The 57,671-nt window shown below is 35.6% G+C and carries 55 protein-coding genes and 1 tRNA gene (1 of these 56 running past the window's edge); 11 read left to right on the top strand and 45 right to left on the bottom strand.

Annotated elements, in window-relative coordinates; translation table 11 throughout:
* Positions 1-322 precede the first annotated feature (322 nt).
* The 15 genes from hisIE to J2772_RS13180 form a co-directional block, all read right to left on the bottom strand.
* Positions 323-910: a bifunctional phosphoribosyl-AMP cyclohydrolase/phosphoribosyl-ATP diphosphatase HisIE gene (gene hisIE, locus J2772_RS13110; RefSeq protein ID WP_209917348.1), complete on the bottom strand. Its 588-nt coding sequence runs from the start codon at positions 908-910 to the stop codon at positions 323-325.
* Positions 907-1,659, bottom strand: a complete 753-nt coding sequence (gene hisF / locus J2772_RS13115) for an imidazole glycerol phosphate synthase subunit HisF (protein WP_209917351.1) — start codon at positions 1,657-1,659, stop codon at positions 907-909. Before hisF ends, hisIE begins: the two co-directional genes overlap by 4 nt.
* Complete coding sequence (gene hisA, locus J2772_RS13120; protein ID WP_209918032.1) at positions 1,652-2,374, bottom strand: 1-(5-phosphoribosyl)-5-[(5-phosphoribosylamino)methylideneamino]imidazole-4-carboxamide isomerase; 723 nt, start codon at positions 2,372-2,374, stop codon at positions 1,652-1,654. Before hisA ends, hisF begins: the two co-directional genes overlap by 8 nt.
* Positions 2,374-2,955: an imidazole glycerol phosphate synthase subunit HisH gene (gene hisH / locus J2772_RS13125; RefSeq protein WP_209917353.1), complete on the bottom strand. Its 582-nt coding sequence runs from the start codon at positions 2,953-2,955 to the stop codon at positions 2,374-2,376. Before hisH ends, hisA begins: the two co-directional genes overlap by 1 nt.
* 217 nt (positions 2,956-3,172) lie before the next feature.
* Positions 3,173-4,267, bottom strand: a complete 1,095-nt coding sequence (gene hisB, locus J2772_RS13130; RefSeq protein ID WP_209917354.1) for a bifunctional histidinol-phosphatase/imidazoleglycerol-phosphate dehydratase HisB — start codon at positions 4,265-4,267, stop codon at positions 3,173-3,175.
* A gap of 2 nt (positions 4,268-4,269) precedes the next feature.
* The gene (gene hisC, locus J2772_RS13135) at positions 4,270-5,295 is read right to left on the bottom strand and encodes a histidinol-phosphate transaminase (RefSeq protein ID WP_209917357.1); all 1,026 of its coding nucleotides are present in this window, start codon (positions 5,293-5,295) and stop codon (positions 4,270-4,272) included.
* 1 nt (position 5,296) lies between these two features.
* The gene (hisD, locus tag J2772_RS13140; RefSeq protein ID WP_209917359.1) at positions 5,297-6,574 is read right to left on the bottom strand and encodes a histidinol dehydrogenase; all 1,278 of its coding nucleotides are present in this window, start codon (positions 6,572-6,574) and stop codon (positions 5,297-5,299) included.
* 166 nt (positions 6,575-6,740) lie between these two features.
* Positions 6,741-7,598, bottom strand: a complete 858-nt coding sequence (hisG, locus tag J2772_RS13145) for an ATP phosphoribosyltransferase (RefSeq protein WP_209917361.1) — start codon at positions 7,596-7,598, stop codon at positions 6,741-6,743.
* A 247-nt stretch (positions 7,599-7,845) separates the two neighbouring features.
* Positions 7,846-8,943 (bottom strand): glycosyltransferase family 4 protein, encoded by a 1,098-nt coding sequence (locus tag J2772_RS13150; RefSeq protein ID WP_209917363.1) that lies wholly within the window; start codon positions 8,941-8,943, stop codon positions 7,846-7,848.
* A complete protein-coding gene (locus J2772_RS13155; RefSeq protein WP_209917364.1) occupies positions 8,940-9,716 on the bottom strand; it encodes a polysaccharide deacetylase family protein in 777 nt (258 codons plus the stop codon). The genes J2772_RS13150 and J2772_RS13155 overlap by 4 nt, the downstream gene beginning before the upstream one ends.
* Positions 9,717-10,646 carry a glycosyltransferase family 2 protein gene (locus tag J2772_RS13160; RefSeq protein ID WP_209917366.1) on the bottom strand — a complete coding sequence of 310 codons (930 nt, stop codon included), beginning with the start codon at positions 10,644-10,646 and terminating at the stop codon, positions 9,717-9,719.
* 3 nt (positions 10,647-10,649) lie between these two features.
* Positions 10,650-11,819, bottom strand: coding sequence for a glycosyltransferase family 87 protein (locus J2772_RS13165; RefSeq protein WP_209917368.1), 1,170 nt, complete (start codon positions 11,817-11,819; stop codon positions 10,650-10,652).
* A 30-nt stretch (positions 11,820-11,849) separates the two neighbouring features.
* Positions 11,850-12,662 (bottom strand): 2,3,4,5-tetrahydropyridine-2,6-dicarboxylate N-succinyltransferase, encoded by an 813-nt coding sequence (locus J2772_RS13170; protein ID WP_089734318.1) that lies wholly within the window; start codon positions 12,660-12,662, stop codon positions 11,850-11,852.
* A gap of 83 nt (positions 12,663-12,745) precedes the next feature.
* Positions 12,746-13,354 carry a methyltransferase family protein gene (locus J2772_RS13175; RefSeq protein ID WP_209917370.1) on the bottom strand — a complete coding sequence of 203 codons (609 nt, stop codon included), beginning with the start codon at positions 13,352-13,354 and terminating at the stop codon, positions 12,746-12,748.
* Positions 13,355-13,775: 421 nt separating this feature from the next.
* On the bottom strand, positions 13,776-14,648 hold the full coding sequence (locus J2772_RS13180; RefSeq protein WP_245365222.1) for an AraC family transcriptional regulator: 873 nt from the start codon (positions 14,646-14,648) through the stop codon (positions 13,776-13,778).
* Positions 14,649-14,712: 64 nt separating this feature from the next.
* On the opposite strand from J2772_RS13180, the gene J2772_RS13185 reads away from it, so the two are divergent.
* Complete coding sequence (locus J2772_RS13185) at positions 14,713-15,903, top strand: MFS transporter (RefSeq protein ID WP_209917372.1); 1,191 nt, start codon at positions 14,713-14,715, stop codon at positions 15,901-15,903.
* Between the two features lie 223 nt (positions 15,904-16,126).
* Here J2772_RS13185 and J2772_RS13190 read toward each other — a convergent pair whose 3' ends face one another.
* The 3 genes from J2772_RS13190 to J2772_RS13200 all read right to left on the bottom strand — a co-directional run bounded on the left by J2772_RS13190 (position 16,127) and on the right by J2772_RS13200 (position 17,521).
* Positions 16,127-16,504 (bottom strand): DUF2255 family protein, encoded by a 378-nt coding sequence (locus tag J2772_RS13190; protein ID WP_209917374.1) that lies wholly within the window; start codon positions 16,502-16,504, stop codon positions 16,127-16,129.
* A gap of 109 nt (positions 16,505-16,613) precedes the next feature.
* Positions 16,614-16,940 carry a LytR/AlgR family response regulator transcription factor gene (locus J2772_RS13195; protein WP_209917376.1) on the bottom strand — a complete coding sequence of 109 codons (327 nt, stop codon included), beginning with the start codon at positions 16,938-16,940 and terminating at the stop codon, positions 16,614-16,616.
* Positions 16,941-16,948: 8 nt separating this feature from the next.
* Complete coding sequence (locus J2772_RS13200; protein WP_209917378.1) at positions 16,949-17,521, bottom strand: C40 family peptidase; 573 nt, start codon at positions 17,519-17,521, stop codon at positions 16,949-16,951.
* A 153-nt stretch (positions 17,522-17,674) separates the two neighbouring features.
* Between J2772_RS13200 and J2772_RS13205 the strand changes: the two genes are divergently transcribed.
* Entirely contained in the window at positions 17,675-18,307 is a 633-nt protein-coding gene (locus J2772_RS13205; protein WP_209917380.1) for a hypothetical protein, read from the top strand.
* A 33-nt stretch (positions 18,308-18,340) separates the two neighbouring features.
* Here J2772_RS13205 and J2772_RS13210 read toward each other — a convergent pair whose 3' ends face one another.
* The gene (locus J2772_RS13210) at positions 18,341-18,709 is read right to left on the bottom strand and encodes a hypothetical protein (protein ID WP_209917382.1); all 369 of its coding nucleotides are present in this window, start codon (positions 18,707-18,709) and stop codon (positions 18,341-18,343) included.
* Between the two features lie 388 nt (positions 18,710-19,097).
* Between J2772_RS13210 and J2772_RS13215 the strand changes: the two genes are divergently transcribed.
* Positions 19,098-19,781 carry a hypothetical protein gene (locus J2772_RS13215; RefSeq protein ID WP_209917384.1) on the top strand — a complete coding sequence of 228 codons (684 nt, stop codon included), beginning with the start codon at positions 19,098-19,100 and terminating at the stop codon, positions 19,779-19,781.
* Between the two features lie 122 nt (positions 19,782-19,903).
* Here J2772_RS13215 and J2772_RS13220 read toward each other — a convergent pair whose 3' ends face one another.
* Positions 19,904-21,661, bottom strand: coding sequence for a DUF885 domain-containing protein (locus J2772_RS13220; protein ID WP_209917386.1), 1,758 nt, complete (start codon positions 21,659-21,661; stop codon positions 19,904-19,906).
* A gap of 266 nt (positions 21,662-21,927) precedes the next feature.
* Between J2772_RS13220 and J2772_RS13225 the strand changes: the two genes are divergently transcribed.
* From J2772_RS13225 to J2772_RS13240, 4 genes are all read left to right on the top strand, one after another.
* A complete protein-coding gene (locus J2772_RS13225; RefSeq protein WP_209917388.1) occupies positions 21,928-22,146 on the top strand; it encodes a glyceraldehyde-3-phosphate dehydrogenase in 219 nt (72 codons plus the stop codon).
* A gap of 142 nt (positions 22,147-22,288) precedes the next feature.
* A tRNA-Ala gene (locus J2772_RS13230) sits at positions 22,289-22,362 on the top strand.
* A gap of 651 nt (positions 22,363-23,013) precedes the next feature.
* Positions 23,014-25,602 (top strand): TonB-dependent receptor, encoded by a 2,589-nt coding sequence (locus J2772_RS13235; protein ID WP_245365223.1) that lies wholly within the window; start codon positions 23,014-23,016, stop codon positions 25,600-25,602.
* 135 nt (positions 25,603-25,737) lie between these two features.
* A complete protein-coding gene (locus J2772_RS13240) occupies positions 25,738-26,373 on the top strand; it encodes a hypothetical protein (protein WP_209917392.1) in 636 nt (211 codons plus the stop codon).
* Here J2772_RS13240 and J2772_RS13245 read toward each other — a convergent pair.
* From J2772_RS13245 to J2772_RS13295, 11 genes are all read right to left on the bottom strand, one after another.
* Positions 26,354-27,238: a hypothetical protein gene (locus J2772_RS13245; RefSeq protein ID WP_209917393.1), complete on the bottom strand. Its 885-nt coding sequence runs from the start codon at positions 27,236-27,238 to the stop codon at positions 26,354-26,356. The two genes, J2772_RS13240 and J2772_RS13245, sit on opposite strands and share 20 nt — an antisense overlap.
* A gap of 57 nt (positions 27,239-27,295) precedes the next feature.
* Entirely contained in the window at positions 27,296-27,775 is a 480-nt protein-coding gene (locus J2772_RS13250) for a DUF4259 domain-containing protein (protein ID WP_209917396.1), read from the bottom strand.
* Positions 27,776-27,790: 15 nt separating this feature from the next.
* Positions 27,791-28,444, bottom strand: a complete 654-nt coding sequence (locus J2772_RS13255) for a hypothetical protein (protein WP_209917398.1) — start codon at positions 28,442-28,444, stop codon at positions 27,791-27,793.
* 3 nt (positions 28,445-28,447) lie between these two features.
* Entirely contained in the window at positions 28,448-29,122 is a 675-nt protein-coding gene (locus J2772_RS13260; RefSeq protein WP_209917400.1) for an Imm26 family immunity protein, read from the bottom strand.
* Positions 29,123-29,140: 18 nt separating this feature from the next.
* The gene (locus tag J2772_RS13265) at positions 29,141-29,740 is read right to left on the bottom strand and encodes a hypothetical protein (RefSeq protein WP_209917402.1); all 600 of its coding nucleotides are present in this window, start codon (positions 29,738-29,740) and stop codon (positions 29,141-29,143) included.
* 66 nt (positions 29,741-29,806) lie between these two features.
* Entirely contained in the window at positions 29,807-30,433 is a 627-nt protein-coding gene (locus J2772_RS13270; protein ID WP_209917404.1) for a hypothetical protein, read from the bottom strand.
* 2 nt (positions 30,434-30,435) lie between these two features.
* Complete coding sequence (locus J2772_RS13275) at positions 30,436-32,034, bottom strand: polymorphic toxin-type HINT domain-containing protein (protein ID WP_209917406.1); 1,599 nt, start codon at positions 32,032-32,034, stop codon at positions 30,436-30,438.
* 16 nt (positions 32,035-32,050) lie between these two features.
* Entirely contained in the window at positions 32,051-34,183 is a 2,133-nt protein-coding gene (locus J2772_RS13280) for a type VI secretion system Vgr family protein (RefSeq protein WP_209917408.1), read from the bottom strand.
* Between the two features lie 435 nt (positions 34,184-34,618).
* Entirely contained in the window at positions 34,619-35,110 is a 492-nt protein-coding gene (locus J2772_RS13285; RefSeq protein ID WP_209917410.1) for a GNAT family N-acetyltransferase, read from the bottom strand.
* A gap of 39 nt (positions 35,111-35,149) precedes the next feature.
* Positions 35,150-35,629, bottom strand: coding sequence for a MarR family winged helix-turn-helix transcriptional regulator (locus J2772_RS13290; RefSeq protein WP_209917413.1), 480 nt, complete (start codon positions 35,627-35,629; stop codon positions 35,150-35,152).
* A 2-nt stretch (positions 35,630-35,631) separates the two neighbouring features.
* Positions 35,632-36,120 carry a GNAT family N-acetyltransferase gene (locus J2772_RS13295; protein ID WP_209917415.1) on the bottom strand — a complete coding sequence of 163 codons (489 nt, stop codon included), beginning with the start codon at positions 36,118-36,120 and terminating at the stop codon, positions 35,632-35,634.
* A 96-nt stretch (positions 36,121-36,216) separates the two neighbouring features.
* On the opposite strand from J2772_RS13295, the gene J2772_RS24425 reads away from it, so the two are divergent.
* The 3 genes from J2772_RS24425 to J2772_RS13305 all read left to right on the top strand — a co-directional run bounded on the left by J2772_RS24425 (position 36,217) and on the right by J2772_RS13305 (position 38,313).
* Positions 36,217-36,369, top strand: coding sequence for a DUF5993 family protein (locus J2772_RS24425; protein ID WP_410494429.1), 153 nt, complete (start codon positions 36,217-36,219; stop codon positions 36,367-36,369).
* 11 nt (positions 36,370-36,380) lie between these two features.
* Complete coding sequence (locus J2772_RS13300) at positions 36,381-36,950, top strand: disulfide bond formation protein B (RefSeq protein WP_209917416.1); 570 nt, start codon at positions 36,381-36,383, stop codon at positions 36,948-36,950.
* Between the two features lie 475 nt (positions 36,951-37,425).
* Entirely contained in the window at positions 37,426-38,313 is an 888-nt protein-coding gene (locus J2772_RS13305; RefSeq protein WP_209917418.1) for a C1 family peptidase, read from the top strand.
* Positions 38,314-38,524: 211 nt separating this feature from the next.
* Here the strand turns inward: J2772_RS13305 and J2772_RS13310 are convergent, their stop codons facing one another.
* The 14 genes from J2772_RS13310 to J2772_RS13375 form a co-directional block, all read right to left on the bottom strand.
* Positions 38,525-39,940, bottom strand: coding sequence for an efflux transporter outer membrane subunit (locus J2772_RS13310; RefSeq protein WP_209917420.1), 1,416 nt, complete (start codon positions 39,938-39,940; stop codon positions 38,525-38,527).
* An 89-nt stretch (positions 39,941-40,029) separates the two neighbouring features.
* Positions 40,030-43,176: an efflux RND transporter permease subunit gene (locus tag J2772_RS13315; protein WP_209917422.1), complete on the bottom strand. Its 3,147-nt coding sequence runs from the start codon at positions 43,174-43,176 to the stop codon at positions 40,030-40,032.
* Positions 43,176-44,363 carry an efflux RND transporter periplasmic adaptor subunit gene (locus J2772_RS13320; protein WP_209917424.1) on the bottom strand — a complete coding sequence of 396 codons (1,188 nt, stop codon included), beginning with the start codon at positions 44,361-44,363 and terminating at the stop codon, positions 43,176-43,178. The genes J2772_RS13315 and J2772_RS13320 overlap by 1 nt, the downstream gene beginning before the upstream one ends.
* 1 nt (position 44,364) lies before the next feature.
* Positions 44,365-44,820: a transcriptional regulator gene (locus J2772_RS13325; protein WP_045496389.1), complete on the bottom strand. Its 456-nt coding sequence runs from the start codon at positions 44,818-44,820 to the stop codon at positions 44,365-44,367.
* Positions 44,821-44,936: 116 nt separating this feature from the next.
* Positions 44,937-45,449: a GNAT family N-acetyltransferase gene (locus tag J2772_RS13330; RefSeq protein WP_209917426.1), complete on the bottom strand. Its 513-nt coding sequence runs from the start codon at positions 45,447-45,449 to the stop codon at positions 44,937-44,939.
* Positions 45,450-45,889: 440 nt separating this feature from the next.
* Positions 45,890-46,117: a DUF2007 domain-containing protein gene (locus tag J2772_RS13335; RefSeq protein WP_209917428.1), complete on the bottom strand. Its 228-nt coding sequence runs from the start codon at positions 46,115-46,117 to the stop codon at positions 45,890-45,892.
* A 61-nt stretch (positions 46,118-46,178) separates the two neighbouring features.
* Positions 46,179-47,504 (bottom strand): L-lysine 6-transaminase, encoded by a 1,326-nt coding sequence (gene lat, locus J2772_RS13340; RefSeq protein ID WP_209917430.1) that lies wholly within the window; start codon positions 47,502-47,504, stop codon positions 46,179-46,181.
* Between the two features lie 114 nt (positions 47,505-47,618).
* A complete protein-coding gene (locus J2772_RS13345) occupies positions 47,619-49,169 on the bottom strand; it encodes an aldehyde dehydrogenase family protein (RefSeq protein WP_209917432.1) in 1,551 nt (516 codons plus the stop codon).
* Between the two features lie 465 nt (positions 49,170-49,634).
* On the bottom strand, positions 49,635-49,823 hold the full coding sequence (locus tag J2772_RS13350; RefSeq protein ID WP_209917434.1) for an Arc family DNA binding domain-containing protein: 189 nt from the start codon (positions 49,821-49,823) through the stop codon (positions 49,635-49,637).
* An 85-nt stretch (positions 49,824-49,908) separates the two neighbouring features.
* Positions 49,909-50,775: an SPFH domain-containing protein gene (locus J2772_RS13355; RefSeq protein WP_209917436.1), complete on the bottom strand. Its 867-nt coding sequence runs from the start codon at positions 50,773-50,775 to the stop codon at positions 49,909-49,911.
* A 447-nt stretch (positions 50,776-51,222) separates the two neighbouring features.
* Positions 51,223-54,498, bottom strand: coding sequence for a cytochrome c biogenesis protein CcsA (gene ccsA / locus J2772_RS13360; protein ID WP_209917446.1), 3,276 nt, complete (start codon positions 54,496-54,498; stop codon positions 51,223-51,225).
* Positions 54,499-54,714: 216 nt separating this feature from the next.
* Entirely contained in the window at positions 54,715-55,848 is a 1,134-nt protein-coding gene (locus J2772_RS13365) for a prolyl oligopeptidase family serine peptidase (protein WP_209917448.1), read from the bottom strand.
* Between the two features lie 56 nt (positions 55,849-55,904).
* Positions 55,905-56,486, bottom strand: coding sequence for a Crp/Fnr family transcriptional regulator (locus J2772_RS13370; protein ID WP_209917450.1), 582 nt, complete (start codon positions 56,484-56,486; stop codon positions 55,905-55,907).
* A 69-nt stretch (positions 56,487-56,555) separates the two neighbouring features.
* Complete coding sequence (locus tag J2772_RS13375) at positions 56,556-57,200, bottom strand: cysteine hydrolase family protein (RefSeq protein WP_209917452.1); 645 nt, start codon at positions 57,198-57,200, stop codon at positions 56,556-56,558.
* A gap of 374 nt (positions 57,201-57,574) precedes the next feature.
* Here J2772_RS13375 and J2772_RS13380 point away from each other — a divergent pair, with 374 nt between their 5' ends.
* Positions 57,575-57,671, top strand: the beginning of a protein-coding gene (locus J2772_RS13380) for an FtsK/SpoIIIE family DNA translocase (RefSeq protein WP_209917454.1). It continues 2,516 nt past the right edge of the window; only the first 97 of its 2,613 coding nucleotides appear in the window; it begins with the start codon at positions 57,575-57,577; its stop codon lies beyond the right edge, outside the window.

The raw sequence follows: 57,671 nt of genomic DNA on the forward strand, positions 1-57,671 counted from the left end.
TTGATGTCTTTTTGCCAGAGAACTTCCTGGGCAGATAGCCCCAGAATGGTGCATACAGTACATGCACTGAGATAAATCTTTTTCATTCCCGTGTTTTTTTTGAGTTTAATAGTTAGCTTTTAAAATTTTCACAAATTTAACTTTTTTTAGCTCACGCAAGTCATGTTAATGTGATTTAATATGAATTATTTCCAACCATCAGGAAATTTCATTGCGACTCTATGATCCTTCATTGGTCCTACAAATCTACTACGGCATTGCGACAGAACCTGTCGTGTTATATTTTCTCCACAAAAAAAGCCTTTGAAAAAATTCAAAGGCTTTATTGATTCCTGTTTCGAAGAACTTCTTCAATTTCTTCCAGCGAAAATCCTTTTGCTTTTAATAAGATCAGTAAATGGTATAAGAGATCGGCCGCTTCATTTTTAAAGAGTAAATCATTATTATCCTTAGCCTCAATAACTAATTCTACAGCTTCCTCTCCTACTTTTTGAGCCATTTTATTTATCCCTCTCTGATACAGTGAATAGGTATAAGAGGCATCTGCCTTACGGTCAATCCTTTGAGATATCTTTTCTTCCAGCTCATATAAAAAGCCTTTGGAATCCTTTTCACCAAAGCAACTGAAACTCCCGGTATGGCATACTACATTCGTGGGAATAACCTTAATCAGTATCGTATCCTGATCACAATCGACATCAATACTTTTTACGGTTAAAAAATTACCTGATTCTTCCCCTTTTGTCCAGAGTCTGTTTTTGGAACGGCTGAAAAATGTGACAAGTTTTTCTTTTTGTGTTTTTTCAAAAGCTTCCTCATTCATATAACCGAGCATCAGAACCTGCAACGTCCGGTTATCCTGAATCACTACCGGAACAAGCCCGTTATCTTTATTAAAATTAATTTTCATCGTACTTCTATTTTTAGATTTTTTAATTGTTTTTTTAAATCCTGAATTCCTATTTCATTAAAATGGAATATACTGGCTGCCAAAGCTCCTGTAGCCTTAGTCTCATTGAACACTTTAATAAAATCATCTGCAGATCCGGCACCACCAGAAGCAATAACAGGGATTGTTACCCGTTCTGAAACCAGTTTTGTAATGTTGAGATCAAAGCCGTTTTTGGTTCCGTCTCCATCCATAGAGGTTAACAGAATTTCACCTGCTCCCAAAGCTTCTGCTCTCCTTGCCCATTCTAAAGTTTCAAGCTCTGTGGCTTCTCTTCCGCCTTTAATATGAACCAGATTAGTTAAACCTACTTTTTTGGTGTCTATAGCAACTACAATACACTGGCTTCCGAATTCACTGGCTAGCTCAGAAATGAGCTTCGGGTCTTTTACTGCAGAAGAATTGATACTGATCTTATCTGCTCCTGCTTCCAACAGTTTTCTTACATCTTCCACAGAGGCAATGCCGCCGCCAACGGTAAATGGAATGCTCAACTCTTGAGCTATTTTCCGTACCAGCTCCACAAAGGTTTTCCTGTTTTCAATGGTAGCTGTAATATCAAGAAAAACAAGCTCATCAGCGCCTTCTGATTCATACTTTTTAGCTAATTCTACAGGATCTCCAGCCTTTTTCAGATCCTCAAAATTGATTCCTTTTACGGTATTTCCATCCTTAATATCCAGACATGGAATAATTCTTTTTTTAAGCATTTTCAATAAAATTTTGAAGTTGTTGCAGGCTTATTTTTCCTTCATAAATAGCCTTTCCGATAATTGTTCCTGAGCATCCTATATCTTTCATCTTATAAACATCTTTAATCCCTGAGATACCACCACTGGCCACCAGCTGCAATGAAGTTTTAGATAAAATTTCGATATAGAGCTCTGTAGAAGGGCCTTCCAGCATTCCATCCTTTGAAATATCCGTGCATATCGTGGTTTGAATTCCCTTTTTCTGATATTCAAGAATAAAATCAATAATATCCTTATCACTTTCTTCCTGCCAACCGGAGGTTTTAATCTTTCTGTTCTCACAATCCGCTCCCAGAATAATTTTTTCCGGACCATACTTTTCAATGATAGTAAGACAGAATTTTGGATCCTGTACAGCAATACTTCCTAACGTAATCTGCTGTGCCCCGGAATTAAAGGCTGTTTCAATATCCTCTGAAGTTTTTAATCCACCCCCAAAATCAATATGTAATGAAGTTGATTTCGCAATATCTTCCAATACTTTCTGATTCACGATATGCTTTGATTTTGCCCCATCCAGATCTACCAGATGCAGAAACCGGACGCCAAAATCCTCAAATTCTCTGGCTACTTCCACAGGATCTTCATTGTATATTTTCTTGGTGCTGTAATCTCCTTTGGATAAACGCACACATTTTCCATCAATAATGTCAATAGCCGGAATAATCTTCATCATGATAAGTTTATAAAATTATTTAATACCTGACTGCCTACACTCCCCGATTTTTCCGGGTGAAACTGAACCGCATAAAAGTTATCTTTCTGCAGAGAAGCACTGAACGGAAGAATATAATCACAAACCGAAGTGGTATATTCTGACAATTCACAGTAATAGCTGTGAACAAAATAAACATCATTTTCGGACTCAATTCCAGAAAATAATGAAAACTTCTGTTCTGAAACCGTGTTCCATCCCATATGAGGAACGAGTTCCAAAGGAGGGAATCTTTTGACACTGATATCAAAAATCCCCATTCCTTCTGTATTTCCTTCTTCATTTCCTTTGCACATGAGCTGCATTCCCAGGCATATTCCCAAAACAGGTTGTTTCAATGTTGGGATAAGGACATCCAAACCTCTTTCCTTCAAGAGTCTCATTGTTGAGGAAGCCTCACCTACACCGGGAAAAATAACTTTATCTGCTCCCAGGATGAGTTCAGGGTCATCAGTAATGACTGAACTGATATTTAGCCTGTTTAAAGCGTTCTGTACGGAGCTTACATTGCCTCCATTATATTTTATTATTGCAATCATAAGTTTTACTTTAATTGTAAATGAACTGATTGATATCTTTTTTTAATTATTTTTAACCCATTAAGAATTTTTAAGTAATTAAGAATCATTAAGATCATAGCTGAAGCTATGTATTTCAGCAGCATACTTATTCATCTTTGATGAGCCTTACCTTATCTTAAAATATTCAATTTTCTTAATGGTTAAATATTTAGGGTTGATTTTAAACTAAATTCACTTATAAACTCCCTTTGGTTGAAGGCAAATTATAGTTAGCATCCGATTGATTAACCGCCATTTTCATGGCTTTTGCAAAAGCTTTGAAGATGGATTCTATCTTGTGGTGTTCATTCTCTCCTTCTGCTTTAATATTTAAATTGGTTTTTGAAGAATCAGTGAATGATTTAAAGAAGTGGAAGAACATTTCCGTAGGAACATCTCCTATTTTCTCTCTTTTAAATTCTGCATCCCAGACCAGCCAAGGTCTGCCTCCGAAATCAATGGCTACTTGTGAGAGACAATCATCCATTGGAAGCAGAAAACCATATCTTTCAATTCCTTTTTTCTTTCCTAAGGCTTTTAAAATGGCTTCGCCCAATACAATTCCGGTATCTTCAACCGTGTGGTGTTCATCTACCTGAAGGTCTCCGCTTACTTTGATGGTAAGATCCATATTTCCGTGTCTCGCGATCTGATCCAGCATATGGTCAAAGAAATGAAGTCCTGTTGAAATTTCAGACTGGCCTTTCCCATCGATATTGACTTCAATTTCTATTTCCGTTTCATTGGTCTTTCTGTAGACTTTGGCTCTCCTAATTTCAGACTTTAAGAACTGATAAATCTCACTCCATTGTGTTGTGGCCAGGTCCGCTTCTTGATTAAAGTTTTGGTTTAGAAAAATAGATTTAGATCCCAAATTTTTAGCAAGTTGAATATCTGTACTTCGATCACCAATTACATAGGAGTTTTTCAGATCGTAGTCCCCATAAATGTATTTTGCCAGCATTCCTGTGCCCGGTTTCCGGGTGGGCAGATTTTCACTTTCAAAACTTTTATCAATCAGAATATCACTGAAAATGACGCCTTCATTTTCAAAGGTTCTGAGCATTTTTTCATGAGGTTTAATAAAGTTCTCAAAAGGAAAACCGTCTGTTCCTAACCCATCCTGATTGGTCACCATCACCAATTCATAATCCAGTTCATTGGCAATTTTTGAAAGATTTTGGAAAACACCGGGATAAAATTCCAGTTTTTCCAGTGAGTCCACCTGAAAATCAGTGGGAGGTTCAATAATCAGGGTTCCGTCCCGATCGATAAACAATACTTTTTTCATCCTTATATGTTTTTTAAAAGATTAACCAGTTTTTCATTCTCCTGACGGGTTCCTACATTAATCCTGATGCATCCCGGAATAGCAGGATCTCTTCTGCTTGTCAATATTTCCTGTTCCAGCATTTTTGCATATACTTTATCAATATCTTTTAGTTTGATTAAAAAGAAGTTAGCATCTGTTGGAAATACTTTAGTAATACAGTCAGTATCTTTAAACTGATCCTGCAGCCATGTTCGTTCAGCAACAATATCACGAACATTATCTTTTAATCTGTTTTCATCTTCAAGTGCATTCAGAATCAGTTCCTGGCTTAACGCATTGACATTGTAAGGCGCCTTCACAGTATTGATTAACTGGATTATCTCTTCAGAAGCATAGGCAACACCTACTCTGGCTCCTGCTATTCCCCAGGCTTTTGAAAAAGTCTGAAGAACAATCAGATTAGGATACTGAGCCAGAAGCTCCAGACTTGATTTTTTTCCGGAAAATTCAATATAAGCCTCGTCTACCACTACAATTCCATCAAAGTTCTGAAGGTAGAATTCAATATCTTCTGTGCTGTTTCCGGTTGGATTGTTCGGGGAACACAGAAAGAAAACCTTTATAGATTCTTCTTTAACTGTTTTTAAAAAGTCTTCTTTTACAATCTCAAAGTTCTCATCCAGATCCAGTTGTAAAACCCTGTTTTCATTGATGGTGGCATAAAAACCATACATGGCGAAAGAAGGATTCATCATCAGGATAGCATCTTTTTTAGGCTCACAAAAAATCTTAATAATCAAATCGATCAGTTCATCACTTCCATTTCCAACAGCTATCTGTGCAGGAGAAAGGCTTCTAAGCTCAGCTAAGCTGTTTTTAAGCTTTCTTTGAGTAGAATCCGGATAACGGTTCCATTCTCCAAAAGGGCTTTCATTGGCATCTAAATAAATGGGCTCGTTAAATTCATTATGATCTCTGAAACTTATATAAGGTTTTAATTTTAAAATATTTTCTCTTACTAATGTATTGATACTAAATGTGTTCATATTATCGTTTTAATCTTATTGATACTGCATTTTTGTGAGCCAGAAGTCCCTCTGCCTCTGCCATTATTTTTATTGTTTTTCCTAAATTCTGAAGACCTTTCTTTGATAAATGCTGAAAGGTGATTTTCTTTACAAAACTGTCCAGAGACACACCGCTGTAGTTCTTTGCATAGGCGTTGGTTGGAAGGGTGTGATTGGTTCCGCTGGCATAATCTCCGGCACTTTCACAGGAGTAGTTTCCAAGGAATACCGAACCTGCATTCTGAATCATGGGAATATATTTTTCAAATTCATCCATCGCCAGAATAAGGTGTTCCGGAGCATATAAATTACTGAACTCAACGGCCTCTTCAAGACTGTTCAACAAAATAAAGCAGCTTTTCTCAAGAGCTTTTCCGGCCATTTCATTTCTTGGTAAGTCTTTGATTTGTTGTTCAACAGCACTAATCGTTTCATTAAAAACTTTAAGATCAATCGTTAGAAAAATTACCTGACTGTCACTACCATGTTCTGCCTGTGAAAGCAAATCAGCAGCACAGAATTCAGGAACCGCTTGTTCATCAGCAATCACAAGAACTTCACTTGGACCCGCCGGCATATCTATAGCCACTCCATAGCGTTGGGCATATTCTTTAGCAGCCACCACAAATTGATTTCCGGGACCGAAAATCTTGTACACCTGTGGAATACTTCCAGTTCCTAAAGTCATTGCTGCAACTGCTTGCGCACCTCCTGTTTTAAAGATCTTTGAAACTCCACAAAGCTTGGCTGTATATAAAATCGCCGGATTAACAGCTCCACTTTTGTCTGGTGGTGTACAAAGAATAATTTCCTCACATCCTGCAATATTAGCAGGTACAGCAAGCATGAGTACTGTTGAAAATAAAGGAGCTGTGCCTCCCGGAATATAAATTCCCACCTTTTCTATCGCTCTATTTTCTCTCCAGCAAACGACTCCTTTTGTTGTTTCAATTTTCTGGATTTCAGCCTTTTGAGAAGCATGAAATTTAAAAATATTATCTTTCGCCTGTTGAATGGCTTGCTTTAAATCATTGCTAAGCTCATTTTCTGCATTATTAATTTCTTCTTCGGTAACAGCAATACTCTTGGTTTCAGCTTTATCAAATTTTTTATTGAACCCTATTAAGGCTTTATCACCGTTGTTTTCCACTTCAGCAAATATCTCGGCAATCAGCCCGGAAATTTCTTCTCGTTCAAAAACAGGACGCTGCACCAGCTCTGTCCATGTATTTTTTATTGGATATCGATATATTTTCATCTGTATTATTTTTTCTTAGTGTGAATTGAATTATTAATTTTTTTAACCATTAAGCTTATAAGTGAAGCTGTTTTAAGTGCCATGCTTTTATTCAGATTTATAAAACTTAACTTATCTTAATTTTACTTTACCGTTCGTTACTCTTCTTAACAGTTATTATACTTCTTTAAATCACCATTTTATCAATAGGAATAATGAGTATATCCTGTGCTCCGTTTTCCTTAAGTTCATCAATAACTTCCCAGAATCTTTCTTCATCAATTACAGAATGAATGCTGCTCCAGCCTTCTTCTGCCAATGGAATTACTGTAGGACTCTTCAGCACCGGAAGCACATCTGCCACTTTTTGAATCTTATCATTGGGAACATTCATCAGAATGTATTTTGAGTTTTTCGCTTTTAAAACAGCGTTAATTCTGAAAAGAAATTTATCAAGAATGGCTGCTTTCTCAGATGACAGCTGAGGGGTCTGAGCCAGAACGGCTTCTGATTTCAATAAAGTTACCGTTTCTCTCAATCCATTTTTGAACAAAGTACTTCCAGAGCTTACAATATCACAGATTCCGTCTGCCAGCCCAATATTGGGAGCAATTTCTACGGAACCGGAAATAACGTGGATATCTGAAATGATACCTTTATTTTCTAAAAAATTTTTAAGGGTATTGGGGTAAGAAGTGGCAATTTTTCGGCCTTGAAAGTAAGCCAGATCATCGGTTTCAATTTCTTTTGGAACAGCGATGGATACACGGCATTTTGAAAAGCCCAGTTTCTCAACAATCTGAATCTTTTTTTGTTTTTCAATTAAAAGATTTTCGCCCACGATAGCAACATCCACCACTCCATCTTCAAGGTATTGAGGAATATCTGAATTTCGCAGATACATGATTTCCATCGGGAAGTTATCTACCGAAACTTTAAGCTGATCTTTTCCGTTATTGACAAAGATTCCGCAGTCTTTGAGAAGCTGCAGGGATTCTTCGTACAGCCGGCCACTTTTTTGAATCGCAATTTTTAATTTACTCATTTCGTCTTTTTTGGGTCTGAGTAAATAAAAACTGATCTGTTGAAATTTCTGAGGAGAATTCAGGAAACAAAAAAACCGTCTATTTACTCAGACGGTTTTAATTATTTTTGATTTTAGCATAAACATATATCAATCAATTCCGCCTAACAGAGATGATGATAATAATGATGTAATGCTAAAAAAATTGGTTTCATTGTATTGAATTATGATGCAAATGTAGGATTTATTTTTAAAATGCAAAGTTTTTTCAGATAATTTTTTGATAAAGATTCATCAGATTCTTTGCAATGGATTCGTCATTAAACTTCTGAACAAACTCGAAACCCTTTTCCTCACGGCGTTTTCTTTCGGATTCATTTTCCCATAAAAATTTTATCTTGGCTCTGATATCAAGATTATTATTCGGATCAATGTATACCGAGTCTTTTCCACCTGCTTCCGGCAGACAGCTCGTGTTGCTTGTTACCACTACCGTTTTCGAGAAAAGCGCTTCTATAACAGGGATTCCGAAGCCTTCAAAGAAGCTTGGATACACAAAAACATCAGCCATTTTATAGATTGCAGCCAGTTCATCCATAGAAACTCCTTCCAGAAACAGCACTTGCTTTTCCATCTTGTTTTTCTTCAGGAAGCTTTCTATTTTCTGATAGTATTTGGTCTTTCTTCCTACCACTACCAACGGAATTCCGGTATCTTTGATTGCTTTTACCACATTAAGAAGGTTCTTACGGTCTTCAATGGTTCCTACATTCAGAATGAACCTTTCCGGAAGTTTGAATTTCTCTTGGGCAGCCTGGATCTGTTCCGGAGACTGCTGTTCTTTAAATGCCTGATGGCAGCCCTGATAAATAACTTCAATTTTGCTTTCAGGTACTTTTAAAAACTCAATAATATCTCTTTTGGTCTGCTCTGAAATCGCAATAATCTTATCAGCCATACCAGCTGCTTTTTTAAACTTCCATAAATGTATTTTACGGTCAAAAAAGGAATAATACTGTGGATATCTTACAAAGATCAGATCATGGATCGTAACAATCTTTTTAATGGGTTTCTGCTCCCATTTCAAAGGCAGTTCACCGGATAAGCCATGAAAGATATCAGCACCCTGTTTTTGAGCATCTTTTCCCATTTTAAGCTGCCGTGAAAGGCTTCCTTTTGAAGTTTCCACAAACTTAACATTGGGACGGGCAAGAATATCTTTTCCACGCTCAGATTTGTTTTTGTTGAGCAGCAGATATTCATTGTCCGGTTCATATTGAGAAAGAATTCTTACCAGATCTCTTGAATAATTGCCCAGCCCGGATGTGTTATGGAAAAAACGTTTTGCGTCAAAAGCAATTTTCATGCGTGTATCTGTTTTTGAAATTCCTGAAAGGTACCAAAGGTATGGCCTTTTTCTTTAAGCCATCCTACAAAGGTATCAAATCTTTCCACCATATCTTTTCCGGAATTTTTCACCGTAAAACCTGGCAGTTTGAACGCTTCGTCTTTAATAGATGAAAACTCCCAAGGGTGGAAATAAATGTTCAGATACTTGTCTTTTTTCAACACATCAGCAGCCAGTTTTTTATAGATTGCTAAAGGGAAATTGTGAAAACTCAACCAGAATAAAGGAATTCTGAAATTCGGGGATACTGATGCGGGAACCTGCATTACATTTCCTTCTTTAAAGTAAGTTCTTGATACTTTAAGGTTGTTGTATCTTCCGGGTAAAAATGTAGGATTGATGGATGAATTGTATGAATATCCGGCTTTTTCTACTTCTTTTTCATCTACAGGCATCATTCTCGGCATTCTTAAACCTGTTACTTTTGTGGAGAATAATTCTTCCAGCCTTTCTCTTGATTCCTTCAGATGTTTATCTTCAAATTCTGAATGAAACCATGTGTGAGAAGCCAGCTCGTGCCCTTCATTTAATAATCTTTCAATAAGATGTTTGCTGTTTTCTGCGAAGACCACGGTAGAAAAAAAGGTAGCTTTTGCTCCGTGTTTTTTAAGAATATTTAAAATATTTTCAAGTCCGTGCTGAGATATAGAGATTTGTTTATCAAAAGAGATCTCGCCTTTATATTCCAAAGGCATGTCAAACTCCTCGATATCAAAACTTAATAAAACCATTTAAAAATTTTTATTTTTTATAATATAATTAGGCCTTTCTTTAACCTGTTTAAAGATCTTACCTAAATAAATACCAATGATTCCCAGGATAATCAGTTGAATGCCTCCAAAGAACACAATGGTCATAATTAATGATGCCCAACCAGAGATTTCAGTACGGACAACAAATGCATAGATAACATATCCGGCATATCCAATCACTGAAAAGAAAGAGAATAAAAAGCCCAGATAAGCTGCTAAATAAAGAGGTTTTACGCTAAAAGCCGTAATTCCCGTAAAAGCAAATTTAAGCATCTTTTTAAGGTTATAGCTGCTCTCTCCTGCCAGTCTTTCTCCTGCTGTAAAATCGATCCCGATTTGTTTATAGCCCATCCAGCTGGTTAATCCTCTTAAGAACAGATCATCTTCTTTAAAGCTTCTCATGGCTTCTACGGCATTGGCATCCATCAATCTGAAATCCGAACCACCACCTTTGGTAAGATTCACATCGGAAAGACTGGATAAAAGCTTATAGAATACATCTGAAGTTTTCCTTTTAAAATAGGAAATCTGCTTTGGATAGGTTCTTACTGTAAATACAATGTCATACCCTTCTTCCCATTTCTTAAGCATTTCGGGGATGAGTTCCGGCGGATGCTGAAGATCGCCATCCATTGAAATCACAGCATTTCCATCTGCAAAATCCATTCCTGCTTTCACTGCTGGCTGGTGTCCAAAGTTTCTGGAAAACTCAATAAATTTTACTTCTTTATGCTTTTGTGACAGTTCCTCCAACTTCTGTTGCGTAGTATCCCTGCTTCCGTCATTAACAAAAATAATTTCAAACTCATAATTCTTCAGCCCTGAAAAAACTTCTTTTATTCTTTCATGAACTAAGGCAACATTATCTTCTTCGTTATGCGCAGGAATGACAATAGAAATTTTCTTCATACATTAATTTAAAGTGTAATCCTTTTCGAAATCCTTGGTCATTAGTTCGTAAATAACTCTCAACCAAACGATGATACAAGGTACGGCTTTCAAAGAATATTTAATGATATAATTTTGCTTGATAAATTTCGGGAATAAATCTGAGGGTGAAAAACAGGTTAAAATGATAACAAATACCAACAATCCAATAATGAAAGGTGTTTTTTCTTTTTGAAGGGTAAACCAGATCATTACTCCTGCTACTGCAATAATATACGTTGGCGATTCTGAACCTGAGCTGAACAATACCAAAAACAGTAATGTAGAAGCTAAAATCATCAATTGAAACGCATAGTTTTTATACTGCTTGATTCTAATATATGGCAATGCAAATAAAGGAACACCAAAAGCTAAAAAGCTAAGATTGGAAATGGATGCATCACCCAAAATCCTTCTTACAAATCCCATTAATGATATATCCTGCATATTTCCTAAAACCTGATTATCATTGTTTTTTGAAATCAGAGACGTTGCCCAGTCTGAATAACTCTGAATCACAAACTGAGGGCTGGAATAGATCATTGGAATCACTAAGCACAGGATGGCAATACCAATTCCTGAAAGAATAAACTTGACTTTATTTTTGATAAAGAAAAACTGTGACAATCCTACAATTCCATAAATTTTCACAAAAATCCCTACCACAATGGTTGTAGCCGACTGTACTTCTTTTCTTTCATAAATGAAAGTTGCTGATAGCATTAAAAGCCCTACCAAGGCTATATTGAATTGCAAACTCACCGCAGCAGTGATGAATTCCTGCAGACACAATAATGCAAAAAGGGCTTTTTTAGCATCCGAAAATGGAAGCTTGTGAATTGCATACAGAAAAACAGCTGTATTGGCAACATTCCAAAGAGCAATTCCCAGCCAGTCCGGCATTACCGCAAAAGGAGCAATAAGTAAACTGAAAAAGATACCGTAATGGTTCGTATCACCATAACGCTCAGGGTATGCTAAATACAAGTTTTTCTCATCAATAGTATTGAAAAAAACACCCTTGAAAATCAAGTAATTATTAATAGCCTGATATCCTCTTGAGAATTTGGAAAGTGCAGTAGCAATGGCTACAATAATATAAACCCCAAATATATATTTAGGGTTTAATAGTATTTTAAGAAATTTTTCTTTCAAAATAAGTGGTATTAGTTTAAAACCTTAATCTTAAACAGCTACATTATTTTCTCTCAATGCATCATTAAGAGAAGTCTTTTTATCTGTAGATTCTTTTCTCTGACCAATAATCAGTGCACAAGGAACCTGATATTCTCCTGCTGGATATTGTTTTGTATAGCTTCCTGGAATTACTACAGAACGAGCAGGAACTCTTCCTTTAATTTCGATAGGTTCGCTGCCTGTTACGTCTATAATTTTTGTAGACGCTGTTAAAACAACATTAGCACCTAATACTGCTTCTCTTTCAACGTGCACTCCTTCTACAACGATACATCTTGAACCGATGAAACAGTCATCTTCAATAATTACCGGAGCTGCCTGTAATGGTTCTAATACACCACCGATACCTACACCACCACTCAGGTGAACGTTTTTACCGATCTGTGCACAGCTTCCTACTGTAGCCCAAGTATCTACCATTGTTCCTGAATCTACATAAGCACCAATGTTTACGTAAGATGGCATCAAAATTACTCCAGAAGCTACGAAAGAACCTTCTCTGGCAATAGCATGAGGAACCACTCTTACTCCTTTTTCCGCATAATTTTTCTTTAAAGGAATCTTGTCATGGAATTCAAATGGACCTACTTCAATAGTTTCCATCTTTTGGATCGGGAAATACATTACTACTGCTTTCTTCACCCATTCATTTACCTGCCATCCGTTTTCCGTAGGCTCAGCTACACGAAGTTCTCCGGAATCTAATAAAGAAATCACCTCTCTGATCGCTTTCTGGCTGTCTTCATTTTGTAATAAATCTCTATTATCCCAAATGTTTTCAATAGTTTGTTGTAACGACATGTTTCTTATTTAAATTAGTTTGAAAAATTATACCCGCCAAAGATACAAAAAAGTTCAGCAAAACAGTTTTTAAGTTTATGCTTTTAATAAAGGCTTAGCATACGCCCAACCCTCTTTTTATAAGTAAGATAAACCGAACCGTGCTGTCTCAGTAAATGTTCTTCTTCAAGGCGAATCTGAATCTGCATCAAAATACTTCCTATTATTAGCAAAAAGAAAGCAATCATTGTAGGGAAAGCAAAGAAAAAACCGGTAAGACTCAAAGTCATTCCAAAAAATATAGGGTTTCTTGAATATTGAAATAATCCGGTAGTGATAAGCTCTGTTTTCATATGCTCATCTATACCTATCCGCCATGAATCTCTCATTTGAAGCTGAGCAATGACCACCCAGATAAAAGCAAGAAGCATCAATCCCATTCCACTGCTACGAAACAGATCAGCATCCAAAATATGGATATTAAACTCCTCTTTTATATTCGGAAAGAGTAAAGGAAGTATGGCATAAATACATAAAACAGCTAAGATGAGTTTGAAATACCAGCCAACCAGCGCATAAGCAGAATCACCTTTTGGTAAAACATTTGGGTTCTTTCCGATTTTCTTAGCTACAGCAATGCTTACTCCAAGAAAGGAGACTGCAAAAAACATAATGAAATAAATAGGAATGAAGAATCTGATAAAATCTGCCATGGTTATATTGTTTACAGCAAAATTCTGAGATTGTTAAGTGCAATGCTATTGCAATGGTTTCTTTTTATCAAAACATTTATCATTACAGCTTTCAATGGTTTAAAAGAGGTAGATTTAGTCTATAACTGATCGTCTGAACTTTCAGAAAATTTCATTTCAAATTGAATATCACAGTCGAAAAACTGAATATTCCCTTCCTTTGGAGGGTGGCGAAAATTCAAAGAATTTTTGACGGGGTGGTTTTAGAAAGATAACTATTCCTTAAGTTTCGGCTAAAGCCAATGGAATACATTCATATGATTAGACGCGCTATCCTTCGTAAACTTCGTTCGTAAACCTTCAATTTATGCTCAGGATTGACAGTTATTATTGAATATAATTATTGGTAAAATTATAACTTACAGAACAATACAAAAATTATCTAAACTATTAATTTAGTAGAACTTTTTGTTTTTTTAAACTCAGTCAAACTCATATTATGCTGTTTTTTAAAAAACTTATTCAAATGGCTTTCATCCGAAAAACCAAACTCAGTGACAATTTCATTGATCCTCATATCACTGAAAAGAAGTCGATGTTCTATCAATCTTAATTTGTAGTTTAATATATAATGGGTAATGGTTTCACCGCACTGGTTCTTAAAATAGCTGCCAAGATAGGTTTCTGAAAGTCCAAATTCCCGGGCAATTACAGATACTTTTAAAAGTGCCGGATCGTGAATATTTCCCTGGATATAATTAATGATTTCAACGATTCTTTTATCTGTATTGGATGCAGCATGCTCAACCCGCATTTTAGATATATTCCTCGCTGCGATTACAATTAATGCATTCACATAATGCAGTGTTAATTCTTCCTGATAAAGATCCGGATGGTTCAAACCATGTAGCAATGAAGTAACAATAGAATCTACCAGAACCACATCAGGTTTATTCTGTAGAATACAGCCGGAAAGATAAGAAGCTCCATACAACAAGCATCCTATTGAATTAATGTTATTCCATTTATAATCCTTTACATAACGTTCACTAAACTTTACAAGTAAAAGCTCCGTTTTTTCTTCAATATCCAAATGATGTTTGTCATCAGGGGTTAGTAATATCAGGCTGCCTTTGCTATAAGAAGCTATATTACTATTGATGGTAAAGTACCCTTTTCCGGAAATGACATATATAATCTGAAAAAAGGAATACTGATTACCTTTTAAAGGGCAATTTTCGGTTACATGATATTCCACCTTTACCAATTGATCTATATTCTCTCTCTTCATATGGTAAATGTACTTATTTATCATTAAAATATACTGATTTTTTACATTTTTTCTGTCCAAATTTGCTATATCAAAATTATTACAATCAATGAAAAGATCAATCTATGTCCTGGCGCTCGGGGCTTTCGGTATTATTACTACTGAATTTGGGGTTGTTGGGATTCTCCCTACAATCAGCAGACAATTCGGAGTGTCAATTGATACAGCAGGGTGGTTACTGAGTGCTTTTGCCATTACTGTAGCTGTTTCCTCCCCTTTTATCACTTCTTTTACCTCCAAAGTAAACCGGAAGTTTCTTTTATGCCTTGTTATGAGCATATTTGTACTTTCCAATCTTATATCTGCTTTCTCAACGAACTTTACCATGCTTATGGTAGCGCGTATATTGCCGGCAATATTGCATCCGCTTTTCTGGAATATTTCCATCGCCATTGCATTCAAAGAAAAGGGAGCAAAAGGAGTATCCACTGTAATGCTTGGACTGAGCCTTGCTACCGTTCTCGGTATTCCGATGACGACCTATGCGGCTGATCTTTTTCATGATTGGAAAGCTTCATTTTTCCTGAGCAGCGCCATCAGTTTAATTGCATTTATGGGACTATTGCTTTTCATTCCCTCTATCCCTGCAGAAAAAGAAAAATCTGAGCAAAATCAACTAACCATATTGAAAAATCCTCTTTTGTGGATTAACCTGATTTCTACCATTGGGACATTGGCAGCTATGTTCTCCAGCTATACCTATCTTACTGCTTATCTTGAAGAAATTACCAGAATGGATGGTGCCCAGATCAGTATTATGCTGCTTCTTTTCGGAGGTATGGGAACTCTTGGGAATTGGCTCATGGGAATTGCTTTAAACCGAAATGTAAAACTAACAACACGACTATTTTTACTATTATTAATTACAGTACAAATTCTAGCTTATTCACTTGGGGGAGCTTTTATTCCTATGGTCATCATTGTGTCTTTTTGGGGCATGATTCACACGGGTGGTTTTTTGGTTTCAAATATCAGAACTACACAAAATATTCCCCATCATGCACTGGAATTTGTTAACAGCTTGCTTACATCCTCTTTTAATATTGGAATTTCATTAGGTGCATTTCTTGGAGGAATTGTAAGTTCTTATTATGGAGTCCAACATGTTCTTTCTGTAAGTGTCTTACTTCTTGCAGCTACATTTATTCTGAGTTTCTTTTCTTTTCCCAAAAGCATTTCAGCGGATGAAGAAAATGATGATAAAAAAGAACTTGTAGTACCTGTTTGTGAACATATTTAATCAATACATTATATAAGAGTTATATTTTGAGTGGAAAACAACCCTACTAAAAAAGGGTTGTTTTTTTTATTAGGTTTTAGCTAAAATCAATGGAATAGGTTTTATTATATATTGAACAGGCTATCCTTCGTACACTTCGTGCGTAAACCTTCAATTTATGTTCAGTATTGACGGTTCCTGCTTGAATCAATATGTAAAATTATAGAACAATCTATAGCTCTCTTTATTTGGCCTCACTAATAATAAACTCCATCGTTTTCACAATATGTTGATCTTCAATGATCCCTATTGCATATTTACGATTGTGTTCAGAATTATATTTTGTAAGATAAGTTTGGTTGATGTCATCAGTTAGTTGATTTAGGTCTTCAGGGATTATAGCGTTTATATTATATATTGTGTTACCACATTTGATCTGTCCTTCCGAACATTCAAGAAAGGTGTTGTACCAGCTTTTTTCGGCTAATCCCCAGGATCTTGCAAAAATTCTGTTCTGAGTAACCACCATCCAGATCTCCAGAAATTCTGGTCTTTCTGATCCGGCTTTTATTCCGATAAGGTTATGGGTTCTGATGTAGTCTAATGCTTTATTTTTATTCATTTTTGAAAGTTTCTGTAAAACTAGGGGAAGAAGAATTGAATAAAAAATTTTTTATACGGATCGGCTAAAATCAGATGTATATGGTTTATTGATGGATGTGGATTGATTTTTAAAGCATCATTTTACCGATGGCTTGTAGAAGGCAGTCTTTATAACTTTTAGCTACGGTTATTTTTAAGTTTCCACACAACAAATGATTATCTTCAAAAGACTCAATATTGGTTAAGTTAACGATATAAGAGTTATGAACCCGCATGAATTCTTCCGGCAGGTTTTCAATCAGATCTTTAAGTGTTTTGTAATAAATGTATCTGTTCTGATCTATGGTATATACTTCCACATAATTCCCAAGACCTTTGATTACATTGATATCTTTAAAGAAAAGTTTTACCAGTTTTTTGTCTGTTTTAATAAAAGCAAACGTTCTGTTCTCCATGGAAATTACTATAAAACCCTTTGGGCATGAAGATAAGCTTTGTTCCAATATTTTTCGTTCAGAGATGAAATAACAACGCCTTTTGAGGTAGAAGCATGAATGAATTTTACTTCCCCATCCGGGCCAATATCATGAACAATCCCTACATGGGAAACTCTGCTTCCTCCAGCTGTTGCAAAAAATAATAAATCACCGGGTTTAACATCCCTGATATCAATATTTTTTCCTGTTTCAGCCTGATCGGAAGATCTTCTTGGAAGATTAAAGGCATTTTCTTCAAAAACTTTCACTGTAAATCCGGAACAGTCGAAACCTGAAGACGTATTCCCCCCGAACCGGTAAGGTGTCCCCAGATATTTTTCCGCATCCTTTAAAACATCGTTGATAGATCTTGACACATTTCCATCAAACTTAGAATCCAGTTTTCTTAGATTTTCAGATTTTACCACTGTTTTGGATCCTGATTTCTTATTGGAAGAAACATTCTTTGAAGATCCGCAGGACACTACAAAAGCAGATGCAATCAGCAATACAGAAAGCTGCTTTATACTCAATTTTTTTTCAAATAATCCTGATCCCATACTCGTCTGATTTTTACTTGATTAACGATTGATATACAAATATACACTTTATATTTTAATTATAATATAACTATACTACAACTATATGATAAATATATGTTAAAACTTTGAATTCAGTTATTTATTACTATATTTGAATTCAATTTTGGCGATATGGCAACCTATGAAAGTCTCATCAAGATTAAAGGCTCTGTGGGAGATCTTGTTTTTTATACTCTGAATGGCAAAAATGTGGTTCGGAAAAAAAGCGGGTTCAATAAGAAGGCTTTTAAAAAAGATCCGTCTTATGAAAAGGTAAGGCAAAACAGCTCTGAATTCGGGCATTGTTCCAAAACAGGAAAGATCATCAGAAACAGTCTGGACATTTACCTTAAAGAAACAGGAGATACCCTACTCTACCAGAGGTTTGCCAAGCTGATGACTGAAATAAAGGATTTGGATATAATTTCTGAAAGAGGAAAACGGACAGTTGAAAACGGGCTTAAGACTGATGAAGGGAAAAAGTGTCTAAGAGCCTTTCAGTTTGGTGAAATAAAAAATGTATTGACAGAGATTGAACGTAAGAACGATCTCCTTTATGTAAATAGCAATCAATCCCAAAAAGCAACGATAATTACTTTAAAGCTGGATTCAGAAAACTATACGGTTGAAAAGACTGAAGAAGACTTGTCTTTGAATCAAGATCCGGTATCTTTTAAAAAGTATTTTTCAGAAGATGATGTAGTCCTCTATTTTTTAGTACTAAAGAATCAAAGTAATGAAATATCCCATATGGGATTTGTATAAATAAAAAAACCTGCAAATCTGCAGGTTTTTGTTTTATTTCTTTTCTCCTTTCCAGGTTCCGTATTGTGCCGGAGTTGGAAGTGTATTAGACCAGCTTCCATTTCCTTTTTTATCCGGATTAAGTTTTCCTTTAAATTCTCCTTTTGACGGAAGGCCAACTGTTCCTACCAGATCTCCGCTAGTACTTACATTACCGGAAATATTATAATTTTCACTACTAACATCAGAATGCATGGTTCCTGATACTTTCCCTGTCTTATCAACCACAAAATTCCACACTCCTGTATCACCACCTTCATAAGTTCCAGACCATGTTCCTACATAATCATAAATTGTATCATCGTCAGAGCTGCAACCGATAAATAAAAATGCCGTTAGTAAAAGTAAAAAAAGTTTCTTCATAGTTTCAGTAGTTTTATAACCTAAAAATCCTGTTTTCTCTATTACATTCTATTAGGAATATTCTGTTATAGAGAATGAGCTTAATATTTATTATTTTTTATTTCGTGCAAATCTACTAATTTTTTATTCAAATTATCTGAATTTTAATTAGTGGACAATATGTTTATTAAAAAGCAACATATTTCGGCTAAAATACAAATATTTTTCAAACAAAATAAGGAACATTAATTTTTGAGTTAATATTCAAAAGTCTTTATTTAAAATTTTCATCAATAAACACATATTACAATATAAATTTAGATGTAACATATTTTTAATTAGTTTTTTATTCTCCATTAATACATATTTCTTACCTTAGTGAAAAATTTAACCGTATTTAAAAAATACCATGAAAACAAAGACTTTTTTTTTGACAGCACTTGCTTTGTGTAGTTTTGCAAGTGCACAAGTTGGAATTAACACAACGGCACCTACAAACACGTTGGACGTTAACGGATCGGTAAGGGTAAGAGAACTTTCAAATTCTGAAAATAAAATCGTTGCTGCTAATGCCCAAGGAGTTCTGACACTCCTCTCTCCGGAAGAAATTTTTGCTCCTAAAGCTTTATTAAATACTTCCATGTCTTCCAATGAACAAAGATTCACAGTATACGAAGGAAAATGTTTTCAACCTGGAGACAATGCTTCTTCCTGTACAATTTCTTTAAATCATTATACCTCCTGCGCAGGCTTTACCAACCCTGTAGACACACAAGTCGTGGTGGTACAAGGTATTAATACAGCTAATGGTCAATTCTTAGGTTCATGGACTGCCAGATATATTGATAACAAAGGATTTTCAAATACTTCCGCTGTTGCCAACCAAACGGCACCGGATTATCCCAGAATTTCCTATCCAGCAACTAATTCTGCAAATTATTTAGGAAGCGGAAGTTTTAATGGGCAGTGTAATACAGATCTGGTAACAACTATTAACCAAACAACCGGAGATATAAAAATAGAATCTGTAAAAAGAAGTATGTATGCACATCTTGTATACCTTCTTAACATCGCCCGTTCAAGAAGTTTATAATATGATATTTAAAGTAAAACTATACCTTAAGGAAAAGTAAAGCTTTCTCCTGAATTCAATAAAAAAGACTGATTGTAATCAGTCTTTTTCTATTGGTATATAAGCTATAATGTTCAATATTTTTATTGGATACTTTTTGCCCAGTCATCCATATAATTTTCAAAAACAGTGAGAGGCATTGCCCCACCTTTCAGAATCGTATCATGAAAATTTCTGATGTTAAACCTGGTACCTAGCTGAGCTTTATATTTGTCACGCAGTTCTTTTATTTTCAATTCACCAATCTTATAAGAAAGTGCCTGCGCGGGGTTTGCCATATACCTTTCTATTTCAGCAGTGGCAAACTGTTCGGAAACAGGTTCGTTATCCAGCATATATTTAATGGCATCTTCACGGGTCATTTTCCCGGTGTGTAATCCAGAATCCACCACTAAACGGATTGCGCGGTGCATCTCTGTGCCTAATGCTCCTAACTGATGATAAGGATTGGTATACACACCCAGATCTTTTCCCAAAGATTCGGTATATAACGCCCACCCTTCTACAAATGCTCCGTTCATATACTTTTGTCGAAATTCCGGAACAGAGGTATTTTCATATTGAATGCTGATCTGATAATGATGCCCGGGAATGGCTTCGTGTAAAAATACACTTTCCATATCCATATTGGTGATGTTGATTTTTGTTGGATCTAAAATAGGCGCATAAAAAATACCTGGACGGTTGGCGGGAAGATTTCCCGGAAAATATTGTGGTGAAGCTGATGCTGCTCTAAACTCTTCAGTTTTACGGATTTCAAAAGGTGTTTTAGGGGTAATTCCAAAATACTTTGGTAAATTGGGTTTTATCTTATCATGAACGCTCTGATAAGCTTCTAAGACTTCTTTGTCCGTTTTGAAAGGCATGAACTGCTTATCGGTTTTCATAAATTCAAATAATTCAGGAAGTGAGCCTTTAAAACTGATAGATTTTTTAATTTTTTCCATTTCAGCAGTGATTCTTGCCACTTCTGATAAGCCTAACTGATATATTTCCTCCGGATCTTTATCAACGGTTACCATTGAAAAAATATAGTCTTTATACATTTCTTTTCCATTGGCAAAAACATTGATTCCTGAAGAAGAGCGGGCTTTCGGCAGATATTCATTCTGGAAAAAATCTGCGAGCTTCTGTATGGATGAGAAAACATTTTTGGCAAGAACATTTTTAAATTCTGCGTTTAAACGGTTTTGCTCTTCTTTTGAGAAATCTTTAGGAAAATTCTTTACAGGTTCATAAAAAGAGGACTGATCATTATTTTTTGCCAGGCTTTGTAGCTGGGGAATGATTTTCACCACCAAAGATTTTGGTAAAACAATGCCTTCTTTGATGCCTTTTCGCATATTTTGTATAGAAACGTCTGTCCATCTTGAAAATGCCTGGCAGCGTTTCAGCCAATTATCATAATCTTTTACGGTTTTGAAAGGCTGAGCTGAACTGCCGGAGCCTAACATTGCCATATAGGTAGGAATACTTCCCATCTGGTTGATAGGCATATATTCTTCATGGTATTTTTCTGTCTTCAGGGCAATTTGAACCTCATTCTCCATAATGCCCAGAGAAATACGGTCTTCTTTATTCAGATCCTGATTTTCAAAAGTCTTCAGAAGATTAGCATATTTCAGATAAAAGTCGTGGATTTTTTTGAGCTGAGTTTCATCATCAGCAGGAAGCTGATCATTATAGCCATCAATACCGTTAAAAGTTGCATTTAATGGGCTCAATACATTTGATTCTTTATAGTATTGATCAAAAATCTGATGCAATTGAGTATTCTTTTGCTGTGCACTCATACAGGAAACGATAACAGTGCTGAGTAAAGCCAGTTTATGTTTCATCATATCTTTATTAGTTTATTTATAAGAACTCTAAAAATACGTTAATTATTCAATACATAAACTAATTGATAGTTTGAAATTCTAAGAGACCTTTTATCTAATTACTAAATGATTTTTAAAGAAAAGATATGATCATTCCTATAAAGCTACAAAAAAGTAAAAATATCTCTTAGTTTTTAGCTGGTACTTTTAAGAAATCTTTGTTTCCAATTACATTTCTTCTCACTTAAGGGAAAAAAGTTATCTTTGAAAGAATTAAATTTTTAATCATGAAAGAAAAAATCGTTCAGATTACCCATTCTACAGGAAAATATACGTTGGATGTAGCCCCTGGCAGGCTTAATGAAATGCAGGAACAAATTGACAGATGTTTAAATAATGAACAAGCAGCTATTGTTGTTAGAAATGATAATGGAGAACAGTTTATTTATCCATCAGAACTTTTGAAAAACAGCTTTATTGCAATCCTTGACAAAGTTACAACTTAAGTATTATAGTAAAGTCCCTCTATTAAGGGCCTGTTTTACTTATAGGTAGTAAAAATTCCATTAAGCTTTAAAATTTCAAAAATATTCATACAAATAGTTGTACATATCATTTAAATACTTACTTTTGTACCGCTTCAAAAATGGGGGATTGGCGCAGTTGGCTAGCGCGTTTGACTGGCAGTCAAAAGGTCACGGGTTCGAATCCCGTATTCTCCACTGAGTGTATTTGAAAAAGTCTTCAAAATGTACTAAAAGCTGATTAATCCTGCAAAATTTAATTTTTTGCAGGATTTTTTTTGAACAAGAAAATGCAGATTTTTCAAATAAACGGATCAAGCGCAAAAGTTGAGGACAAAATCGTGGCAATTTTTAAATTTAAAAGAATAACAACACAGTAATAAGAGCACTGATATAGATCTTTAGCATTATCCTGCACAAAGGTACTGAAGATAATATCCAGGTGTACATTTTTTATTAAATGCACTTGTTCTAACTTTTCTATTGAAGTTTTTTATGACTTAAATATTTTAACTCGACGTTAAACACAACAATAATTCTCTATCAATAGATTTAAAAGATAAAAATATGATAAAATGTAAAAATTTGCTGATATTTCTCAACATTTTTTACAAAATAAATGTTTATATTATCAACAAAACAGACTCGTTTTGGTTAAAATTATTGATATAACAAACTACAAATTAAAGTGTTAAATAAAGTTAATATATCATAAAATAACCATCAATCATGCTCAGTATTCGACGTTTACAAAATCGTGTAAAAAAGATTTAATACTTAATTAAAAAATAAAGTTTCATCTTTGCAGCCTTAAAATCAAACACGCTAGTTTATTACATGAGCATTATTTTGAAAAAGCGTTTACTTATAGCGCTTGTATTACCAACGGCCGCCTTGTATTATGGGCAGAGTACGAAGGATTCTTTAGAAAGATCTAAATCTATTGATGAGGTGATGTTGGTAGGTAGAAACCTTTCCCAAACAGCCAAAGAGAGAAAAACACCTGTTGCAGTTTCCAATATTAAGGCAGCTGAAATTCAGGAGAAATTGGGAAACAGAGAGTTCCCTGAAATTATGAAGTCTACCCCTTCGGTATACGTTACTAAAGTAGGTGGCGGATTTGGAGACAGTAGAATTAACATGAGAGGTTTTGATGGTGCCAATATTGCGGTAATCATCAACGGACAGCCTGTTAATGATATGCAGGGAGGTACCGTTTACTGGTCTAACTGGACGGGGCTAGCAGATATTGCGAGCTCTATTCAGATTCAGAGAGGTTTGGGAGCTTCTAAATTTGTAGTTCCTTCTGTTGGAGGAACAATCAATATTGTAACTAAAGCTACCGATTCTGAGCAGAGAGCAATGATTAAAGCAGAAGCAGGTAACGACAATTACTCAAAACTTTCAGCGATGTACTCTTCCGGGTTGAAAAACAAATGGGCAACTACTGTATTACTTTCCCGTTGGCAAGGTGATGGTTACATCAACGGAACTAAAGGTGAAGGGTATTCATGGTTTTTCTCTACAGGATTTAAGCCGAATGAAAAACATGCGTTCAACTTCATTGCAACGGGTGCACCACAGGTACACGACACAAGAAGATCTTCGGCAACCGGAGCTAATGTAGCAACTTTGCAGCAGTTCGAAACGTATGGAAGAAGATACAATCCACAAACAGGAATGTTGAATGGTTCTCAATTCAATTTAGCGCCGAACTTCTACCACAAGCCAATTGCTTCATTAAACTGGGACTGGAATATTAATGACAACCTGAAATTATCCACAGTTGTTTACGGTTCTTGGGGACGTGGTGGTGGTGGTACCGGACTTAACGGTTCCATTAAAAACGCTAAAGATCAAACCATGAATTTCATGAATAGTAATGATGGTACTATCAATTGGGATATGATTTACCGTTATAACAGAGGTGGTTCAGTAACAGATTACAATGGAAATACTTTCCAGAAATCTGCTTTTATTGCCCCTACAGGTTCCCCTGCTGATTATAATGGACAAAACGTTGCTACTTTAAACGGAACTACTGGTATCATTAGAAAACAAAGTATTAATGCTCATGACTGGTACGGAGTAATTGCGGACCTTAATTATAAAAAGAACAACTGGACTTTTAATGGAGGGATCGACCTTAAGACTTACAAAGGAGCTCTTTATGATATTACTACTGATTTACTAGGATCAGATGCTTTATTTGTTAAAAGTACAGTGAATGCTCCAAACGGTTATTATGTTGACCGTACGGTAAAACCTGAACCTTTAACGAAGACAGGTGATACTCAAAAAGTGTCTATTCACAATGAAGGTCTTGTAAAATGGGCTGGTGTATATGGAATGGTTGAATATAGCTCTGAAAAGCTAAGCGCATCTGTTCAGGCATCCGTTTCTGAGCAGTATTACAAGAGAAGAGACTATATGTTGTACACTCCTGGTAACCAAGAAACCAAATGGTATCACAAAACAGGTTATATTGTAAAGGGAGGAGCTAACTATAACATTGATGATCATCATAATGTATTTTTCAATGCAGGAGTTATTTCAAGACAGCCGTTATTTAATGCATTATTCCCATCTAACCAGAACATCTACAATGATGCAAAGAATGAAAGAATTTTCTCTTTAGAGTTAGGATATGGTTTCAAGTCCCGTTATATAGATGTTAACATCAACGCGTACAGAACGCAGTGGGATGACAGATTCATTTCAAGAACATTCAATGCAGGAGCTGCAGATGTTGCTAAATTCTCCCAATTAAAGCTTGGAAATGCTTATTTCTACAATGCTCTGAACGTTGGACAACTTCACCAGGGTGTTGAATTGGAAGCGAAAGCAAGACCTTTTGCTAACCTTAGATTAAGAGGAATGGTTTCATTTGGAAACTGGAAATACAAAGGAAATGCTAACTTCAACATTCTTGATGTTCAAAGCAACCAGGAAGTTGCCGGAACAACAGGGATGATCAATATTAAAGATCTGAAAGTTGGAGATGCTGCACAAACAACAGCAAGTTTAGGAGTTGATTATAACATTACCAAAGCATTCAGTATTGATGCAAACTGGGAATATTATGACAAATTATATGCACAGTTCAACCCTATCAATTTCCTTACAGAAGCTGACAGAGAAAGAGGAATTGTAAAATTACCAAGCTACAACCTATTTGATGTAGGAGCGAGTTACAAATTTGAAATCGGGCAGAAAAAATCTTTAACATTAAGAGCGAACGTTTACAACTTGTTCAACAAATATTATATTTCTGAACTAAGTTCTAATATCCACGCTACTGATAAGATTGGTTCTGGTCCGGATAAAGGAAAAACATACCAGGAAGCTGGCAGAGTTTATCAGGGTGTTGCTGATGCCAATACAGGTTTCTTAGGATTCGGAAGAACGTGGTCTGTGGCTGCGACTTTCAGATTCTAATTATACCATCTGAATATAAAACAATTGAACCCGTCACTTTTGGCGGGTTCTTTTCTTTTAGATGTTGTTACACTCTCCTATTTTGTAAAGAAATAAGTGATAAATTAGACAAAACTAAAAATCATTTCTATTGTAATGGACAAAGAAACTATACATTATATCATAACCTATTTCAGTAATCTGATGACTAATCGCGAGAAATTAGCACTGAAATCTCATATGTTTACTTATAAAACTTCTGATAACCCTGAAATGAGAAAGATACTCACAAAGAGAAACTGGATAAGTTCTGATCCTGAAATAACCTCTCTTCTTCAGAATGACTATGATGAATTCGAATTAAAAATAGTTCAAAGAATAATGGCCGAAACTCCGGAAAAAGTATTTTTTAATAACTGCTCTCAATGTAATAAATTGGCCCGTACTCCTTATGCCAAGCAATGTAGATTTTGCGGATACAGCTGGCATAATCTGGTGGCAAAATTTAAAATTGATAGTGTCTTCCAGCTTACCAACAGAAGTTTTTATATGCTTGGGGAAATTGTAGAAGGAGAAATAAATCCATATCAATTGATGGATTTAACGGTATTAGGGCTTCATAAAAAAATTAAAATTGAATCTATTGAATTGGGTGACAAACCAAATAACGGAAAGCCATGGAATGGTATTGGACTTGGAACCAATGAACTCACAGAAGAAGATAAACTATATTTAAAACAACAATCTTTTCTTCATCCCATAATCAATATCATTACAACTCAACCAATTTAATACTTAAATCCATATCAATCAGATAAGCAAGATGTTCATGCATTTTTTCGGTGAAATGAAGCTCAGCATTCATGATCTTACCGGTTGATTTTTCAAAATTGTATTTTGTTTTGACACTGAATTCAAATTGGTCAATAGAGAATTCCTTCTCATTTTCATAAAGCTTTTTGATATGACTTTTAATGAGTTCTTCCCGGTTGTTCAACACGGAATGAAATTCTACAAAAAGGGTATTGTTTTCTTCTTCAAGCTTCACCAGTTTGAGCTGATAGCTATACTCCACTCCCTGCATCAATCTGGAACGAATACTCAACGGACTGGATAAAAAACTGTAATGCTCATTAGGTGGAAATATCAGACTATAAACTTCCGGTAACAGAAGAATATACTGTAGGTTTTTCTTCAATTCTCCCTCAAAGCTTTTCAGTCCTTTTTCATAATTGGTAACAAATTTAACCTGATCTTTTTCTTCCGGGAAAACAAATGGTAACTTGTTTTCTTTCCATTCTTCCCAGCTCTTCCAAAGCTCATCTTTATTCTCAACAGAAAGTATCTTCCCATCGGTATTTCGTTTGATATAAATATTGCGGGAAATATCTGCAAGGGCAAGACTTTGCAGTAAAAAAGGCTTCATTGTATGGTCTTCCGTATCTCCTGTGATTTCCAGAAGCTTTATCCTATTGTAAATAAGATCTGATTCTTTCTGCTGGTCAAGAAACAGTTCAGATGAGGTTTTTAAAGAAATTGGGGAATTTTCCTTACCCATCAGAAAGATATTCTCCACATTCAGGGTATATTCCTGCGAGAATTTTTCAAGTTGAAGAAGAGGAATATTTTCCCCAAAAAAGAAATTTGAAATACTCATTACTTTATTTTGACTCCTGTCCAGTTTAAATGATCTTTTCTAAAAATGTTTTATTTATTATGAAAAATTGGTTTTTATATATTTCGTCCACTCTTCCTCAATTTCCGGATCATTATTTTCTTCATCAACAAAATTATAGTTGCTATAAAAATTATTGAGCCTCATAATTAAAGAAACCTGATAATTAAACCATTGGTGATATTCATCAGATTCTTCCCATAATTCTCTTACTTCTGAATGCTCTTTAAAGAAAAGGATCTTTTTGGAGGCTTTTATAACCATTTGAGCTAATAGAATCGTATCTACAGATTCCAACTGTGGCAAAATGTAGTCTGTGGAAATCAGTTTCAAACGACCACTCAGTGCTTCAAGTATTGCTAACGTAATAAAGCTCTCTTCGTCATCAATAAAATCATCTTCATCCAAAATTTTGGTGAGATAAGGAATCACTAATTCTTTATCCAGAGATTCCTCCAGTTCTGCAAACCAATCTGCAGCAGTATCATTTTCAAAGTTCTTGTATCCCCAAGCCCCCATAATTATATTTTAAAATTAATGTTCATAGAATCTGGCTAAATCAAATCCCATTTCCTTAGATAATTCATAATAGCTTTTATCTGGATCTAAATTCAAGTCTCTATAAACTTTATCTCTTAATTCAGGAAAATTTCTTAAATCCATTTCCTTAAAACTATCGCTATAATGCTCTCCAGAAATCAAATCTTCACGTCCTTGTAAATGAACACACTCATTAACCAATACTTCAGGATATTCTGCACTCCAGCTAATTTCAAAATCATTAATATCCTTGTATTGAGTTTTAAAATGAAGCTCTCCTCTTAACAACTGAATACTTCCATAAGCGTTTCCAATAATTTCAGGAAATTCAACAAATTGATAATCTATCGTTAAATGCCCTGCCTTTCCCCATTGTAATCTATTACCCTTGAAATCAATCCTATAAATAAAAACCCCATCTATTAGTGTTTCCAAATGTTCCGGAAGATCAGGTTTATCATATATTCCTTTATACATTCTTATTAACTGACATTCTTCATATACACCAAAGTATGATTCATGATCTTGTTCAATAGAAGATGCAAAATATTGTTTCTCAACATCGAACAGAATTTGCCCGAAAATAAACTTATCCAACCCTTCAAGTTGCAAATAAAATAGATCTCCTTGATTTAATTTCTTACTCATTGCTTAATAAAACCGCTCTAAATCAAATCCCATTTCTTTTGATAATTCATAATAACTTTTATCTGGGTCGATATTTAAATCATTATAAATTTTTCTTCTCAGTTCAGGATGATAATATAAATCATTATCTTTCAGATATGAAGGTCTACGGATATCTTCTGAAATTAAATCTCTTCTTCCCTGAAAATCTAATGAAGCGTTTGCCACTGTTAACGGAACGCACATATTACTTTTATAGCCCATATTTTCTACTTCATTCCCTGTTATTTTAGTTCGTAAGGACAATTCCCCTCGATCTAAAAACTTAACATTACTTGATAAATTTAAGTTTTCCGGAAATTCTATTTGGGTATAACCTACTTTCTGATTAGTAATTATTCCCCATTCTAAAACATTTCTTTTTGAGTCTACAGGTTGTGTTAATACTCGTGGGATAATAATTTTGGAAGAACTGTCAAAATCATTCATATTATCATAAACACCATCATACATTTCAACCAAATGACAATCAGAATAAAACATCTTTAAGTACGGAAAATAATCAGAAGGTAGATTATTAACATTTACTATTTTTTGATATTGTTTTTTTACATCAAACAATACTCTTCCAAATACATATTTTTCTTGATCTTTTAGTTTTAGATAAAATACATCTCCTATTTTTAATTTTTTGCTCATACAAACGAACAATCATTTTTAAGCTGGTACTGATGGGAGTTCATTAAATAAATTCTGGTAATCTAGTAACGCTTCATAATCTAAATAATGTTTAGGAGTATCAAACCAATGTTTGGATAGATCTGCGGTTCCAAATTGTTCGACTAATTCAACATTACCATTAGTTTCAGTAAATTCTTCTGAAAAAACATTATTTTTTTTCTTTTGCGAATAAAAAAGTATTGTTTGCCCTAAACCTCCTATCCTATCTATTTGGCTTAGAAATATTTTATTATTATCATAAAGAACAAATCCATTATCAATATGGCCTTTCATAAAATTTATATTTAAATATATTTTCAACCCATCTTCTTTTTCTTCATAATATTTAATACTTATTGAAAGAGTTGTATTACTTACAGTAGCATATGGTTTCTGATCTTTATAAAATGTGATAACATATTCCAGATTATTCTCAAATGCATATTTAGCCCAATCTTCTGGAGAAATATTTGAAAATTGTTCAGGGATCTTCAATCCAAATTCATTGGATAAAAGTACCTCAAGAGTAGTTTCCTCACTCATGATTATTTCTCCCATAGTAGCATTATAATCTGCAAATTTCGCTGTGTATATCACGAAAAATTAGTTTTAAAAATTTCATTACAACATAAGGAATCATCATTTCCAAATGCAGATGTTACTTTATTTAAGATCAAGAAATTCAGGCATTAGTATATTTTTGTAATCCAACAAATATTCATAATCTTTGTAGTTTTGTGGTCTTCTAATAAAATTGTGGGAAACATTTACTTTTGTTTTTTTTGCTTCTGTTTTACTTTTATTAGTTTTCTTATCAAAAGTAGTTTCAAAAATATTTGTGTTACCATTTAATTTAAAAACTAATTCATTCTGCACATTAACTAAATCATCTTCATAGACACTATTAACTTGACTCAAAAAAAGATCATTATTGGGAAAAGGTTCATCTCTATCTTCTTTAAATGATATTTCCATATTAAACTTATCATATACTAATGATAAATAATTAAATAAATTACCTCCATTATAAGTTAACAACTCAACTGTAATATCATTATAGTTATTATTAATATAGGCCAATGGTTTTTCATCATTAAAGATCATAATATGATATTCTTTATTATTTTCAAAAGCATATTTCGCCCAACTCTCAACATTTCTTGCTGCTTCTTTTTCTTCTTTCGATGATTTTTTTTCTATTATTAAATCATTAATATTATCCAAAGTATCTTGTTCGGACATTATCTCATTTAACAAATTATTATATTGTAAAAATTTATAAGTAATCATATTTATAATCCTTTAATCTGTGATATATCATCTATAATTGTTACCCCCTTTTTTTTTGCATAATCCAAAACTTCTTTTGAAACCCCATTCATATTTTCAACTTGAAGATAAATTTTTTCTCCTAGCTTTCCAAATTCGTCTGATTTTGAACCTGCATATTTTGCTGCATCATTAATATAGTTTTTTGCAGTTGACGCAGCTACTTTACTTAAGTCAGTAGCCTTTCGTTCAATAATACCTATACCTTTAATGTAACTATCAACGAAGCCTTTCTTCCCATTTTTTAGAGAAACAAATAGTTCTGATCTAAATATTTTACCTGCATTTGTTGCCAATTCTTCTGTAAAAGCATTCATTACATTATTGAAACTATTTCCCCTCATAATATTCTGAAACCATTTCTGAGATTCCAAAATCATTTGAGACAAGCATCTACCAGAGTTATGCACCAGTAAAGCTAACAGGCCAACAAAATAGGTATGAAAATGAGCTACCGTAAAGTTATAAACTTTTTTAGGTTCATAGCTATATTCAGTTCTTTCAATAGTAACTTTAGTATCGTTTTTGGTTAAAATCTTTTCACCAATTTCTAATTCTGAAGCATCTTTCCAGCCTTCCTCAGTATAAAAAGGATGTATTGCTGTTGTTTCAATTACTTCAGCTTCTGTATAAATACTGATCGTATGGTCACTTTCATTGACGATGAGATCAATCACGGGCTGAAGGGCTACAGTATCTGTATCTTCATCATAAGCCCATACCTGATCTCCGATTCGGATATCTTCAATATTTTTAATTCCGTATTCGGTATGCACGGGTGTTCCGGCTGGAAAACAGGCAAAAACACAGGTTTTAAGAAGCTTTTTAGCGACATCGTCTACACTTTTCTTTAAGGCTTCCTTGCTCAGTTTTTTCAACGCAGCTTTTCCCATCTGCTGAAGAGCTTCTTTAGAAATAGCTTTTGCGCCAGCTTTTATGGCACCTTTCAACCCTGCTTTTGCACCCTGCATGGCTACGGTTCCGGTTCCAAAAGAAACCACTCCTACCGCAATGGAGGCTACATCCCAGATTAAAAATCCGGCATTCATAAGGCTGCCGCCAACATCTCCGGTTTGTATATCATTAATAAGATCACGGCCGCTTCCCCAAACGGGGATCATCCCTTCTACAAAGCCCGCTTCTCCTACACTGTCTCCATGTCCGCTGTCATCAAGTTCGCGTTGTGCCTGATCCTGCATATCTTTTACTTCCTGAGCGGCATCGTCCGGAAGAGGGACCTGTCCGCTGGTCATAAATTCTATCTTTCCACCCACAGGACATCGACAGGTACTTTTTCCTATCAAAGATCTGATTCCGTTAATTTTTACCTGCCAGGTATCCTGCCAGGTCATGGGAACGGTGGCTGGTGCACAAGGACCACCACTGACTTTGCATACCTTAAAGGAAGGAATATTAATCAGAGGAGCAGCATCTTGATTGGTAGCCACAAGACAACCATGGATCTTCACCTTTGTATTGAACGTAGGTTTAAAGAAATCCGGGGCAGCTCCCTGATCACACATCATCAGGGCATTGAGGGTTATGTATTCTAACTCATCCATGATTTCTGTTTTAGAATTACATAATATTGGTATCTCCGGAAGACATCACAGCGCTTGGCCCTCCGGTAATTGTAAGTGGTGAATCTGTGCTAATATCCATAGGGCCACCTTTACTTGATAATCCTAATGCTCCTGTAAGTGCGGTGATATCAATCATTCCTTTTCCTGCTGATGCCATAATTCCTGCTTCAGATATGGTAATAGAATTATCTCCTACCTGTAGCGTAATGCTTGTTTTTCCGTCAAGAGTGATATTTCCACCGGCATCCATTTTTAATAAGGATTGCGGTGGAGCATCTTTCTTACCGCCAACGTTGATCACATTGGTGCTTCCTGCATTTACGGTATGATTGCTATTGGCGTTGGTAGTTGCATTTCCGGTTCCGTCAAAATTCATATTGGCCCCACCCTGATCTTTAAGATTCATAGATCCGGCTCCATTATCATATTTCAATTCTGCACCACTTCTGCCGCTGAAACTCATGATATTATTTCCGGTACCACCACCAGCTCCAATTCCGCCATGATACATTCCGCCCATGACAAAAGGACGGTCCGGATGAAGATGTACAAAGTTGACAATCACCTGATCTCCCACTTCGGGAATAGACATAAAGCCACGATTCTTACCTACTTTTTCACTGCTTCCTGCATCCGGTGACATCACACGGATAAATTCGGTAGTATCCTGACCGCTTTGCCAGTCGAGCTGAACCTGTACGCGGCCTTGATTTTCAGGATCTGTGTTAGAAATGATCTTACCAAACTGTGGCTCTGCCACGGGAACTGTAAATTCCGGTCTTGGAATAAATCCGGTATCAGAAGCTATGGCCTGGAAAGATCCGTCGTAATACCCTCGTGCATCCACTTGATGGGTTACTTCTATCAGCATGAGTTTGGTAAAATACCCTGTATTATTAGTATCTGTTTTACGCATTTCTATATCTGCAATACAGCCTGGATAAAGGAACGGTACTGTTGTATTTCCGGAGGTCACAAAGACTTCCGAAGCCTTGCTTCCCGCAGCTCCTTTCTGTGAGGCATCAATATCCATGAAGGAAGCAGCCTTAATGGGTGCAACGCGTAAAGACGGCGTCTGAAAAGTCTTTTCTGAGATTTCATAGGCACGCTTGGCAATATCTGAGGTATGGGTAATTTTTGAGCTTCCGCCTTTAAATTTCTCATTTTTGCTGCTGTTATATCCATAAAATGATGGATTAACATGCTGAGCTTTCATTTTGATTTTAACGTCAGTAAGATTACTGCCGTAGGTGAGCATCACAGGTTTTTCCTGTGGAGGCAGCTGTCCGAAATGCAGTACTTCCCCATCATAAAAGAATTGCTCCCCATAAGCTTCTGCTATTCTCGCCAGATAATTATAATGGGTTTCTTCGTATTGACAACTGTAAGATACATTTCCCTGACGGGCGTCTACTCTGAAATCATATTTTCCTTGCCCAAGCCCTTCTTTGATGACTTCATTAGCAATACTGTTTAAACTCATAGGCTGAGCTCCTCCAAAACTTTGAATATGAGGGGCTGCATCTAACAGGATGGTTGGGCTGAATCCTGATAATACAAGATTCCCCAGACTTCCTTTTTCCTGACAGAATCCGACTTCTGTGATGACTCCGACAAAATTTCGTTCCGCACCACCTTCCACATCTTTATACTTAAAAACAACCGTAATCCTTTTTCCAAGGAAATTCTGAGCTTCTTCAAGATTATGATTTTCCGCACTTCCTAGAGTATCATGGGCCAGAATAAGATCAAACTCATGATGTTTGGTCGTGCTTTGGGTGAGTTTAAAGTGTTTGAAATATTTTATCGGCTTGCCTTCCACATGAATATCAAGTTTTACCACGCGGTTAATTCCTGCTATGGCACTCTCCGGAATACTGTCTGCATTAAATATTCTGGAAGTAGGCTGTTTTGCCCAGAGTTTTTCTTTAATAATGGCAGGTTCATTCGGTATCAAAGGCTGATTCAGGAATTGTTTTCCTGTATTCACCACATTAACTGCGTTATTCACTTTAGAAGCAACTTTCTTTACTTCTTTGATTTTTTTATTTTCCTGGATTTTGTTTACAAAACCTGTCTTGTCTGAATCTATTTCCGGTTTGGGAAGATTATTCTGTTCCTGAAACATGACATCAATTTTTTGGTGTATGACTTAATTGGATATTCAACCTTTGCAGGCGAGACCCTTTAGCTCAAAGAACCAATCCGTAGCTTGTAACGGCCTCTTGAACAAGCTTTTCTATGATTGATCTGAGATGGGTGCAGTTGGAATTTTCAGAAAATTTATTCCACATTTAAGTACCTGGCAGTACTTTTTTACAGGATTGATTGTTATATTTTTTCATAAGTTTTCTCGGTGATTTTGGTAATGCAATATATAACCTTAAATATTCACGTCAAAATGAATTACCTATTATTTGGAAAATTGTAGTAGAACTACGACAAAGAATTTCAAAAAGCCTTTCTATTACAGCTTTTCATAACTTCACCAAACAAAACACCCATGTTACAATCAGATAATCAGCAACATGGGTATTAATTCATGAGTAGTATGATCTATTTTTTATTTCACACCTTTTTCATAGCAATTAAATATTCCTTTACGAAAACGGACTGTTCCTACCAGCTCATATCCTTTTTTAGTATAAACAATATTAGCTGTATCATTTAAAGAAAAAGCATCAAAACGTATAGATTGATATTGGTTTTGAAGTGCAAACTCTTCTGCATAACGAATCATCTTACTTGATATTCCTTTTCCCTGTGCTGCAGGTTTTACATATAAACGGTGAATCACAATAAAAGGTGTAGGTGTTTTCCAATTCAGATCATTGTATTCTTCATCACACAATTCATTAAGTGCCATATAAGCCAGCACTTTTCCTTCCTCTTCATACACAAACCCATCTCCTTTTTCAGTATCCTCTGTAAGAACCTTTACATTGGGATATTCCTCGTCCCATTGGTCAATTCTCTCATTCAACATGTGTGTTTTTACTTCTTCAAGTACCTGAGCGGCCTGAAGTACATCCTCATGAACTGCTTTTCTAATCATTGTCATTCTAAATAGTTTTGTTTTAACATAATAAAGAATTTACTTTGAATTTTTAAGCTGCAAGGCTCTTTGATAAAAAGACTGATTGGTAATCTTCTCTTCCGCTTCATTAATCGCTGCCAACAAGTTATTCTGATTATCAGAAATGTCTCCCAATATTTGGGACATCAGTTCCCAAACCGGTTTCATTTTTTCAATAAGCTCTTCTCCTTTAAAAGTCAGCATAAACAATCTTTTACGTTCATCCTGTTTGTCTTTCTTCCATGCTATGAGTTCCTGTTTTTCCAGTTCCTTAAGCAGCGTTATGGTAGATGGATGGGTGTATCCTATTTCATTGGCGATTTCTACAACACTCGCTAATTCTTTTTGATAAATGGTATAGATTACGGGAAACCATTTAAGTTCAAAATCAATTCCAAAAGCTTTATAGATCAGGGCACCATCCTTTCTCAACTGTTCACTGAGGCGGTGCATTCTTGAAGATATGGCAAGGATTCCTGCTTCGTTGATTACATTCATGTTCAGTCAATATGTAAGTGATAAAAAATATCATCAGCACTCATTAATGGAAAACGTTCCGGAAGGGTTTCTTTTTCGATTTTTGTAAAATCGTTCCTTTCATAAAAACGCTGAGCGGCTTCCAATACTGTTATTGTTCCCAAATATAAGTCATAAACACCATTTTCACGACAGAAAGCAATTAAAATTTCCAACAAGATTTGAGCAATATTCAGTTCTCTGCCTCTGAATTCTTTTTTCACGAACATTTTTCTAAGCGCGCCTGTCGTTTCACCAAACTTTACTAAAGCAATAGAACCCACCAGTTCTCCATTTATAAAAGCTCCCAAAAAATTCCCGCCGCCTTCGTAATAAAAACTTTCAATCTGTTTCAGATCAGGCTGAGCTTCTGCAGTAATAGGGATATTAAACTCTTTTTGCTGAATGGTTAAAATCAAATCAATAAGCTGCTCCGAATAAGCATTTCCTATGGGTTGAATCTGTAATTTCATAATGTATTTATTTTAAAGTATAAAACTACGTAGTTAAATACATATATACAAATTAATTTTTTCTCTTATATTTAACTAATAAAAATTCACATTATGATGACATTACCTTTTTTAACATTCGCACTAGCATTCTGGTTAGGGTGGAAAAACCGCAGAAAACCGGCAATAATTTTATTCGCAGTAAGTATTTTACTTGTTATTGTAGTAGCAAAGTATCATATAACCAATGAACTGAATCTTCAATTTTAAAAAACACTATTATGAATAATCAAAATATTGCCTATATTAATTTCTTGGGAATAATAATCGTTTCCGCTATTTTATCAGGTGCTTATTATTTTCAATTTGTAATGCACGAATATCCATGTCCCTTATGTTTATTACAACGGGTATGTTTCTTCGGGCTTATGTTTGGGCTCTTTTTAAACCTGAGATTTGGATTTAGTTCAGCACACTATGGATTGTCTATCCTGAGTGCATTGCTGGGAGCTGGAATTTCTTATCGACAAATATTACTCCATATATGCCCAAGCCCCACTGACCATGGTTTTGGAACTCCTGCATTCGGAATGCATCTTTATAGCTGGGCCCTTATTGCCTTTCTCTCCGGCATACTGGCTATTGCTCTTTTGCTTCTATATTCAGGTCAATTTGAAAAAAAAGAAAATCATCAACTTAGTCCTGGTTTCAAGGTATTAGCTAATTGGGCTTTTGTACTCTGTTTTTTATTGGCCTTAACGAACGGCCTGGCTACTTTTTTTGAATGTGGTATTGGCTTTTGCCCGGATGATCCGGATTCCTACATGATCTTTAATGGAGAATGGTGGTAATCGGGATATGAACAAAAAATAAGAGTTGCAGGAAAACTGCAACTCTTATTTTTTCAAAGGATTTATAAATTATTTCCAGCCTCCACCTAAAGCCTGATACAGCTCAACAGCAGCCTTCATTTTGTTATATCTTGTATTAGAAATACTAACTCAAGAAAAAAAGGCTATGGAAGTATTAGCAACGCTACGCTGACAAGAGCAATCAAAAGATCCGAGATCACTTATAGTAAGACTCTTTATAGCTCTTTTGCCTTTGAGCTTAGCTCTTTATAACGTACAATAAATCCGTCATTTTGTAATTTTTATATTAAAATTTATAAAAAAATGAATAAAATTAATAATGACAAATAAAAACAGGTCATTTTAGATTAAAAATTCAATAAAAAAGTTAAAACAACATCATATTCGTAAAATTTATTTATATTATATGTGAATAATTTATATTTTTACATAACTAATTTAAAACAACATATTTATGAAAAATCTAAAACTATTCGCTATCGCATTCGGAATGCTATCTCTTTCTTCATGTAACAGAAATGAGGAGGAACAAAATCCTCAACAGCCTAACCAGGAAAACCAAGCAAAGCATTCATTAGGAGCCGTGCTGGTGGATGAAGGCACTTATAATTCGTATGCTAAAGCTGATATAGAAGCCTTAACATTGAAATTTAAAGGTAAATCAGCCAAAGCAGTAACAGCTTCTATTCCATCAAGCTATATTATTCCAAACACACCTCAAATAGTAAATCAAGGACAGGAAGGTTCATGTGTTGCTTTTGCTACCGCTTATGCTGCTTCCAGTATTCTGGAATATAATTTTAAAGGGGTTACTAATCCAAGAAGCCCGGAATATGTATATAATCAAATAAAAATAAGCGGCTGTCCTAATGGAACTTATGTATCCCGTGGATTAGATTTAATAAAAAACCAAGGAGTTTGCAGCTGGAATGAAATGCCATATACAGATGCAGAGTGCTCTACACAGCCAAATGCTACTCAAAAAAGTGCTGCAAGTACACATAAATTTACAACTTGGGCCACTGTAGACAAAACAAATATCAATAATGTAAAGACACTCTTAAGTATGAATTTACCCATAGTCATTGCAGTTACGGTAGATGGGAGTTTTGATAGTTTAAGCTCTGCAAACAAGTGGATATGGAAAAGCCATTCCGGGACTGTAAGAGGAGGACATGCCATTTGTGTGGTGGGTTATGACGATGCTAAACAAGCCTTTAAGGTACAAAATTCCTGGGGTAAAACATGGGGTGACAATGGATTTTTCTGGATAGATTATGCATTCTTTGCAAAGACTACAAAGGGTGCTATTAATGAATCTTATGTAGCGTATGTTCAATAAAAAAGAAACTATAAAAAATTAAAATCGTGGCTGGAATAAATTCCGGCCATTTTTTTGTCTTTTAAATCCGAATACACCACTTTTTTATTAATTAGATTCATATATAGTTATTGTGTTTTCCCCTAAATTCTCTATTATAACTTTAGGTCTTTGTAAATAAAAAACGTGCGCCATTCCTGGCACACGTTTTATAATTTGTACAAAATACCGTTTATTTCCAGCCTCCGCCCAAAGCCTGATACAGCTCAACGGCAGCCTTCATTTTGTTATATCTCGCATTAGAAATATTAAGTTCCGCATTCAATGAATTAACACTGGCATTCAGAACTTCAAGATAATTGGCCATCCCATAGTTTACCAATTCCTGAGAATATTCTACAGAGTTTTTGTAGGCATTCAGTTCTTTTTCCTTTAACTCAATAAATGAATCCTGAACAGAGAACACTCTGATGGCATCAGAAACTTCTTTTCCGGCAGTAAGCACTGTTTTTCTGAAGTTCAGATAAGCCGTTTCCTGATTGGCAAGACTTACATCATAGTTCGTTCTGATAGTTCTTTTGTTCAAAATAGGCTGAGCTAATCCTGCTACCACATTCGCAAACAATGAGTTTACATTGAACAGGTGATCGATATCTACAGACTGAAGTCCTCCGGTTCCTGTAAGCTTTAATGTTGGATAAAACTGAGCTTTTGCAGCATTAGTCAACTCAAATGCATTCATTAAGCTGTATTCTGCTCTCATAACATCCGGGCGGTTAGCCAATAATTGAGCAGGATATCCCAATTTCAAGTCGATGGGAAGGTTTTGCCCTTCCAGAGTAGATCTTTCAATAGTATGAGAAGACTCACCCATTAAAAGACTCATGGTATTTTCAAGCAGTTGAATCTGGGTATCAATATCAATCAATAAAGATTTTGCATTGAAAACTAGGGCCTCACTCTGTTGTACAGCCACCTCTGTAAGGGTTCCGGAAGTCTTTAATGCTTTTGTTGTTTCCAGATTTTTTTCACGGATTGCAATTGTTTCTGTGATGATCTTTTTCTGAGCATCAAAAGTCAGCAATTGATAGTAAGCAGAGGCAATAGAGGCAACAAGTCCGCTTTTTACAGCCTTATGAGCTGCAACAGTTCCTAAGTATGCCGCTAATTGTGCCTTTTCCTGTGCTCTCATTTTTCCCCAGATATCAGCTTCCCAACCAAGGCTGGCTGTAATATCAAACTGATTGACATATCGTCTTTCTCCGATAATCTGTCCAAACTGTGTATTGATAGACTGTGTCTGGAAAGTATAATTGGGACCTACAGAAAGAGTCGGCGCATAGGCAGCTTTACTTTGTTTCAGATAAGCTTCTGCAGAATTAATGCTTTGCAACGCAATTCGGATGTCCAGATTATTATCTAATGCCTTTGAAATATGTCCTTGAAGTACCGGATCTGTAAAGATTTCCTTCCAAGAGATATTGGCAACGCTGGCGCTGTCTGAAGGAAGCATATCTGTACGGAAAAGCTTTTCATCAACAACGTTCTTCGGCCTTTCGTATTCCTTTCTGGCCATACAGGACGTGATGGCTCCCAGCATAATGGCTGAGAAAGTTATTCCTTTTATGATGTTTATTAAACTCTTCATTGTTTAAAATTAGAAGTTAGAAATCAGAGGTTAGAAGCTAAACATCAGACTAATTTCTATGTTCAGCTTCCAGCTTCTCTAATTAATTTTTACTCTGCTAAATTGATGTCTTCTTTTTTAATAGGTTTGATCTTTTCCTGTATGGTTTCAAAAATCACATACAATACCGGAATTACGAATAATCCTAAGATAGTTCCTATCAGCAATCCTATCGCTGCACCGGTTGCAATTGACCTGTTACCTACCGCACCAATTCCGCTTGCTAGCACCAACGGTAATAAACCGAAGATAAAGGCGAATGATGTCATTAGAATGGGTCTTACCCTCGCCTTAGCTGCATTGATAGCTGACATTACAATAGTTTCACCATGATGCCTTCTCTGAACAGCAAATTCTACGATAAGGATCGCATTTTTCGCCAACAGTCCCACCAGCATGATCAAAGCAATCTGGAAATAAATATTATTTTCCAAGCCCATTACCTTCTGTCCTAAGTAAGCTCCCATTACCCCTAAAGGAAGAGAGATTACCACAACCAGCGGAAGGATATAACTTTCATACTGTGCAGAAAGAATAAAGTATACAAAAATTAAACTCAACGCAAAGATCAAAAGCGTCTGAGATCCTGAATTTAATTCTTCTCGTGTTAACCCGGTAAATTCTACTGCATAGTTTTGGTTCAGTGTTTCACTGGCTACCTGCTGTACAGCAGTAATGGCATCTCCGGAACTGTATCCTTCAGAGTTTGCTCCCGTTACTTTCACAGAGGTAAACAAGTTATAACGACTTACAGATTGCGGTCCATATGCTTTTGTTAATGTTACAAATTGTGAAATCGGAGACATGATACCGGAACCGGTTCTTATATAAAGTTCGTTTAGATTATCAATATTCTTTCTGTTCTCAGGAAGAGCCTGAACCATAACTCTAAACTGCTTTCCATACTTGGTAAAGTCTGCGGTATAAATACCCCCAATATACCCTTGCATAGTAGCCAAGATATCATTTACAGAGACCCCAAGCTGTTTAGCTAACGGAACATTAATCTCCATCTGATACTGAGGATATTTGGTATTGAATGACGTTTGTGCAAATTGAATTTCCGGTCTCTGCATCAGCTTACCGATAAATTCATTTGTTTTATTATCCAAATCAGCATAGTCGCCACCTGATTTGTCCAGCAATACCATTTCAAAACCTGCACTACTACCAAAACCTGGTACACTTGGAGGTTGGAAGAATACTACTTTAGCGTCAGGAACAGCTCCTACAATTCCAAATAATTTCTTCGTAATATCTTCAGAAGTTTGTCCACCTGCTTTTCTTTCTTCAAATGGCTTCAGTTTAACAAAGGCAAGACCGTTGTTACTACCGTTTCCGGATAAGAAACCTCTACCTGTAGAAATAGTAACATTTTGTACTCCCGGAACTTTCATAGCTTTAGCCTGAAGAGTTTTCAAAGCATTGTAGGTTCTTTCCATAGAGGCCCCCGGAGGAAGCTGAACATCTGTAAAGATAATTCCTCTATCTTCTGTAGGTACAAACCCTTTCTTCATACTGGTACTTGCCCAGAATAAAATACCTCCGGTAATCGCAAAAATAATCAGCGTTACCCATTTATGTCTTAAAAGGAAAACAAATCCTCTTCCGTAACGTTCAGTAGTTGTTTTAAAAGCAATATTGAACTTATAGAAAAATTTCTGTAACAGATTTAAGTTCTTATACTCTGCATGATGCTCTGCGTGGGGCTTTAAGAATAATGAACATAAAACCGGACTCAACGTTAATGCATTAATCGCAGAAATGATAATTGCAATAATCAGCGTAATACCAAACTGTTGGTAGAATACCCCTGTAGGCCCTGTAATGAAGGTTACCGGGATAAATACTGCTGCCATTACCAAAGTAATAGAAATAATAGCCCCTGTAATCTCATCCATTGCTTCTACCGTAGCTTTTTTCGCATCTGAAATACCGTGCTCCATCTTCGCATGAACGGCCTCCACGACCACAATGGCATCATCCACCACAATACCGATGGCGAGTACCAATGCAAATAAGGTTAAGAGGTTCAATGAATACCCGAAGAGATTCAGGAAAAAGAACGCTCCTACAATAGATACCGGAACCGCAATAGCTGGAATCAGAGTAGACCTGAAATCCTGAAGGAAAATATATACTACAATAAATACCAGGATAAAGGCTTCAATCAGGGTATGTACTACCTTTTCAATAGAAGCCTCCAGGAATTCGTTGGTATCAAAGTTAAAGGTATACTTGATTCCCTGTGGAAAAGTTCCTTCTGCCGATTTCAGATAAGTTTTGATATTTTTAATAATCTCCTGTGCGTTGGATCCCGGAGTCTGGAAGATCCCCATACTGATGGAAGGATTGTTTCCGTTTTCCCCGACACCTGTGTAAGACTGGCCTGCCAGTTCTACTTTTGCAACATCTTTCAGCATCAGGTTTTGTCCGTTTGCAAGAGCTTTGATGATGATATTATCGTACTGTTCTTTATCGTTAAATTTACCTACATATTTGATAATATATTCAAAAGAACTTCCACTGTTTTGTCCGATAGAACCTGCTGCGGCTTCTCTACTCTGCTCGTTGATCGCATTGGTAACATCTGTAGGTGTTACTCCATAGGCAGCCATTTTTGCAGGATCCAGCCAGATTCTCATTGAGTAATTTTTACCTCCGAAAACGTTGGCATCACCTACACCATTTACCCTTTTTAGGTTGGGAATAATATTAATATTCAAAAAGTTCTGAAGATATACGTCATCAAGATCTTTATTTTCAGAGTAGAAAGACATATACATCAGGGCGCTGGTCTGCTGCTTCTGGGTTACCACCCCTGAACGTGTTACTTCAGACGGCAGAAGTGGTGTTGCTCTGGCCACACGGTTCTGTACGTTTACCGCTGCAATATCCGGGTCTATTCCTTGCTTGAAGAAAACCTGAATCTGGGCAGAACCATCGTTTCCGGCGCTGGAAGTAATATAATCCATTCCTTCCACCCCGTTGATCTGCTCTTCCAAAGGTACTACCACACTTTTCATCACCGTTTCAGCATTGGCTCCCGTATAGTTTGCGGAAACACTCACTGTAGGCGGTGCAATATCCGGATACTGTGTAACCGGTAACGAGATCAGCCCTAGCACACCGAGAATCACAATCAAAATTGAGATTACGGTAGATAAAACCGGTCTGTTAATAAAGTTTTTTATCATTAGAATTTCGGTTTTATAGATTGAACAAGACTATCCATTTTGATTGGTTTCGGCTTCACTGCTGTTCCCGGCTTCAGGCCTCCGATTCCGGCTGCAATAACTTTTTCCCCTTTATTAACTCCTGATTTGATAAGCGCTAAATTGTCAATTCTGTCAATAACATTTACAACAACATTTCTGGCAGTATCTCCTTTTTCCACTTTGTATACGTAAACAATTCCTTGTTGTTCGTAAGTAGCGCTTTCCGGAACTACCAATACATTGTCATAATGCTGAGGGAACCTGATGGTTCCACTGTTACCATTGCTTAATAATTTTTGAGCATTGGGGAATGCAACTCTGAACTGAATGGTTCCTGTTGTTGGATCAATCTGACCTGTGATAGCTTCAATTCTTCCTTTTTCAGGATAAAGGCTTCCGTTGGCTAACTGAAGCTCTACCATTGGTAAGTTTTTTATTTTCTCAGGCATAGAAGCTCCGGGAGCTTTTTCAAGGAAATTGAAGTATTCTTTTTCATTCATCGCAAAGTAGGCAAAGATCTCAGAAGTATCAGAAATCGTTGTTAATGGTGTCTGATCAGAGGGTCCTACCAAACTTCCTACCTTTAACGGAAGTCTTCCAATTACCCCTGAAATAGGAGCACGAATGATGGAATACTCGATATTCGCTTCTACTCCTTTATAATTGGCTTCAGCTTGTCTTTTTGCAGCATGAGCCTGTGCCAACTGTGCCTGTGCCTGTGCAAGTTGAGCCTGAGCTGACTGTAGCTGTACGTTACTGATAATATTTTTCTGAACCAGTGGTTTTAGTTTGTTCACTTCTACCTGTGCAGCGTTTACAGAAGCCTGTGCAGCGGCAATGTTAGATTCAGCAGCTCCGATTCCAGCTTTGGAAGCGGCAGCGTTTTCGGTAAGGATATTAGTTTCCAAGCGGAACAAAGGTTGTCCTTTGGTAACATATTGTCCTTCATCTACCAGTAACTGGGTAATATATCCCTGTATTTTAGCACGTACATCATTGTTTACCCTACCCTGAATGGTAGCCGGAAACGTCTGATAACCTACTATATTTTTTGACTCCACAGAAACAACAGGATACGGCTTGGCACCATCCTGTTTCGGAGCTTCTTTTTTGCAGGCTGTGAGAGAAAGCGCTGCAATCGAAAGTATAACTAGCTTATTATTCATTTTATAGTTTATTAAGAGATTCCTGAATATTTTCTATGTTTTTATTTAAGAGTGCTTTGTAAACTTCTATTCTTTCATTGTATCCATCGTCTTTACTTTTTTTAAAATTGTTTAAATCATCTAATAGTTTTAATTCGTCCCGCATTTTCTGGACAATTTTCTCAAATCGAATTTTCTTGTATTCATCATTGATGAAAAAATACCGTTTCCGCTCATCCATTTTGTTATGGTCTACGATAAGCTGTGCATTCAATAGCAGTGAAATACTTGTGGAAACAGAACTTTTGCTCGCAGAGAGCACTTCAACAAATTCGTCAAAAGTAATTCCTACTTTCTCATAATCGAAAAGAAGGTAGGAATAGATTTTTGAGGCTAATGGGGGTAGGTTGAAAATGGTGCCGTAGAATTTTACGGCATCCTGAAAAATCTTTTCATCAATTTCTATACTTTGGTGCATAATATAAAAATTTGAACAAATGTAAAAATTAGTTCAGAACCAAACGAACAAAGCTGATAGAGATTATAAATATAAGGCGTTTTAAAAATTCAATGAAAGTTGATTTAACTTTTTGCTTAAATTATAATCTTCTCAAAAGCTTTCCTTACTCCATCTGCCAAAACAACTTCTCCACAATAAGAGTACCCTTTACTTTCAAGAATTTTAAGCATTGCAATATTATCATAGTTTGTATCTACCTTAACACTCTGAATTCCATTAGCTCTGGTAAAATCTTCAATGTGATCGAAAAGTTTTTTTACCATTCCCTGTCCTGCAAACTTTTCATCAATAGCTACACGATGTACCACTACAAATTCTCCGTTGCTGAGCCACGCCCCTTCAATTTTACTGTATGCAGGTTCATCGTTAAGGATCAAAGCTGCATAAACCGCAATTTCTCCATCTACTGTAAGTACATATCCAAAACCTTTTGCAATATCGCTTTCTACTGTGTCAAGATTGGGATAGCCATTCTGCCATTGTGTACTTCCGTCCTGTCTTCTTCTTTCAATGGATTGCTGGATGATTCTCCAAATAATGTCTCTGTCTTCAATTTCCGATTTTCTTAGTTTGATTTCTGGATTCATGTTGTTGATTTTGATTAAAAAATATAAAGATTAAAAGACTAAAAATCAGAACCATTTATTTTTAGGCTGAATTTTGCTTAACGCAAAGGTTTTATTTATAAAGCTTAAGATTTTAAGTAAGCAAATAAACTGACTTCATCGTTGAAGAAGCTGGATGGCTATGCGGGTAGCCTAATGAGAATCAATTTCATTGATCCCGTCTTTGACTCCTTAAAAATATAACATAAGGTTCCTAGAACTTTGCATTAAATTTAAATCAGATCAATACAAACTTCTGTTTATCCAAACTTTGGTTCTTCTTTATAATAGTTCTTCAAGTCATCTTTTAAACATTTAATTTTTTAATAATTTAATGTTTGATTTAATTAAAAAACCGAAAACTAATTAGAAATTAATTTTCGGTTCGAAGTAGTAAAATTTAAAATTATGAAATTGTTTTATTAATTTTCATTTTGTTGAAGATAAGCATCAATAATTTCGAAGGCTTTATTCTCATCCTGCAGATCCACCATAACCTTTAGCGATGTTGCGGTAGGTGTTGTGGTAAATGTAAGATAGTTATTTTCAACAGTGTTTGTAATTTGCGCGTCATCCAATTTAGACTTAACCAACTGAATTTCTGAAGGGTTATCACTTTCATAAACTGACACTCTCGTACTTCTTTCCATATTCTAATTGTTTGAGTATTTAAATGTACAATGTTTTTTCGAAAATTACAAATCTTTATTTTTAAATTTTATTAATATTATTTTCAATTTTATCTAATGCCAATTGAATTTCTTCTTTGGTAACATTCAGATGTGGTCTGAAACGTAAAGAATGATCTCCACATGGAAGAATGATTAATCCATCATTGAATAATTCAGTCATCATCTTATTTCTGTCAGCTCCGGATGGAAGATCAATGGCACACATTAATCCTCTACCTCTTGCATTGGAAATTTTTGCAGGATATTTCTCAGCTAATGCTTTTAAGCTTTCCAATAAGAAATCACCTACTACCCTTGCATTTTCTACAAGGTTTTCTTTTTCGATAACTTCCATTACCAGTTGGAAACGAAGCATGTCGATAAAGTTTCCTCCAAATGTAGAGTTGATTCTTGAACTTTCTCTGAAAACATTGTTAGGAACTTCATCAAATTTCTCTTTATTGGCTAATACTCCACAAACCTGAGCTTTTTTACCAAAAGAAATGATATCCGGTTTAGCTGTAAAGTGCTGGAATGCCCACATTTTACCTGTAATGGCAATACCTGTCTGAACTTCGTCAAAAATGAGTAAGATTTCATTGTCATCACAGATTTTTCTTAAACCTAGTAAGAATTCATCTCTGAAATGGTTATCACCACCTTCTGCCTGAATAGGTTCAATGATGATACAAGCTACTTTATCAGGATTCATCAGAATAGCTTCTTCAATCTGAACTAAAGCTAGTTGCTCGTTCTTGATTGTTTCAGCCAAATTCTCCTCTGTAATCGGGAATGATAATTTTGGATTCAAGATTCTTGGCCACTTAAACATTGGGAAATATTGATACTTTCTAGGATCTGAAGTGTTTGTTAAACTTAGAGTATAACCACTTCTTCCGTGGAAAGCCTGTTTAAAGTGAATACAGATTCCTGCTTCAGTATCAAGTCCTTTTTCAAAGTTTTTGCGCGTTTTCCAGTCGAAGCAAGCCTTTAATGCGTTTTCAACACCTAAAGTTCCACCTTCAATAAAGAAAGCGTATTGTAGTTCTTCAGGAATAACCACTCTTTCGAACACTTCTAAAAAGTGAGCATATTCTTCTGAATAAACATCTGCTAATGTTGGCTTGTTAACTGCCATTCTTCCCAACCATTCTGATCTTTCTAAAAGATACGGGTGGTTGTACCCGATGGAAGCTGATGCAAACATAGAGAACATATCCAGGTATTCTCTGTCTGTAAGTTTATCATAAAGCCATGATCCGTGAGATTTTTCAATATCCATCACGAAATCGAAACCGTCCGCCAACACGTGTTTCCCAACTGTTTCTTTAACTTTATTTGCTTGTATATCTAATGTGTGTTCCATAATAAATTGTTGTGTGATTTAATAAGTGAATGATTAAACAATCAAAAGACTGAACATTTAATCATTCAGGTTATTAAGTTTTTTATAGTTTTTTTATTGCTTCAAGTAAAGCTTTTATAAATCAAATTTAATTCCTTGTGCTAAAGGAAGTTGTGCAGTATAATTTATAGTATTAGTTTGTCTTCTCATATAATACTTCCAGGCATCTGATCCTGATTCTCTTCCACCTCCGGTTTCTTTTTCACCTCCGAAAGCTCCTCCGATTTCTGCACCAGAAGTACCAATATTTACGTTCGCAATACCACAATCTGAACCTGCATGAGAAAGGAATAATTCTGCTTCTCTAAGGTTTTGAGTCATGATTGCAGAAGAAAGTCCCTGTGGAACATCATTCTGAATAACGATGGCTTCTTCTAATGTTTTGTATTTGATTAAGTATAAAATAGGTGCAAATGTCTCGTGCTGAACAATCTCGTAAGAGTTTTTCACTTCAGCAACGCAAGGTTTTACATAGCATCCGGATTCATAGTCTTTTCCGGATAAAACACCGCCTTCAACAACGAATTTTCCGCCTTCTTTTTTACATTTCTTGATAGATTCCTGATATTGGTTTACTGCATCTACATCAATGAGTGGTCCTACATGGTTTGTTTCATCCAATGGGTTTCCGATCTTCAATTGACCATAAGCTTTTACCAGTCTTGTTTTTACTTCATCATACACGTCTTCGTGGATAATCAGCCTTCTTGTAGATGTACATCTTTGTCCAGCAGTTCCTACCGCTCCGAAAACAGCTCCAATGATAGACATATTAAGATCTGCTTCTTTGGTAATGATAATCGCATTGTTACCTCCTAATTCAAGGATAGATTTTCCGAATCTTTCTGCTACTTTAGAAGAAACCATTCTTCCTACTCTTGTAGAGCCTGTGAAAGATACTAAAGCGACTCTCTTGTCATCAACTAATTTCTGTCCGATTTCGTGATCTGCTACCAATACACTTGAAATTCCTTCAGAAAGATTGTTCTCTTTCAAAACTTCATTCATAATATTCTGGCAGGCAATGGCACAAAGCGGAGTTTTTTCCGATGGCTTCCAGATGGTAACATTACCACAAATCCATGCTAATGCTGTGTTCCAAGACCATACTGCTACCGGGAAGTTGAATGCAGTGATGATTCCCACTACCCCAAGCGGATGGTATTGTTCATACATTCTGTGACCAGGTCTTTCTGAGTGCATTGTATATCCCTGAAGCTGTCTTGAAAGTCCTACTGCAAAATCGCAGATATCGATCATTTCCTGTACTTCCCCAAGTCCTTCCTGCAAAGATTTACCCATTTCGTAAGAAACCAGTTTTCCAAGATCGTCTTTATATTCTCTTAACTTTAAACCAAGCTGTCTTACGATCTCTCCTCTCTTAGGAGCCGGGATCAGCCTGAATTCCTGAAATGCCTTTTGAGCCGTTTCAATTACTTTGTCATAATCACTTTCTCCGGAAGTCTTTACTTTTGCAATTAATTTTCCGTCTGCAGGAGATACGCTTTCTATCGTCTTTCCTGATGCGAAATATTTACCGCCCACTGAAGTACCTTTATTCTCTTCTTTAATACCAAGGTTTTTGAGTGTTTTTTCGATTCCGAAATCCTTTACTTTTTTTGACATAAAATCTTACTTTTCGTTCTCTCTAAAGATAAAAATATTATGCGAACCTCAAAACTTTAATTTTTTAATATGTTATTTATTTGGACTAATTATAAACATGCTTATCTTTGTACAGTAATCTTTTTGACAATCACCGATGGAAAATTCACAAGAAAATAACTCAAAGTTTAAAAAGTGGTTCAAGCGTGTGGGATGGGCAGGGTTTGCTTTCTTTACCATTAAAGGCTTGATTTGGCTCGTCATATTCTACTTTGGAGCAGATTCGCTTCAGAGTTGTATAAAATAAAAAGCAGAGAAAATTTTTCTCTGCTTTCTTTTTAACATTAAGGTTGATTAATTGTTTTTTTGATAAATAAAACTTCAAAAAATACAAAATTTTTCATTTCTCAAGGCTCAATATCTTCCATTTTACTCCCTAAAACTAGCCTTTCACAAGCTTCTCCTTTCTCCACTTTTGCTGACCAACTACTCTTTTTTCTTTCTTCCCGAATTAATAAGGCTTTGGTGCAGGAGATACTCTATTTGTCCATTTACACTTCGGAATTCATCATTGGCCCATTTTTCGAGGAGTTTATAAGTAGACTCATCTATCCTTAAGACAAAGGATTTCTTGCCTTTGTTTTCCGAAGTGTTCTGAGCTTTTTCTGATTTCATTATTCTTGTTTTTGATGCAAGATGCATTGGTTATATTCCTGATTTATAATTTCAATAAATCCTGAATGCCTGATTGTTATGACTACTAGTTATACAGTGTTCCTGCATTCAACACTGGTGTTACCGCTTTTTCACCACAAAGAACCACCATTAAGTTACTTACCATTGCTGCTTTTCTTTCATCATCAAGTTCAACGATATTTTCTTCTGAAAGTTTTTTCAGGGCAAGGTCTACCATTCCAACCGCTCCTTCTACGATTTTTGTCCTTGCTGCTACAATCGCTGTAGCCTGCTGTCTTTGAAGCATAGCACCTGCAATTTCTGAGGCATACGCTAAATGCGAAATTCTGGCTTCCTGAATTACGATTCCTGCTTTTGAAAGACGATCTGTAAGTTCCTGTTCCAAAATAGAATTGATTTTATCTCCACCTTCCCTCAATGTAATCGGAGCATGATCATCTTCCAGATTATCATAAGGGAAACTCATGGCTAAATGACGTACTGCTGCTTCACTCTGCATTCTTACAAAGTCTGAATAACGTTCTACATCAAAAGCAGCTTTATAAGTATCTCCTACTTTCCATACCATTACTACTGCAATTTCGATAGGATTCCCCATTTTATCATTTACCTTCAAAGTTTGTCCCTGTAAGTTTTCTGAACGCAATGACATTTTCTGAGATGAGTATAATGGATTGATAAAGAATAATCCGTTATCTTTTACGGTTCCTACATACTTTCCGAAGAAGTTCAAAACTCTCGAGTGGTTAGGCTGAATAATCATTAGCCCTTTTAAGAAAAAGCACGCAAGCAGAAAGCAAAGCATTGCAATCGCAACAAACGTAATACTTTGATCCACCCCACTGATAAAGAAGTAAGCCGCAACAACAAAGAGCGCCAGACAGATCACTAATGTAAGGTAACCCGACATAGGTTTTAATGTTTTCTCCATGATTGAATTTTTAATTTGATATTATTTTGATATCATAAAGTTAGCAGTAAATTTTGGATTTTTAATGATAAATTTTGGATTTTTTGAAGGGTTCGAGATACGAATTGCAGGGTTTGGGGTTTCAATTCCTTTAAGTATCTGTAGTTTTTTATAGTAATTGCAGCCGAGATAAAGAGGAATAAACGCCAGGTTAGAAAAGTTTTTGTAATCTATAATGTAAAAGACCACAAAGGCATTTCACTCAGCTAAGGGCGTACTTTTCTGAACGAAGTGCCGCTGCGAACGGAAAAATTAACTACACTATACATTTAACATTGCAAACATTGCGTTAAAACAAATCTTTAAAGTATTTCATTATCTACATAAAATAACCGTTATACTTTCATCTTTTTATGCACAAAAAAATCCCGGAATGATTTCCGGGATTTAAAGTAATATGTTTAAAGATTATTTCTTCGTTAAGGTTTTAAACTTGAAATAAGATACAGCTGCTAAAGTGATCATTGTTCCGATTCCGATGTATACCCAAGCTGGTATTGGCACCGGATCTCCTGCTGCATAAGAGTGAAGTCCGCTTAGATAGTAATTCACTCCAAAATAAGTCATTACCATTGAACAGAAAGCAAACATGGTTGCAACGTGGAATGCCCATCTGCTTCTTAATCCTGGAACTAATCTCATGTGTAATACAAAAGCGTATACCATAATAGAAATGAAAGCCCATGTTTCTTTCGGGTCCCAGCTCCAGTATCTACCCCAAGATTCATTCGCCCAAATACCTCCAAGGAAGTTCCCTACTGTTAGGGCAAAAAGACCTACCGTTAGTGACATTTCAGAAACAATTACCAGTTCTTTCAGTGTTGTATCATGGTGAATTTTATAGGTGTCTTTGTTTGAGATAATATAGAATACTAAAGATAGTACAGCAATAATCATCGACAGGGCAAAGAAACCATAACTTGATGTAATAATCGCCACGTGAACAATCAACCAGTAAGATTTCAATACCGGAACCAGCGGCGTGATTTGTGGATCAAGTGCTGAACCTCCGTGCGCAAATCCCATCATGATTACAGCTACCATAAATCCTGATGCAGGAATCAAAGCATTGGAATTTCTATACAATGCAAAACCTGCAGAAATACCCACCCATGAGATAAAGATAATTGCTTCATATCCGTTACTCCAAGGTGCATGTCCAGAAATATACCATCTTGCTACAAGGCCTAGGAAGTGGAACATATATCCTATAGACCCAATACCAATGATTATTTTAATCACTTTATTTAAAGCTTTATTAGGCTTGAATAGCTCAACAAAACCTAACATTAAAAGAAGCCCTCCAATAATTGTATAGAAGATTAATAATTTGAAATTGATATTCACATTATTCATGAATACCTCAAGATCTACTTTAGATTGATCAGGAATAACAGCTTTCCCCCATTTCTTCTGATAGTCTGAAAGTTTCACCAACTCTGTATCTGCTTTGCTCCAGTTTCCTGATCTTTGTGCTCCGATAACTTCTGCAAAATAAGGTCCCATTACTTGCTGAGACTCCATATCCGGTTCGAATTTCTGGTCTAACCATGAATGCCAAGTGTGGTTGGCATCATTTTTTACAGGAACAATTCTTAAAAACTGACCACTGAAAAACTCATTGAAGATCTGAACTCTTTCATTAAGTTTAATTACCTGCTTGTCATATTCAGACTGATCTGCCGGTTTTTTGGCAAAAGCAGCGTTATAATCTCTTTCCAGAATATAAGTTAACATTCCTGTTCTCTTATCTACCGGGAATAAATTCAGTAAAGAAGTATATCCTTCTTCATTTGCTTTTGTTTTTTCGAGAAGAGCTTTACCTCCTTTTTCATCAACCTTAATTAGAGGAACTGATGTCCAGCTTTCCGTGTCTGTATTGATAGAAAGGAACCATTGGTTAGCATCCAGGGATTTTCCGTCTGTTCCTTTGAAGGTGTCATGCTTGTAAAGTTTTCTTAAAACCTCTAAAGCCTGAGTGTTCATTGGAATAATTCGTCCTTCGAAGTTCTGAACCAACAGGTAACCGAATTTTTCTGCGTGTTCTTTGCTGATCTTATTTCTTGAAATGATTTCATCAGCTGAAATGGTTCTCATTTTCCCCATTGGAGAAGCTAATGAGTTCTGTCTTATCTCGCTATCCTGGGATGCTTGAGTTTGAGGAGCCGGTGCTGCATGTGTATGCCCGTCACCTTCTACGTGTACGTGTTCTCTGCTTCCGTCAGTAGTTCCATGCGTTTCGATTTTTTGAGCATTCAACCCAAAGCTTAAGAATAATAAAAGTACTACTGCTGCTTTCTTTTTATTAACGTCTTTCAGCATTTTATTTAATTTCCAGAAGTGTGTTCCTTTCCAGAAGAAGATCACAAACATGCCTAAGAATAATAATCCATACCCGATATAAGAAACTAAAGTTCCCCAAAAATCGTGGTTTACAGATAATACTGTTCCCATTCTGTCTGGGTCAAAGCTTGACTGGAAGAAACGGTATCCTTTATAGTTTAGAACGTGGTTCATATAGATTTTATAAGGCGTTTCTTTTCCTTCGTCTACAATTTTAATGTGACTTTCATAAGCACTTGGAGAACTACTTCCCGGATATGTTTCCATCACAAAATCATCTAATTTCAAAGCAAATGGAGTGTTATAAACTTTTGGTCCGTATCCAACCATGATGTTCAATCCGTCCATGGTGATTTGCTTATAAGCATTTGGATTTCCTTTTTCCACAGAAAGGTCAACCAATTGTTTTGTTTTTGGCCCTTGTAATTCAATCTGAAGCATATCCGGCACGTTGGCATCTTTCTTTCTATCGCCTTCAATAGCCATCAGTTTTCCTTTTTTAAGACCTTCAGGAACTACCAGTTTTAACTCATTGATGGTATATAAACTTCTCAATGCCAAAGGCTGGAATTCATCTTTTACAGTACTTCCGGTTGCCTGAGTTGCCATGGTCATGAAACTTGCATCTACTGGAGTTTTAATAAATAATTTTCCTCCTTCATTTTTGAATTCAACAGCTCCATCAATAGCTCTGTTAAATGTTACCAAAGTTCCGTTGATCGATTTTGTATCCCCGGCTTTGATGTAGATGTTTTGTCTTCCTGTTTTCCCGGTTGAAACCAGGTGAAGGTACTCAGTTCCGTTAGGTTCAGCCAATAAACTGTCTTTTTTTCTTTGAATATATTCTTTTGCAAAGATCTTTACTTCTTTCCCGTGGAAATCATAAGTTGCGTTAAGATCTTTATGTAAAGGAGACATCAGGTAAGGAATATCCTGGTAATTAAGGACATCACCTTTTTCCTCGATCTGGATTTTAAGGAAATTTTTATCCGTTACAATTTCGTTGGATGTTTCCCCTTCTCTGATGTGCATCGTTCCTTCAAAACTGATGTATCTTGTGATGGCACCACCGATAAAAATGAAGATAAAGGCAAGGTGAAAAACCAAAACCGGCCATTTATCTCTTTTCCACAGTCTGTATCTTCCGATATTTCCTATGAAGTTAATAATAAGCAGCACCATAATGAGTTCAAACCATTTGGCCTCATAAATTAATGCTTTTGCTGTAGGAGTTCCGTAGTCGTTTTCTAAGAACGTTGCATAGGCCATTGCGAATGCAAAAACCAGTAACAATACAGCCATTGTCCTGGTTGAGATAATAATATCCTGGAGCTTCTTCATGTTTATATGTACTTGACATGCAAAAATAAGGATGATAAACCATAAAGAGCTGAAAAAAAGCTGTTTTTTGTCATTTTGATCCCTGTTTTCGTTATTTTGAATCATTCTTAATAAGTTTGGAGTTATTAAGAAAAAATCAATTTTTAATCCTGAAAAAATACGGATTTATAATACCTATATCAGTGATTGAATACTTCTATTTCAGGCTATTGTTTTTCATCTCAAAACTTCAGAAAAGAAGTTTATTAAAAGTTCTCTATTGATTTCAGGTTTATAGATAAATTCGTGTGAGCCATTTTCTATGGTCTGAAAGATCCATCCTTTTGCCTTAGATTTATTTTGATTATAAATTTTCAGTACATCATCATAACTAAATACATAATCATCTTTTGCATTAATAGTGTACAATGGATGATCTTCCGTAATATTTTCAAATGGGATAGCTCCAATATTTAATACGGGATTTGGAGCAAAGGCATAAAACGCTTTGAATGGAGTTTCTTTCCGGGATGCAAACCAGAATGCAGCAGTTCCGCCATTGGACATACCTCCCAAATAAATTCTATTTTTATCTATGTTATATTTTTTTTCAACATCCTTCAGGATTGTAAAAATATTTTCAAAGGCTTTCTGTTGATTCATCCAACCAAAATCTTTTTTAGCGAAAGGATAAACAATAATTGCATTGAAATGATCACCCACAGAAAAAATGGGTTCTTTTTTCACATCTGGATTTTGATTGTAGAAATCATTCAGGGAATTGACTCCTCCATGAAGAAAGAAAATAACTTTCACTGGCTTTGAAGACTTGTATCTTTTTGGAACGAAAACTATATAAGGAGCTTTCAACCCCTCGGGTTCTGTAAAATACAAAGCAAATCCGGATGGTGCCTGATTAAAGGAAATACTTTCCATGATTTGGTTTTTAATAATTTCCTGATTCCAGTCTTCTATTTTCTGGTTCCTCAATTTTTCTATTTGAGTCACCTTACTTTCCAGATCTCTTAAAAGTTGTTTAAACTCTATATTCTGACTTAGATTTTTAAACCGTTCATTGGTCTGTAGGAAAATAACTTCATTCCTGCTTTTTCCAAGTCCGAGTTTAGCTCCTTTCTTAAGCCATTCAAGAGCTGTTTTTGTATCATTACAATTGGCAGCAGCAGAAGCCGCACTTACATAATCATAAAGCCCAATTTCAGATTGCAAGTTAAAAGCATCTTTAAAATTTGAAAGAGCAGCACAATATTCTTTTGCCTGTAAATTGGATGTAGCTTCCTTCATCAAAGCTTCATAAGACTGTGAAAATGCATTTGAGAAGCATAACAGGCATGATAATAATACGGTTTTCATGTTATTTTTATTTCAAAAATAATCAATCCTTTTTACTCTTTTATCTGACTTTACGTTTATTTCTCCAGTGAAATCTTTTTCCTGATCTTGCTTAAAAATTCGTGAGTAATTCCAAGATAAGATGCAACCTGTTGTTGGGTAAGTTTCTGCTCAAGCCCGGGATATTTTTCCAAAAATTCAAGATAGCGTCTATCAGCAGTTTTACCGGTTAAAGAAAGAATTCTTCTCTGAAGTGCCACTGATGAACGTTGATTCATAATTCTAAATAGTTTTTCAGTTTGAGGCATTATCTCATAGAGTTCTTCCTTATCTTTTTTTGAGATCATTAAGACTTCACTATCCATAAGGGCTTCAATGTTTAAAATACTGGGAACATCATTAAGCAGACTATCAATATCCGTGATCCACCACTCTTCTACTGCAAAATATAAAGTCTGTTCAAATCCATTTTCATTAAGATAATAGATTTTGAAACACCCATTCAGAACAAAACCTTCAAAAAGACAATAATCTCCTTCTTTCAGAACAATTTCTTTCTTCTTAAAACTTTTCAATTGGAAAGGTGCAGAAAACTGCTTGAAATCTTCCTTAGAAAGATCAATATAGCGGCTGATATTTTTGTAAAGCAGATTGAACATGATATTATTTAACAAAAATAAAGATACCCATATTCCTGGTATCTTTATTTATTAGTGTATCTGAAAATTTTATTTCTCTTTTAAAAAATCATTTGTATTTACGATATGGGCATAAAGATTACCCAATGCAGATATTCCTGCAAGAAAAGGTCTTTGAACTTCTGCGGCCTTTACTACCTTTCCATTAAGCTCCCTGTCCCTTGTTGCAGTAGCATCGCCAATAATAGTGTTATTGAATCCAAAGTCAAAAGATGCTCTTGTGGTAGATTCTATACAAACATCTGTCATCATTCCGGTAATAATTAAGTTTTTAATATTCTTGGACTGAAGGTAGCTCAACAGTTCTGTCTCTCTGAAACTGTTAGGAAAATGTTTTTCAATCACCTTTTCATTAGTCAAAGGAGAAACCAAGGAGTAAATTTCCGCTCCCGAAGTTCCCGGTAAGAAGAAAGTAGCTCCTTCATTGGTTGAGATATGACGGATATGAATGACAGGAAGATTGTTTTTCCTGAAATACCCCAAAACCTGTTGAGTGTTTTTAGCTGCCTGTTCTGCTCCTTCCAATGTCATTTTTCCTCTGGGGAAGTAATCGTTCTGTACGTCGATAATTAATAATGCTGTGCTTTCCATTTTTCTTTTTTGTTGTGCGTTAGTAGATACCAGTGATAATAAAACAAGACATAAAGCCAAAGTGCTTTTCAATAGATTTTTCATTGCTTACATTTTATGGGACAAAATTATCAGACCTATAGTTTCTAACCTTTGAACTAGTTCAAAAAAATACTTCCTGCTTGAAAATTAAATCCCGAAGAAAAAACCTGACTTAAATATAGATTTTAAACTTAAGCTCCATTGTTTTTTGGAAAAATTATAAAGAAATACAAATCAATTAATATAATTTAACAGCTCTGTATTTGGATAAACAAAAAAAATAACCCTATTTTTATTTCAGACAATATTTATAAGACAAAATATTTTTAAATCAACTTAAAACAATCGCAGTAAAAAGTGGTATTACAAAATGTTTTTTGAAGAAAAAAGATTCTTTTTAGTATTGAAAAAACGTTAAATTTGCCTCATTGATATTTATGGATAAAAAGACACAAAAAAAACCGACTGAATTGCCTGAAAAAGGCAGAATTTTATCTAAGCCACGTATATTTTTCGGGCTTACTTTTATACTGT

It is taken from the genome of Chryseobacterium jejuense (assembly GCF_017877355.1).
GTDB classification, from domain to species: domain Bacteria; phylum Bacteroidota; class Bacteroidia; order Flavobacteriales; family Weeksellaceae; genus Chryseobacterium; species Chryseobacterium jejuense_A.

What these genes read in the sequence shown, in the direction of transcription:
- hisIE (WP_209917348.1), bottom strand. Translation starts at nt 910, where the DNA reads ATGAAAATTAATTTTAATAAAGATAACGGGCTTGTTCCGGTAGTGATT.
- hisF (WP_209917351.1), bottom strand. Translation starts at nt 1,659, where the DNA reads ATGCTTAAAAAAAGAATTATTCCATGTCTGGATATTAAGGATGGAAAT.
- hisA (WP_209918032.1), bottom strand. Translation starts at nt 2,374, where the DNA reads ATGAAGATTATTCCGGCTATTGACATTATTGATGGAAAATGTGTGCGT.
- hisH (WP_209917353.1), bottom strand. Translation starts at nt 2,955, where the DNA reads ATGATTGCAATAATAAAATATAATGGAGGCAATGTAAGCTCCGTACAG.
- hisB (WP_209917354.1), bottom strand. Translation starts at nt 4,267, where the DNA reads ATGAAAAAAGTATTGTTTATCGATCGGGACGGAACCCTGATTATTGAA.
- hisC (WP_209917357.1), bottom strand. Translation starts at nt 5,295, where the DNA reads ATGAACACATTTAGTATCAATACATTAGTAAGAGAAAATATTTTAAAA.
- hisD (WP_209917359.1), bottom strand. Translation starts at nt 6,574, where the DNA reads ATGAAAATATATCGATATCCAATAAAAAATACATGGACAGAGCTGGTG.
- hisG (WP_209917361.1), bottom strand. Translation starts at nt 7,598, where the DNA reads ATGAGTAAATTAAAAATTGCGATTCAAAAAAGTGGCCGGCTGTACGAA.
- J2772_RS13150 (WP_209917363.1), bottom strand. Translation starts at nt 8,943, where the DNA reads ATGAAAATTGCTTTTGACGCAAAACGTTTTTTCCATAACACATCCGGG.
- J2772_RS13155 (WP_209917364.1), bottom strand. Translation starts at nt 9,716, where the DNA reads ATGGTTTTATTAAGTTTTGATATCGAGGAGTTTGACATGCCTTTGGAA.
- J2772_RS13160 (WP_209917366.1), bottom strand. Translation starts at nt 10,646, where the DNA reads ATGAAGAAAATTTCTATTGTCATTCCTGCGCATAACGAAGAAGATAAT.
- J2772_RS13170 (WP_089734318.1), bottom strand. Translation starts at nt 12,662, where the DNA reads ATGTCGTTACAACAAACTATTGAAAACATTTGGGATAATAGAGATTTA.
- J2772_RS13175 (WP_209917370.1), bottom strand. Translation starts at nt 13,354, where the DNA reads ATGGCAGATTTTATCAGATTCTTCATTCCTATTTATTTCATTATGTTT.
- J2772_RS13180 (WP_245365222.1), bottom strand. Translation starts at nt 14,648, where the DNA reads ATGATAAATAAGTACATTTACCATATGAAGAGAGAGAATATAGATCAA.
- J2772_RS13185 (WP_209917372.1), top strand. Translation starts at nt 14,713, where the DNA reads ATGAAAAGATCAATCTATGTCCTGGCGCTCGGGGCTTTCGGTATTATT.
- J2772_RS13190 (WP_209917374.1), bottom strand. Translation starts at nt 16,504, where the DNA reads ATGAATAAAAATAAAGCATTAGACTACATCAGAACCCATAACCTTATC.
- J2772_RS13195 (WP_209917376.1), bottom strand. Translation starts at nt 16,940, where the DNA reads ATGGAGAACAGAACGTTTGCTTTTATTAAAACAGACAAAAAACTGGTA.
- J2772_RS13200 (WP_209917378.1), bottom strand. Translation starts at nt 17,521, where the DNA reads ATGGGATCAGGATTATTTGAAAAAAAATTGAGTATAAAGCAGCTTTCT.
- J2772_RS13205 (WP_209917380.1), top strand. Translation starts at nt 17,675, where the DNA reads ATGGCAACCTATGAAAGTCTCATCAAGATTAAAGGCTCTGTGGGAGAT.
- J2772_RS13210 (WP_209917382.1), bottom strand. Translation starts at nt 18,709, where the DNA reads ATGAAGAAACTTTTTTTACTTTTACTAACGGCATTTTTATTTATCGGT.
- J2772_RS13215 (WP_209917384.1), top strand. Translation starts at nt 19,098, where the DNA reads ATGAAAACAAAGACTTTTTTTTTGACAGCACTTGCTTTGTGTAGTTTT.
- J2772_RS13220 (WP_209917386.1), bottom strand. Translation starts at nt 21,661, where the DNA reads ATGATGAAACATAAACTGGCTTTACTCAGCACTGTTATCGTTTCCTGT.
- J2772_RS13225 (WP_209917388.1), top strand. Translation starts at nt 21,928, where the DNA reads ATGAAAGAAAAAATCGTTCAGATTACCCATTCTACAGGAAAATATACG.
- J2772_RS13240 (WP_209917392.1), top strand. Translation starts at nt 25,738, where the DNA reads ATGGACAAAGAAACTATACATTATATCATAACCTATTTCAGTAATCTG.
- J2772_RS13245 (WP_209917393.1), bottom strand. Translation starts at nt 27,238, where the DNA reads ATGAGTATTTCAAATTTCTTTTTTGGGGAAAATATTCCTCTTCTTCAA.
- J2772_RS13250 (WP_209917396.1), bottom strand. Translation starts at nt 27,775, where the DNA reads ATGGGGGCTTGGGGATACAAGAACTTTGAAAATGATACTGCTGCAGAT.
- J2772_RS13255 (WP_209917398.1), bottom strand. Translation starts at nt 28,444, where the DNA reads ATGAGTAAGAAATTAAATCAAGGAGATCTATTTTATTTGCAACTTGAA.
- J2772_RS13260 (WP_209917400.1), bottom strand. Translation starts at nt 29,122, where the DNA reads ATGAGCAAAAAATTAAAAATAGGAGATGTATTTTATCTAAAACTAAAA.
- J2772_RS13270 (WP_209917404.1), bottom strand. Translation starts at nt 30,433, where the DNA reads ATGATTACTTATAAATTTTTACAATATAATAATTTGTTAAATGAGATA.
- J2772_RS13275 (WP_209917406.1), bottom strand. Translation starts at nt 32,034, where the DNA reads ATGGATGAGTTAGAATACATAACCCTCAATGCCCTGATGATGTGTGAT.
- J2772_RS13280 (WP_209917408.1), bottom strand. Translation starts at nt 34,183, where the DNA reads ATGTTTCAGGAACAGAATAATCTTCCCAAACCGGAAATAGATTCAGAC.
- J2772_RS13285 (WP_209917410.1), bottom strand. Translation starts at nt 35,110, where the DNA reads ATGATTAGAAAAGCAGTTCATGAGGATGTACTTCAGGCCGCTCAGGTA.
- J2772_RS13290 (WP_209917413.1), bottom strand. Translation starts at nt 35,629, where the DNA reads ATGAATGTAATCAACGAAGCAGGAATCCTTGCCATATCTTCAAGAATG.
- J2772_RS13295 (WP_209917415.1), bottom strand. Translation starts at nt 36,120, where the DNA reads ATGAAATTACAGATTCAACCCATAGGAAATGCTTATTCGGAGCAGCTT.
- J2772_RS24425 (WP_410494429.1), top strand. Translation starts at nt 36,217, where the DNA reads ATGACATTACCTTTTTTAACATTCGCACTAGCATTCTGGTTAGGGTGG.
- J2772_RS13300 (WP_209917416.1), top strand. Translation starts at nt 36,381, where the DNA reads ATGAATAATCAAAATATTGCCTATATTAATTTCTTGGGAATAATAATC.
- J2772_RS13305 (WP_209917418.1), top strand. Translation starts at nt 37,426, where the DNA reads ATGAAAAATCTAAAACTATTCGCTATCGCATTCGGAATGCTATCTCTT.
- J2772_RS13310 (WP_209917420.1), bottom strand. Translation starts at nt 39,940, where the DNA reads ATGAAGAGTTTAATAAACATCATAAAAGGAATAACTTTCTCAGCCATT.
- J2772_RS13315 (WP_209917422.1), bottom strand. Translation starts at nt 43,176, where the DNA reads ATGATAAAAAACTTTATTAACAGACCGGTTTTATCTACCGTAATCTCA.
- J2772_RS13320 (WP_209917424.1), bottom strand. Translation starts at nt 44,363, where the DNA reads ATGAATAATAAGCTAGTTATACTTTCGATTGCAGCGCTTTCTCTCACA.
- J2772_RS13325 (WP_045496389.1), bottom strand. Translation starts at nt 44,820, where the DNA reads ATGCACCAAAGTATAGAAATTGATGAAAAGATTTTTCAGGATGCCGTA.
- J2772_RS13330 (WP_209917426.1), bottom strand. Translation starts at nt 45,449, where the DNA reads ATGAATCCAGAAATCAAACTAAGAAAATCGGAAATTGAAGACAGAGAC.
- J2772_RS13335 (WP_209917428.1), bottom strand. Translation starts at nt 46,117, where the DNA reads ATGGAAAGAAGTACGAGAGTGTCAGTTTATGAAAGTGATAACCCTTCA.
- lat (WP_209917430.1), bottom strand. Translation starts at nt 47,504, where the DNA reads ATGGAACACACATTAGATATACAAGCAAATAAAGTTAAAGAAACAGTT.
- J2772_RS13345 (WP_209917432.1), bottom strand. Translation starts at nt 49,169, where the DNA reads ATGTCAAAAAAAGTAAAGGATTTCGGAATCGAAAAAACACTCAAAAAC.
- J2772_RS13350 (WP_209917434.1), bottom strand. Translation starts at nt 49,823, where the DNA reads ATGAAATCAGAAAAAGCTCAGAACACTTCGGAAAACAAAGGCAAGAAA.
- J2772_RS13355 (WP_209917436.1), bottom strand. Translation starts at nt 50,775, where the DNA reads ATGGAGAAAACATTAAAACCTATGTCGGGTTACCTTACATTAGTGATC.
- ccsA (WP_209917446.1), bottom strand. Translation starts at nt 54,498, where the DNA reads ATGAAGAAGCTCCAGGATATTATTATCTCAACCAGGACAATGGCTGTA.
- J2772_RS13365 (WP_209917448.1), bottom strand. Translation starts at nt 55,848, where the DNA reads ATGAAAACCGTATTATTATCATGCCTGTTATGCTTCTCAAATGCATTT.
- J2772_RS13370 (WP_209917450.1), bottom strand. Translation starts at nt 56,486, where the DNA reads ATGTTCAATCTGCTTTACAAAAATATCAGCCGCTATATTGATCTTTCT.
- J2772_RS13375 (WP_209917452.1), bottom strand. Translation starts at nt 57,200, where the DNA reads ATGAAAAATCTATTGAAAAGCACTTTGGCTTTATGTCTTGTTTTATTA.